The sequence below is a fragment of the Micromonospora sp. NPDC049903 genome, from assembly GCF_044460945.1.
Classification (GTDB): Bacteria; Actinomycetota; Actinomycetes; order Mycobacteriales; family Micromonosporaceae; genus Micromonospora.
The window spans coordinates 124,241-180,965 of the sequence record NZ_JBITKL010000010.1; the positions used below are offsets into that span (position 1 = coordinate 124,241).

Sequence of the window (56,725 nt, forward strand, 5' to 3'; positions counted from 1 at the left end):
CTTATGTTGAACTGTGATCGTGCGTCGTATGAGTGGACGGACGCACGACCTCCGGCAGACCGGGCACCGCATCTCATCCCTCGTCGACCACGCCACGATCGTCGGTCTGGGCACCTCCACCCGCGAGGCGCACGAACTCTTCGGCCTCGTCGAGCAGACCACCCACGCGTTGGTCGAATCCGGATTCCGCGTCCTCGCGATGCTCGACAACCCGCGGATCGGTGAGCGGTACGACGAGTTCGTCCAGGGGCAGCAGATCGATCTCGACGCGACGCTCGGCCAGGCGTGGGGGCCGTGGCGGACGACCGAGATGCGCGAGGCGCTCGGTCGGCTGCGCCGGCACAACGAGCGGCACCCGGCGGATCCGGTGCGGATCATCGCGATCGGCGGTTCGCGCGTGTTGCCCGCCGACTACGACCGTGTCGTGGGGCTGCTCGCGCGGCTCGACGCGACGACGGCCACCCGCGTCACGGAGCTGTTCGACGTCATCCGCACCGCCCACGACGACGGCGAGCACGTCCGACGTGCGCGCGGCACCCACCCCGGCACGCCCTTCGTCGACCTCGCCCGCAGCGCCCAGGACCTGGTCGCCGGGCTCGACCGGGGCCCGGAACGTGACGAAGCCCTGTCGATGCTCGATGCGATCGTGGCGCACCATGCCAACGCCATCGGCGCGGGACACGACCTGGCGCGGGAGGAACGGGCCGCTGCCGATCGGCTCCTCGCACACCAACGGCGCACCGGTGACCGCATCGTCTTCTGGGAGGGCAGCGCGCGCGTCGCGGCGCACGAGGTCATGACCGGCGGCCATCTCCGGGCGGCGCTCGGCGACGGGTACGCCGCCGTCCATCTCACCTTCGGCCACGGCCGGATTCCCGAGCGGGACCTTCCCCCGGCGAGCCCGGACTCGCTGGAGGCGATGCTGCTGACCGGCGGGGACGACGACGTACGGGTCGTGGACCTGCGTGCGCCGGATCCGACCGAGATCGCCCCGCTTCTCGGCCGGTCCGCGCGGACCCGAGTGATCTCCGGAATGTACGACCCCGAGCGCGACGAGGAGCACTACCACGAGCTGCCGTCACCCCGTCACAGCTTCGACGTCGTCGCGGTCCTCCCCACCATCACCGCCATCCACCCGACGTAGACCGCCCCGCCCCGCCGCCCCGCGCCGTCTCGCCCCGCCCGCCCCGCCGCCCCGCCCCGCCGCCCCGCCCCGCCGTCCCGCCCCGTTGATCAAGAGGTTTCGGTGCTTTCAGGGCTCATCGAGCACCAAAACTCCTTGATCAACAGGGCGGAGGTGGGGCGGCGGGGGCGGCGGGGGTGGGTGGGGGTAAGGGTGGGGTGGGGGAGGGGGAGGTTAGATCAGGCCTTGGGCGAGCATGGCTTCGGCTACTCGGCGGAAGCCGTTGATGTTGGCGCCGGCCACGTAGTCGCCGGGTAGGCCGTACTCCTCGGCGGTGGCCCAGCAGCGCGCGTGGATGTCGCGCATGGTCTCGCGCAGGCGCTGCTCCGACTCCGCGAACGTCCACGACTCCCGGGCGGCGTTCTGCTGCATCTCCAGGGCGCTGACCGCCACCCCACCGGCGTTGGCCGCCTTGCCGGGCGCGAACCGGACCCCGGCCCGGCCCAGGATGCGGACCGCCTCCGGGGTGGTCGGCATGTTCGCGCCCTCCACCACCGCGACACAGCCGCCGGCGACGAGCTGCGCGGCCTCGGCGCCGCCGATCTCGTTCTGCGTCGCGCACGGCAGGGCCAGGTCGCAGGGGACCTCCCAGGGGGTACGCCCGGCGACGGCGACCGCGTGCGGCACCTCGCGTACGTAGTCGGCGAGCCGGCCCCGGCGGCGTTCCTTCAGGTCCCGCAGCACGTCGAGGTCGATGCCCTTCTCGTCCAGGACGTACCCGGACGAGTCGGAGCAGGCGACCACCCTGCCGCCGAGCTGGTGCACCTTCTGGATCGCGTAGATCGCCACGTTGCCGGCACCGGAGACCACCACCCGCTTGCCGTCCATGCTGTCCCCGCTCTGGGTGAGCATCTCCTCGGCGAAGAACGCCGCGCCGTACCCGGTGGCCTCGGTACGCGCCTGCGCACCGCCGTACGACAGGCCCTTGCCGGTGAGTACGCCCGACTCGTACCGGTTGGTGATCCGCTTGTACTGGCCGAACAGGTAGCCGATCTCCCGGCCGCCCACCCCGATGTCACCGGCGGGCACGTCGGTCTGCGCGCCGATGTGGCGGTACAGCTCGGTCATGTAGCTCTGGCAGAACCGCATCACCTCGCGGTCCGAGCAGCCCTTGGGGTCGAAGTCGGCACCGCCCTTGCCGGCTCCGATCGGCAGCCCGGTGAGCGCGTTCTTGAAGATCTGCTCGAAGCCGAGGAACTTGACGATGCCCAGGTAGACCGAGGGGTGGAAGCGCAGGCCGCCCTTGAACGGGCCGAGGGCGCTGTTGAACTCCACCCGGAATCCCCGGTTCACCCGGACCTGACCCCGGTCGTCCTCCCACGGCACCCGGAAGATGACCTGCCGCTCCGGCTCGCAGATCCGTTCGATGATCCGGGCGTCGGCGTACTCGGGGTGGCGCGCGAGCGCTGGGCCGATGCTCTCCAACACCTCCCGTACGGCCTGGTGGAACTCGGGCTCACCCGGGTTGCGGTTGACCACACTGGCGAACACCGACTCGACCGTCTCCGGCATCACCGACACGTCCTTCCGGTCCGGGCACGGCGTGGTGCCGTGCCTTGTCGCCCCGTCACGCGGTGCCCCCGGATACGGATGGTGACCACTGTCCGGTTCACTGGCAGCGTGGACGAGACGATCTGGACGACTGTACGCACTGCGCGTGACTGGCTGGACGTGACAAACGGCACCGGTGAGGCGGAGCTGACCTGCCGGATGCTCAAGCTCACCGAGGAGGCCGGTGAGGTGGCGGGCGCCTGGATCGGGTTCCTCGGCCAGAACCCCCGCAAGGGGGTCACGCACACCCGGGCGGACGTGGCGGCGGAGCTGGCCGATGTGGCGTTCACCGCGCTGGTCGCCATCGAGAGCCTGGGCCTGGACGCCCGGGAGGTCCTCGGCGACTGCGCCGGCAAGGTCGCCGGGCGGCTGGAGTCGCCGGCCGAGGGCGAGGTTCGTCGCCGAGTTGACTGATCCGACCCGTCCCCTGGCGCGTACCTGCTGGTAGGGGACCGTGGAAGGGGACGTGGAATGGCCGACTCGGAGCACGAGGCGTACCGTCCGACACCCTCGGGACGGGGGTCGGGGGACGAGGTGCCGGCACCGCCGGCCACCGTCGGTGACGACATGCGAGTCACCGACGGCGTGACTGTGGGTGACGACGTGACCGTGGGTGAGGACGAGCCCGGGGACGGGCGGCCGACCTGGTCGGCCGGGGCGCGGCTGCTCGCCGCCGCGGCGGTGCTGATGCTCGGGCTGGGCGCGACGGCCGTGGTGGTGATCCTCTCCGACCCGCACCGACTCGGTCGGGTCTTCTCCGGCGACCTGCCGGAGGTCACCGCCGCGCCCGACGGCACCAGCGGACTGGGCGGTGCGGCCCGGGCGGCGGCGCAGCGCCCCGAGCAGGTCGAGACCGCGCCGCTTGCGGGTCGCCAGCGGGCCAGCTTCGAGCTGGTCGACGGGGTGTCCCGGTTCGACCTGCGGGTGACGGACCTGGGGGAGGAGCTGTACCGGATCATCACACCGGCCGAGTCGGTGACCCGGCTCCGCCCGGAACTGGCCGGCGACCGGGTGCGACTGCGGCTGACCCAGGACGGTACCGGGCCGGGCGAGGTCGAGGTGCTGCTCAACGCCCGGGTGCGCTGGCAGGTGTCGCTCAACGGTGGCAGCACCGAACGGCGGCTGGACCTCGCCGCCGCCCGGTTGAGCGGCCTGGAACTGGCCGGTGGGGCGACCCGGACCACGCTGCGGCTGCCCGCCGTGGAGGGACTGGTCGTGGTGCGGGTGACCGGCGGGGTCAACCGGTTCGATGTCACCGTGGTCGGCAGCGTCCCGGTCCGCGTCCGGTCGGTCGCCGGTGCCGGCGCGGTCGCCGTCTACGACGAGCGCCTCGACGGCGTCGCCCCGCAGACGGTGCTCGGGTCGCCGGGGTGGGACCGGGCCGGCGACCGGATCTTCCTGGACCTGGTGGCGGGCGCGAACCGGGTGACCGTACGCGGAGGCTGAGCGGGCCCGGCGCACGGGCGTACAGTCGGATGGTGGAACGTGCCGAGTCGATGCCCGCGCAGACCCGACCACCCGGTGTGGCCACCGTCGACCCCGGCAGCGTCCTGTTGCCCGGCCACGACGTGCCGTTGGGGCGCTACACCACGGTGCGTCGGCTGCTGCCGCAACGCACCCGCCGGATGGTCGGCGCCTGGTGCTTCGTGGACCATTTCGGTCCGGACGACGTGGCGCAGCGGCCGGGCATGGAGGTGCCCCCGCACCCGCACACCGGCCTACAGACCGTGACCTGGCTGCTCGACGGCGAGATCCTGCACCGGGACAGCCTCGGCAACGTGCAACCGATCCGGCCCGGCCAGCTCAACGTGATGACCTCCGGTCACGGGATAGCCCACTCCGAGCGGTCACCGGCCGCCCATCCGCCACTGATGCACGGCGTGCAGCTCTGGGTGGCGCTGCCGGACCCGGCCCGGGCCGGCGCGGCCGACTTCGCCCACCACGCCGAGCTGCCCCGGTGGCGCGACGGCGACCTGGACGTCACCCTGCTGGTCGGTGACCTCGGCGGCGAGGTCTCGCCGGCCCGGGTGCACACCCCGCTGCTCGGCGCGCAGCTCGACCTGCGCGGTGCGGGTCCGGTCGGGGTGCCGTTGCGCCGCGACTTCGAGTACGCGCTGCTGGTGCTCGACGGTGCCGCCGAGGTGGACGACGTGGCGGTGGAGCCCGGGGCGCTGCTCTGGCTCGGCGTCGGCCGGGACACCCTGACCGTGCGCGGTGGGCCGGGTGCTCGGCTGATGTTGCTCGGCGGGACGCCGTTCGAGGAGCCGCTGGTGATGTGGTGGAACTTCGTCGGCCGCAGCCACGAGGAGATCGCCACCGCCCGGGAGGACTGGATGGCCGGTCGGCGGTTCGGGGTGGTCGCCGACGATCCCGACCCGCCGCTGCCCGCCCCGGCCCTGCCCACGGTCCGGCTCAAGGCCCGGGACCGTTCGGGCGGCTTCCACTGACCGCGTCGTAGGCGTGTCCGCCGTCGGCGCGGGTAACAGCCGGCATGACCAGCACCGTCTCCACCGTCGAGGACCGCAGACGCCTGGCCCGGCGGCTCGCCGGCAGCGGCCGGGGTTTCGCCGAGCAGTACGGCTTCCGGGTCACCAACAACCCCGCCAGCCTGTTCCAGGTGCTCTGCCTGGCGGTCCTGCTGGCCCGCCGGGGCGACTTCCGGCGTGCGCTGGACAGCGCGCACGCGCTGCCCGACGCCGGGTGGGACAGCGCGGCCCGGCTGGCGCGCGCGCCCCACGCCGACCTGGTCCGGGTGCTGCGCGAGCGCGGCCGGCGCGGTGACGTGGACGCGGTGGCCACGCTGCTCGGCGATCTGGCCCGGGCGGTGCGCGACGAGTACGCCGGTGACCTGCGCCGGCTGCGCTCCGCCGCCGGTTACGACCCGGCTCGGCAGCGTGCCCTGCTGGCCGCACTGCCCGGCGTGGACGGCGAGGCGGTGGACCTGTTTCTCCGCGAGGCGCAGGCGCTGTGGCGGGAGGTCGGGCCGGTGGCCGATCGGCGTGCCCTGACCGCGGCCCGTCGCCTCGGACTGGGCCGGTCCACCGAGGACCTCGCCGCGCTGTCCGGCGGTCGCGAATCGGAGCGCTTCGCCTGGCTCGTGGGGGCGCTGGCGCGGGTCGATCTGGAGCGACGGTATGCCGAACCGACCGGATGAATACCTTTGTCGGCACCCCCTGTCCGTTCGGCTGATGGCGTGCGGTAAGGTGGTCGCAGTAGCAACCACCTGGTTCGGGTGGTTGTCGCCGTCTGGTCATGGCAACCCGGTTCGGGTTCGCCGTGCCACCAGGGCAGGCGATTACGTAGCGGCGCTCCCGGTCGCGGTTCGCGGCCGGGGCGCCCGCCTGTCGGAGTCCTGTCGGGTGCACCGACCTCGACACGCCGAGGGCCGGTCCGGGCGGTTCGCCCGTCGACCGGCCGCCGGATCAGATGCTGCGCAGGTGCTGCGACACCCGTTGGTGACGCTTGTCGCGTCCGGCCGCGCCGCGCTGCGCGTCGTCGGCGGTCTCGCTCGCGTCGATGTGCGCGGAACGGGCCACCTCGGTGCTGTTCGCGTAGTCCACCGGCGGCAGCGCGCGCAGGGCCTGCACCACGTCCGGCGGCGCACCCTCGCGTTCGGCCTCGCGGACCACGTCGTCCTTGCCGGCGGGGTAGTCCAGGCTGGACAGGTACTGCAGGACGTCGGCGTAACTCGCCATGGGTTCGGCTCCTCCCGGCTGCGATCGGGCCACGACCGGCGGCGGTTACCCGCCGAGGCCGCCGTCACGCCCGGCTCGGGGGAAAATCGGCCGCCGTTTCCGGCCCGCCGCGCCGGGTAACCGCCGCCCGAGGGGGTACGCGATGGACTACGACACGTTCGTCGACCAGGTCGCCCGGCGGGCCGGCACCACGCCGGAGCGGGCGGTGGACCTGACCCGGGCGACGTTGGCGACGTTGGCCGAGCGGCTGACCGGCGGGGAGGCACTGGACCTGGCCCTGCAACTGCCGGTGCCGCTGCGGCAGTCGATGCGGGCGACACCGGACGGCGAGGCGGCGCAGCGGTTCGACGCCGACGAGTTCACCGCCCGGGTGGCGTTCCGCCTCGGGGTGCAGACGTCGGCGGCCCGAGGCGGGGTCCGCGCGGTCTTCGCCGCGCTGCGCGAGGCGCTGGCCGGCGAGTTCGACACGCTGATGGTCCAACTGCCCCGCGACTACCGCGACATGGTCGAACCCGCGCTGGCCCCCGGCGCGACACTGCGACGCCGGTGACTCAGCCCACCGCGCCGTCGGCCCGCAGCGCGGCCACCCGCTCCGGGGCGTAGCCGACCTCGGCGAGGACCTCGTCGGTGTGCTCGCCCGGCCAGGGCGGCGGGCGGCGTACCGAGGTGGGGGTGCCGGAGAAGCGGGGCGCCGGGGCCGGTTGCACCACCCCGTCCCGGACCACGAACGTGTCCCGCGCGACCAGGTGCGGGTGCTCCGCCGCCTCGGCCCAGTCCAGCACCGGGGCCACGCAGGCGTCGGAGGCGGTGAGCAAGGCCGCCCACTCGTCCCGGGTACGCGTCCGGAACAGCCGCGCCCAGGCGGCACGCAACGCCGGCCAGTTCGCCGGGTCGGTCCGGTCCGGTGCCTCGTCGCCCGGCAGCGGGAACCCGGTGCGGCGGACCAGTTCCTCGTAGAAGCGCGGCTCCAACGCGCCGACCGCGACGTGCCGCCCGTCCGCGCACTCGTAGGTGTCGTAGAACGGCGCGCCGCCGTCGAGCAGGTTCACGCCACGCGGGTCCTGCCAAAGGCCGAGCCCGCGCAACGCGTGGATCTGCGTGCCGAGCACCGCCACCCCGTCCACGATGGCCGCGTCGATCACCTGGCCGGTGGCGCCGCCGCGTACCGCGTAGAGCGCGGAGACCAGGCCCAGGGCCAGCATCATCCCGCCGCCGCCGAAGTCGCCGAGCAGGTTGAGCGGGGGCACCGGCCGATCGTCGGCCCGCCCGATGCCGTGCAGCGCGCCGGTCAACGCGAGGTAGTCGATGTCGTGCCCGGCGTACGGGGCGCTCGGTCCGTCCTGCCCCCAGCCGGTCATCCGGCCGTACACCAGCTTCGGGTTGACCGCGTGGCAGTCGGCCGGACCGAGACCGAGACGCTCGGTCACCCCGGGCCGGAATCCCTCGATCAGCGCGTCCGCGCCGTCGACCAGGGCCAGCACCACCTCGCGTCCACCGGCGGACTTCAGGTCCACGCCGACGGAGCGTCGTCCCCGGTTGAGCAGGTCGGGATGGGCGGTGCCGAAGGCCGAGGGGTCCACGTCGGTGGCCCGGTCCACCCGGACCACGTCCGCGCCGAGGTCGGCAAGCATCATCGCGGCGAAGGGGCCGGGACCGATCCCGGCCAGCTCGACCACGCGTACTCCGGCCAGCGGGCCGGCCGCCTGCTCTGCGGTCACCGTCATCACGATAGGCGCTCGTGTCCGAGTCCGGTACCGGCATCGTCACTGCGCGTTCCGACCTGGTCGGATGCGGTCGACGCCGATAGGTGCCCCCGTCTGGCGGGTCGGATCGGGCTGTCCTAATCTTGGCGGTACGAGGGGAGTACTTCCCACGAACCATACCGGTCAGTACGGCGCGCCCCGGGTGTGCCTCGGGTGGTTGCCCACCGAAACGTGGGTGAAGGAGACCTCGAACATGACACGGTGTTCGAGGAGGCCCCATGTCCGAATTGTCCTACGCTGCTGCCGGTTTGCAGTCGGTGGGTACACCCACCCTCTGGGCGGTGACGATCGCGGGCGTGCTGGCCCTGCTGGTGCTCGACTTCGTGGTGACCCGCAAACCCCACGAGGTGTCCCTGCGGGAGGCACTGGGTTGGTCGACCTTCTACATCGCGCTGCCGCTGGCCTTCGGTGCCTGGGTGTGGTCCGAGTTCGGCTCGGAACGGGGCTTCGAGTACCTGACCGGCTATCTGGTCGAGAAGTCGCTGTCGGTGGACAACCTGTTCGTGTTCATGCTGCTGTTGGCGGCGTTCGCGGTGCCCACCGAGTTGGCCCAGCGGGTGCTGCTGTTCGGTATCACCGGGGCGTTGGTGCTGCGGGGCATCTTCATCGCGTTGGGTGCGGCGGCGTTGCAGACGCTGGACTTCGCGTTCCTGATCTTCGCGTTGATCCTGTTGTTCACCGCCGCGAAGTTGCTGCGGGACGCGTTCACCGGGCACGAGCAGTCGGTGGACATCGGCAACATGCGCTCGGTGCGGCTGCTGCGCCGGTTCATGCCGGTGGTGCAGGAGTACCACGGCACCAAGATGACCGTGCGGGTCGACGGCCGCCGCGCTCTCACTCCGCTGGCGCTGGTGGTGGTGGCCGTCTTCGCCACCGACGTGGTCTTCGCGGTGGACTCGGTGCCGGCGGTGTACGGCATCACCGAGGACCCCTATCTGGTCTTCGCCACGAACGCCTTCGCGCTGCTGGGCCTGCGGGCGCTCTACTTCGTGCTGCACGCCGCGCTCAGCCGCCTGGTCCACCTCACCTACGGCCTGGCGATCATCCTGGCGTTCATCGGCGTCAAGCTCGGCCTGCACTGGGCGCACGGCATCTGGGAGGGCGTGCCGGAGATCCCGACCGTGGCGTCCCTGCTGGTCATCATCGGGGTGCTGACGGTCGTGACGATCACCAGCCTGCGCGCCACCCGCAACGTGGTGCCGGGCTCCAAGGAGGTCGTCACCGAACGGAAGTGACCGACCCCGCGGCGGGGCCGGGCGTGGTACGACTGTGCGGTGGGTATCGTCACGCCCGGCTTCCAGGGTCGGCCACGCGCCGACGCACCGGACCTGCCACCCGGTCAGTACTTGACACCCGACTTCCCCGTGCTCTCCGCCGGCCCCACACCGAAGGTGCCGCGCGAGAGCTGGGAGTTCGTCATCACCACCGAGACCGGCACGGAGTACCGCTGGTCCTGGGCCGAGATGATGGCGCTGCCGCAGGAGACCCCGACGGTCGACATCCACTGCGTCACCCGCTGGTCGAAGCTCGGCACCACCTGGCAGGGCGTCTCGCTGGACACCCTGCTGGACGGGGTGGACACCGCGGCGGACTACGCCCTCGCCCACTCCTACGGCGGCTACAGCACCAACCTGCCGCTGGAGGACCTGACGGACGGTCGGGCCTGGCTGGTGCACACCTACGACGACGCGGAGTTGCCCGCCGAGCACGGCGGGCCGGCCCGGCTGCTGGTGCCGCACCTGTACTTCTGGAAGTCCGCCAAGTGGGTGCGCGGCATCCGGCTGGGCCTGGAGGACACCCCCGGTTTCTGGGAGACCGCCGGCTATCACGACTACGGGGATCCGTGGCGTGAGCAGCGGTACCAGGGCGATTGAGCGGGCGGATGCGGTGGCAGCAGGCCCGGCTGGTGCACCGCCGGGTCGAGACGCCCACCGCGCACACGCTGGTGCTCCAGGTGCCGGGCTGGCCCGCCCACGTACCCGGGCAGCACGTGGACCTGCGGCTCACCGCATCCGACGGATACCAGGCCGCCCGGTCGTACTCGCTGGCCGCGCCGGCCGACGGCGACCGCATCGAGGTGACCGTCCAGCGGGTGCCCGACGGCGAGGTGTCGCCGTTCCTGGTCGACGGCTACCGAGAGGGTGACCCGATCGAGGTGCGCGGCCCGATCGGCGGCTGGTTCGTCTGGCGGCCGACGCAGACCGACCCGGTGCTGCTGGTCGCCGGTGGCTCGGGGCTGGTGCCCCTGATGGCGATGATCCGCGCCCGTCGGGCCGCCGGCAGCCGCACCCCGTTCCGGCTGATCTACTCCGTCCGCACCCCGACCGACGTGTTCTACGCCGACGAGCTGCGGCGGCGGGTACGCGACGACGCCGGCCTGGACGTCGCGTACGTCTACACCCGCGAGGCGCCGGACGGCTGGACGGGCGAACCGCACAGGCTCGGCCTTGCCGACGTCAACACGCACGGCTGGCCGCCGGAGCTGACGCCGCTGGTCTATGTCTGCGGCCCCACCGGTTTCGTGGAGACCGTCTCCGACCTGCTCGTCGGCCTGGGCCACCCGGCACGGCGGGTACGCACCGAACGCTTCGGCCCGACCGGCTGAGAGGAGCCACGGATGACCGCGCTGCCGTACGTGGACGGGAACATGCTCGACGGCCCGCTGGGGGAGGTGTTCGCGGTGGACCTGAGCACGGCCACCGGCCGCTGCGCCCACTGCGGCACGGCCGGCCCGATGGCCGGACTGCGGGTCTACTCGCACGCGCCGGGACTGGTGGCCCGCTGTCCGGCCTGTTCAGACGTGATGCTGCGGCTGGTCCGCGCACCGGACCGGGCCTGGCTGGACCTGCGGGGCGCCACCTTCCTCCGGTTCCCGATGCCACCGGACCGACCCGTGGGTCGGTAGGTCGCCGGGGCGACGTTTGTCGGCTCGCGGGGTGGGAACGGGCCCGGAATGACGAAGCCTCGTGTGGTGATCGTGGGGGCCGGTTTCGCCGGGTACCACGCGGCGAAGACGCTGAGCCGGCTGGCCCGCGACCGGGCCGAGATCGTCCTGCTGAACTCGACCGACTACTTCCTCTATCTGCCGCTGCTGCCCGAGGTGGCCGCCGGAGTGGTGGAGCCGGGTCGGATCGCGGTGCCGCTGACCGGCACGTTGAACGGGGTCCGGGTGGTCATCGGCGAGGCCGACCACGTCGACCTGCAGAACCGGTGGGTCGGGTTCACCCAGCCCGAGGGGGAGCGCAACCGGCTGGCGTACGACCGACTGATCCTCGCCGTCGGCAGCGTCAACAAGCTGCTGCCCATCCCCGGGGTGACCGAGTACGCGCACGGTTTCCGGGGTCTGCCGGAGGCGCTCTACCTGCACGACCACGTGGTCCGCCAGATCGAGTTGGCCGAGCAGGCCGAGGATCCGGCCGAGCAGCAGGCGCGGGCCACGTTCGTGGTGGTGGGCGCCGGCTACACCGGGACCGAGGTGGCCGCGCACGGGCAACTCTTCACCGACGAGTTGACCGCCCAGCGTCCCCGGTTGCCGATCCGCCCGAAGTGGATGCTGCTGGACGTCGCGCCCCGGGTGCTGCCCGAGCTGGACCGGCGGATGTCGCGTACCGCCGACCGGGTGCTGCGCCGACGCGGGGTCGACGTGCGGATGGGCACCTCGGTGGCGGTCGCCACCGCCGACGGGGTCACCCTCACCGACGGGGAGTACGTGCCGACCTGCTCCCTGATCTGGTGCGTCGGCGTACGCCCGGACCCGTTCGTGGCGCAACTGGGCCTGCGGACGGAGAAGGGGCGGCTGGTCGTCGACGAGTACCTCAACGTGCCCGGTTTTCCCGAGGTGTACGCCTGCGGCGACGCCGCCGCCGTGCCCGACCTGACCCGGCCCGGCGAGATCTGCACGATGACCGCCCAGCACGCCCAGCGGCAGGGCAAGCTCGCCGCGCACAACATCGCCGCCTCCTACGGGCAGGGGCGGCGTCGGCCGTACAAGCACCACGACCTCGGCTGGGTGGTCGACCTCGGTGGCAAGCAGGCGGCGGCGAACCCGCTCAAGGTGCCGTTGTCGGGTCTGCCGGCGAAGGCGGTGACCCGGGGATACCACCTGTTGGCCATGCCGGGCAACCGGGCCCGGGTCAGCGCCGACTGGCTGCTCGACGCCGCGTTGCCCCGCTCGGCGGCGCAGTTGGGCCTGATCCCCGCCGACGCGGTGCCGTTGGAGAGCGAGTCGCCGGAGCTGCCGAGCCACGCCCGCTGACCGGCCGCCGGGCGGGGGACGCCCGCCCGGCGGCGGGGATCAGCCGGCTGCCGGCGGGTCCAGCAGGTCGCGCAACCCGTCCGGTACGTCCAGCGACTCGACCAGGTCGCGGTCCTGCTCGGCGAGCGCCGCCAGCGTGGCCTCGGCCTGGTAGCGGGCCTGTTCCGGGGTACGGCCGCTGATCCGGCCCACCTCGGACAGGAACCCGGACAGGTCCTGGTGGCGTCGGATGCCGTCGACCGGCACGACGTCGTGCAGCGAGGCCGGTACCGCCCGCAGCAGGCGCTGGCGTTCGCCGGCCTCCAGGGCCGCGGCCAGCACGAGCACGGTCGACTCGACTCCGACCTTGGCGGTACGGAAGTCGACGCCGGATCGCCGGACGACGTCGTCGACGAGTTCCCGGTATCCCATGCTGGTGATCCCTGGGGCGTTCGTGCCCGGCTCGGGTCGGGGCCGAGGGTTCGCGGCGACGCCGGCCGGCGGAGGTGTGGGTCCACCTCGCGTCGTGTCCGGTTTGCGGCTCTTTCCGGCCGGCGGCGGGCCGGCGCGCTTGGCCTGCTTCAGGTGCGTGGGCTGCTTGGAGGCGCTCAGGCTCGCGCCGGTGTCGGCGGCCTGCATGCCGCGCTCGCGGGCCTGCCGGGCCAGAGCACGGCGGCGCTGGTTGTCGCCCTCCATCTGCTTGCGCACGGTGACACCTCGCTTCCGTCGGTTCTCGTCGGGCCTCACCACGTCGCGTTCCCGTTGCCACCGAGCAGGAAACGACCGCCCGGGACGGCGAGACGATCGCCCGGGATGCGCCGGAGGCTTCATCCGGCCCGGGTGAGGGGCGCTCACCCGCGTCGGCCGGACGATCGGTATGGCCGGAGAACCCGGTGTGAGGCACGAACTTCCGAGGCACGCGGAAGGGAAGGTCCGATGAAGCAGATTGTCGAGATCGTCCCCGCCCGACCGGGCTGGTACGCGCGATGGCGTCTGACCGCCGAGAGCACCCGGTGTTACCCGGTGACGCTGTGGGCGTTGCTGGAGGAGTCCGACGGCACCGGCCGGGAGGTGATCGGTGTCGACTGTGCCGGCCAGTGGCCCGGCGCGGAGGACGACGGCACGGACGGGGAGTTCGTCCGATATCTGTTCCAACCGCCGGAGGCGGGACCTCCCGACGACGCGGAGAGCATCGCCGAGCCGCAGCGCATGGGCACCCGTCCGGTTCCGACGCCCTGAGCCATCCTCCGGTCCCCGGCCCCTGGTCCCAGGGTCGGGGACCACCCCTGCCGGGCCGCGTCTCGCGCGTTCAGCCGACCGCGGTGATGCCGTCGCCGTCCACGGCCGGCGGCAGTTGCAGCAGCTCGGCCAGGCCGGTGCGGTCCAGCAGTTGACGCAGGGACGGGTTGACGTTGACCAGCCGGATCGGGTCGGACCCTCGGCGATGGGCCACCACGAAGGCACTCAGCCCGGAGGAGTCGCAGAGGGCGACCCCGGCGAGGTCGATGACGAGTTGCTGATAGCCGGAACGGTGCAGCTCCGTGACGGCGGCGATCAGGTCGGGTGCGCTGTCGAAGTCCAGGTCACCGGTCAGCCGCAGCTCGGCGCGCCCGGCGTCGAGACGGCTGACCTCGATGGCCAACAGCGATGAGGACATGACTCCATGCTCCCAGCCCGTGCGTCTGACGCAAGTCGCGGGGTCGGCGTTTTCCCCGGAGACTGTTTTTTCACGCGGTGACGGTCGGCTGGTCCTCCGGCCCGGTCGCCGGTCCGCCGCCGCCGACCGCACGGGCGAGCAGTCCGGTGACACCGGTCATGTCGAGGATGGTCTCCAGGAAGCGCGGCACCGCGCGCAACTCCACCGTGCTGCCGTGCTGCTGCCCCTCACGCCAGGCATGCACGATGACGCTGAGCCCGGTGCTGTCGATGAACTGCAGGTCGGCGAAGTCGAGCACGAGCGTGGCGGGACCGGTGCCGAGCAGCCGGTCGATCTCCACCCGCAGCGGGGTCGCCGTGGTGTAGGCCAGGTCGCCACCCACCCGGATCACGGGTGCCCGGGGATCGGCCCGGTCGACCGACATGCTCAGTGGCGTCGACTCGGGTCTCCGACCGTGTGACAGCAACGATCAGCCTTCCGCAGGGTGGGTGGCAGGGGCGTTCCGGATCGTAACAATCCCTGAGCTGCCCCGCCTCCCGGGCGCGACCGGCCCGGACGCCTCCGCCGACCTGCCTCCCGCAGGCCCGGCCACCCGGCTGCGCTGCCGGGTGGCGGTGCGGCGGGAGCAGCGTAGGGTGGGTGGAGGAACGCGACCGCGCACCCCGCGCAACGCGGGTGCGGAATCGACAAGGAGTAGGGCCGAGCTGGTGACGGGTGCCGACGTCAGGGATCTCGAGCCCGGCGACGGACGGTTTACCCCGCCGCGTGTCGCCCGGGTCTCGGCATGGCGCTCAGATGCGCCCCGGACCGCCGGTCTCTCCGCCCTGGAGCGCTCCCACGCCGCGGCCGACTGGCCCGAGGTGGTCGAGCACCTCCGTGAGGGACTCGTGGTGTGCGGTCCCGACGACACCGTGTGGCACGTGAGCCCGGTCGCCGAGCGCCTGCTGCCGGAGATCACCGTCGGCGGCACGCTCGGCACGGTCGACGGATTACGTACCGAACAGACCGAATTCGTTCACCACGGCCGCCGACTCCGGGCCCGACGGGTGCCGCTGACGGCCGGTCGGAGCTGCTGGTACGTGGAGGACGTCAGCGAGAGCGCCGCGCGCGCCGACGCGCTCTCGGCCGAGCGGGCCAGATCCGCCTTCCTGGCCGTGGTCGGCGAGAAGCTCGGCAACCCGCTGCATCCGGACCGGGCCGCCGCGGCCGTGGTCCGACTCGCCGTACCCACCCTCGCGGAGGTGGCGGTGCTGGTCATGGCGCCGCGCTCCGGCCGGGTCCGCTGGTGGCGGGCCAGCCGCGCCGACGACGAGGCGCCGGTGGTGGACCGGGGCGTGCTCTCCGCCACCGAGCTGCCCCCGGCCGTCTCCGACAGCCTCCAGGTCGTCCAGCCGCACACCGTCGACTGGCTCGTCGAGCAGGCCGTCGAGGCGGGCTGGCTGCCCGGGATGTCCGCCGCCGACGTGTGTGCCCGGCTGGTGCAACTACCCGGCCGGGACGCGCCCGCGGGTGTGCTGCTGGTGGCCCGGGCGGCCACCGACTGGTACGCCGAGGAGGACGTCGACCTGATCCGCGCGTTCGCCGCCCGCGCCGGTGCCGCGCTGACCACCGCACTGCTCTATCGCGAGCAGGCGGAGGTGGCCGACACCCTGCAGTCCAGCCTGCTCCCGGTGGCGCCGGCGGAGGCGCCGGGCGTGCAGTGGGGTACGGCGTACCGTCCGGCCCAGGCGGGGCTGCGCATCGGCGGCGACTTCTACGGCTCGCACCGGCTGCCCGACGGCGGCTCGGTGTTCTTCCTCGGCGACGTCTCCGGCAAGGGTGTGGAGGCGGCCGTCTTCACCGGCCAGCTCCGGCAGTGCCTGCACGCGCTGCACCGGGTCGAGCAGCAGCCCGCCCGGCTGTTGCAACTGCTCAACGACGCGCTGCTGGAGACCACCCTGGCCCACGGGCAGGGCCGGTTCGCCACGCTGGTGCTGGGTGTGGTCCGGCCGCACCGCGACGGCGGCCTGTCGCTGACCCTGGCCGGCGGTGGGCACCTGCCCCCGCTGGTGCTGCGGGCCTCCGGCGAGGTCGAGCAGTTGCCGCTGCGCGGAATGCTCATCGGCGTCGTGCCGGACCCGCGCGTCGGCCAGGTCACCGTCCGACTGGCCCCCGGTGAGACCTGCCTGCTCTACAGCGACGGGGTGACCGAGGCGCGCGGCGGGCGGCGGGGCGACGAGCAGCTCGGCACCGACCGGCTGGTGCAGGCGGTCACCGGCTGCCAGCGGATGCCCGCACCCGCCCTCGCCGAGCGGATCGAGCAGGTCACCGGCGACTGGCTGGCCCACCGCGACCACGACGACATCGCGGTGCTCGCGCTGCGCGCCACCGGCGCCGGTCCGCGCTCGCACCGGCACCTGCACGCGGTGCCCGCCCCGCCCGGGGACGGGACGACCGGGTCGTGACCACCGCGACCAGGGGTGTCCTCGACGCCACCGCGTACGAGGAGTATCTGCGCTGTCTCGCCGAGGCCGACGAGCCGGCCGCCATCGAGGTGGCCCGGGGCCTGCTCGACGGTGGGGTGGCGGCCGAACGGGTGCTGCTCAACCTGGTCGCCCCGGCCCAGGCCGAGGTGGGGGAGCGGTGGGCCCGCAACGAGTGGAGCGTGGCCCAGGAACACGCCGCCACCCACATCAGCGAGCGGGTGGTGGCGGCGGTCGCCGCGTACTGCCAGGTGCAGCCCACCCGGGGCCGGATCGTGGTGGCCTGCATGGACGGCGAGTGGCACGCGCTGCCGGCCCGGCTGGTCGCCGAGATGCTGCGGCTGCGCGGCTGGCAGGTCACCTTCCTGGGGGCCAGCGTGCCCGCCGCGCACCTGGTGTCGTACCTGCACCGGCACGACGCGGACGCGGTCGCGCTGGCGTGCGCGCTGCCGATGCGGTTGCCGCACGCGCACCGCATGGTGGAGGCCTGCCAGCGGGCGGACGTGCCGGTGGTGGTCGGCGGGCGGGGCTTCGGGGTGGACGGCCGCTGGGCGCGGCGTCTGGGCGTGCTGTGGGCGCCCGACGGTCCGACCGCGGCCCGTCTGCTCGCCGACGAGCGCACGCTGCGGGCCGGGCCGCCGGCCGCCAGCCTGGCGCACCTCGCCGACGACGAGTACGCCGCCCTGGTCGCCCGGCGCGGCGAACTGATCGACAGCGCGTTGGTCGACCTGGCGCAGCGGCATCCGGCCGCCCGGGACTACAGCCCGGCACAGCTCGACTCGACGGTCAGCGACCTCGGCCACATCCTGGACTTCCTGGCCGCCGCGCTCTATGTCGACGACGACACGCTGTTCACCGAGTTCGTCGACTGGCTGGCGGCCGTCCTGGACAGTCGCGGCGTGCCGGAGGTCGCGGTGGACGTCGTCCTGAGCCACTACGCCCGCGTCCTGCAGGACTTCCCCCGTGCCGCCGGATACCTCCGGTCGGGACGCTCGGTGGTCGCGGCGCGCTGTGCCCGCTCGGCACCCGCCGGGGCGTAAGATCCGGCCGGCCGTCAGGCTGGCACTATACTTGCGCCACTGCAAGCATCCGGCTCTGTACGGCGGGAGGGATCACCGTGACGTTCACCGTCACGTACGCCGAGCGCCTCGGTGGCGGGCCGACCCGCCTCCGGCTCACCGGCGAACTCGACATGAGCACCGCCGGGGAACTCAACGCCGTCATCGACCGGCTGGCCGACTCGGGGGAACGCCGGTTGCTGGTCGACCTGACGGACCTCACGTTCTGCGACTCCACCGGCATCTCGGTCTTCGTCCGGGGGGACAACCGGGCGGCGGCCGAGGGCGGCTGGTTGCGCGTCACCGGCGCGACCGGCCGGGTGGAGCGGGTGCTCAAGGTGACGGGTCTCGCCGAGGTGCTGGGGTACGGTGCTGACGCCGTCGACCCGGCGGCCACGGACCGCCCGGGGATCGGCTAGATTTCCCGCCAGCGCGGGGCCGAGAGGCTCCGCCCTCGACGACCTGAGGGCAGGCAACGATGGGCGCACGCACCCTTGACCCGGTACACATCCTCGTCGTCGACGACGACCCGGGTGACGTGCTCATGATCGAGGAGGCGTTGGCCACCTCGACCGTCGAAAAGGTCATCGACGTGGTCAGCGACGGCCAGGAGGCGATGGAGTTCCTGCGCCGCGAGGGGCGGCACACCGGGGCGCACCGGCCGGACGTGATCCTGCTCGACCTGAACATGCCCCGCATGGACGGGCGTCAGGTGCTGGGCGAGGTCAAGAACGACGAGGACCTGCGGACCATCCCGATCGTCGTGCTGACCACGTCGAACGCGGACACCGACATCATCAGCAGCTACACGTTGCAGGCCAACGCGTACGTCACCAAGCCGATCGACCTGGACGACTTCAACGACGTCGTGCACCGCATCGACGAGTTCTTCGGCCGGGTCGTCGTGCTGCCCAAGCGCGCCTGAGACCCGCCGTCGCGGCCGGTCCGGCCCCGCCGGCCCGGCTGTCGCCCACGCAGACGCGAGAACGGGCCGGACCGGCGACGACGGGTCAGGTCAGCGCCGCCACGATCGTGGCGGCCCGCTCCTCGTGCTGCGCGTACGCGTACGGGTAGGCGGAGATCTGCACGGCCTGGGCGGCCAGGGTCAGGCTCATCTGCTGCCAGCCCGGCACCTTCAGCAGCGCCTCGTAGAAGGCGCGCGAGGCGTACGCGGGCCGCATCAGGTCGCGGACGCTGCCCCAGCCGCTGCTGGGGCGCTGCTGGAAGAGCCCGACCGAGTCGTGGTCCCAGCCGATGGCCTGGTGCGGGTAGTTCTGCGACTCGGGCAGCACACCGCTGGCGTAGTTGAGCAGCGTGCTCTCCTGCATGGCGGTGGCGACGGCGACGACCAGCCCCTGGCGCGGGATCTTGAGGTCCACGCCGACGTCCACGATCACCTTGGCGTTGTCCATCTGCGCCTGGGTCAGCCCGGCGACCGGCTTGGGGCGGGCCGGCGGGGCCGGGGTCGCCTTCTTCGGCTTCGGGGAGGTCGTCTTCTTCGGCGTCGGCGAGGCGGTCGGCGACGCGCTGGGGCTCGGGCTGGCCGGCGTGGGAGAGGGACTGCGGTCGAAGGAGCGGGAGGCGGGGTCGTCCTCGGCGGCCAGGGCGCGGTCGGCCACCGACTCGGCGACCTGGGCCCGGGGGGTCTCGTCGTCGTCCCGGTTCGCCGTCGCCACCGCCGCCGCGCCGAGGCAGCAGGTCACGCCGGTGGCGAGGGCCACCCGGACCGGGGTGGAGGCCAGCAGGGCACGGACGCCACGACGTGGGGTCACCACGCGTCGGTGTCGCCCTGTCGTCCGTTCGGACGATGCTCCGTCGGCCGTACGGCTCGCCGGTGGCTCGGGGTTCAGCTTCTGGTCGATGGGGTCGTCGGGATGCACCCGCCGAGGCTAGAAAGCCCTCGGCCCGATGCCACCGGCCCGCTTGGTGGCATGCGTCACAATTTGTGGTTGTCGACCGGTCGATACTGCACGGTTCACCGGATAGCGGATGCACCTCGGCTATCCGTCGTTCCCGCCATGCCGGATTTGCCGGTGCGAACAGGACGAAATAGTGATCTCATCGCTGTCTATCGACGACCGGCGGTGCCTCCCCCTAACGGTGGAGGGCCGCCTGGGCTCACCGTGTCGTCGCCGTTCAGGCGGTCGGCCCCCCTGTTTCCACCCGCCCCACCACCCCCACACGCCCCAGCGCCCTGGGCACCCCGTCGATCATGGACTTGTGGCGACGGCATAACATCCTAAATCCGACTAGCCGGGTGCCACGACGTCATGATCGGCGAGGGTCGGCGGTGTGGGCCGCTGCGCCCCGGGCGGGTCAGTGCCGGCCGTTTTCCGCCGGAGTGACCGTCAGCCGGTGCCGGCCGCCGTCGGCGCTGGAGAACGGCCACAGCAGGTCGGCCTGCTCCACCAGCTCGGTGAGCTGCTGGCGGGTCAGGCCCACCGACGAGATCGAGGCGTGCACGTCGGCCCGGTACCGGCCGTCGTCGTCGCGTCCGAGGCTGGCCTCCGCGCGTACCTGCACGGTGTGCGCCTCGTCGGTGATCCCCCCGGCCGCCTCGACCGCCGCGTGGTGCAGGCAGGAGGCGAAGGCGGCGGCGAGCAGCTGCGACGGGGTGAGCCCGCTGCAGTGTGCCGCCAACGGAGAGGCGAGGCCAGTGGAGAGCGCCTCGTCGTCGGTGTGGATGTGGCCGCCCTCGGCGGTGGCCGTGGCAACCTCGTTCAGCCAGGAACTCATCGCGTTCCTCCCGTCGCTCCCCGCCCGGCTACCCGACCCCGATCGGGTGAAACTCACCGTGGATGCCGGCTCCACTGCACGCGCGGTGCGGCCTCGGTGACCTCGGCCGCCGCCCGTTCCGTCCACGGGCTCACCGGAGGACGCTGGCGGGGCAGCAGGGGCTGGTGCATCGGCACGTACACCCGGGCGTCCACCGCCTCGGCCAGCAGCAGGGCGGTGACCAGGCTGGTCGGCCGCCGGTCGGGATCGTCGGCGAGGCAGCGCCGGCAGAGGTCGGCCACCTCGGCGGGCAGGCCCGGCACCTCGGGCAGCGGGCGCGGGGGCTGCCGCCCGTGCGGCCCGAGCAACTGCGTGACGCTGTCCGCCGAGTACGGCAGCCGCCCGGCCAGGCAGCAGTAGAGCAGCACGCCGAGGGCGTACATGTCGGCGGCCGGGGTGGCGGGCGCCCGGCGCAGTTGCTCGGGGGCGAGGTACGCGGGCGTACCCACCACCACGCCGTCGGGAGTGGGGTCGGCGGTGCCGGTCGGAGTGGCGATGCCGAAGTCGAGCACCTTCACCCCGGACGGGGTGAGCATCACGTTCGCCGGTTTGACGTCACGGTGCACGATGCCGTGCGCGTGGGCGGCGGCCAGCGCCGCGCTGACCTCGGCGCAGACCCGGACCGCGATCTGCCAGTCCAGCGGCCCGGCGCGCAGGTGCGCGGCGAGCGTCAGCCCCTCGGCCAGCTCCATCACGATGTACGGCTGCTCGCGCCCGGGCAGGCCGGCGCAGGTGCCGAAGTCGTGCACACTGGCGACGTTGGGATGCACCAGGCGGGCCGCCGAGCGGGCCTCGGCGCGGATCCGCTCGACCGAGGCGTCCCCGTCCGGCTGACCCGGCGACACCAGCTTCACCGCGACCGGCCGGTCGAGCACCGTGTCGTGGGCCCGCCACACCTCGGACATCCCACCGACGCCGATGCGCTGTTCGAGCCGGTAACGCCCGTCCAGCGTCCGCATGGACCGCTCCTCGCCCTCGTGTTGCCGTGCCGTGCTCCACCTGACTGCGCGGCGTCGGGCACGGTACCCCGTCGTTGATCAGGGCAAACCGGCCTCCGACGGCGGCCGGTGCGTTAGCGTGCGAGCCGGGACGGCGACGAACCGGACGAACGGAGAGCGGAGCACACGATGAGTGAGGTGACCGTACGTTTCGTTGGCGGCCCGGCCGACGACCTGGTCCGGGCGTTGCCGGCCGGCCCCGACGGGGCGCCGCCCCGGCTGTGGGTGCTGCGCCGGCCGGAGTCCGCACCGGACCCCGCCGCCGACCATCTCTACGCGCGGCAGCGGCCCGACGGCACGGGGGACTGGACGATGCGCTTCGTCCGGACCGACCCGGTCGGCGTGAGCGAGTGAGCGAACCCGTACGCGGGGGATCCACACAGCCGGCACACAGCAACCGCACAAGCGGAGCCCAGTCCGTCCGCTCACGATGGGGACCATGATGAGCGAGGGAGCGGTCGGGCCGGGCCGCGTCGAGCTGCGCCGGCCCGACGGCGAACCGGTCCGCGTGCTGGTCGTCGACGACGAACCGACGCTGACCGACCTGCTGTCGATGGCGCTGCGATACGAGGGCTGGCAGGTCCGCACCGCCGGGGACGGGACGGCGGCGGTCCGCGCCGCCCGGCAGTTCCAGCCGGACGCGGTGGTGCTCGACGTGATGCTCCCCGACCTCGACGGCTTCCAGGTGCTGCGTCGGCTGCGCGCGGAGAGCGCCACCCTGCCGGTGCTGTTCCTGACCGCCCGCGACGCGGTCGAGGAGCGCATCGCCGGGCTGACCGTGGGCGGCGACGACTACGTGACCAAGCCGTTCAGCCTGGAGGAGGTGATCGCCCGGCTGCGGGCGCTGCTGCGCCGCTCCGGGTTCGCGGTCGCCGCCCGCCCCGACTCGGTCCTCACGGTCGGCGGTCTCACGCTGGACGAGGACAGCCACGAGGTACGCCGGGACGGTCAGTTGGTCACGCTCACCGCCACCGAGTTCGAGCTGCTGCGCTACCTGATGCGCAACCCGCGTCGGGTGCTCAGCAAGGCGCAGATCCTCGACCGGGTGTGGAACTACGACTTCGGCGGCCAGGCCAACGTGGTCGAGCTGTACATCTCGTACCTGCGCAAGAAGATCGACGCCGGCCGTCCGCCGATGATCCACACGCTGCGTGGCGCCGGGTACCTGCTCAAGCCGGCGGAGTGAGGGTGCTGCGGCGCTGGCTGGCCGGCTGGTCGCTGCGTACCCGCCTGGTGGTCACGCTGGTCGCGCTGCTCGCCGTGGTCAGCCTGGCCATCGGCGGCCTGACCACGGTGGCGCTGCGGCAGTTCCTGATCTCCCGAGTGGACCAGCAGTTGCAGTCGATGCCCGGCGGTCGTCCCGGCGTGCCGTGGGAGCCCGGACCGGGCGGCGGGCCGTGGAACGGCGACGTGCGGGTCCCGCGCGGCTTCCCGTCCGGCACGATCAGCGCGCGGGTCGTCGACGGCCGGGTCACCGAGGCGTGGACGCTCGTCGACCGCCAAGAGCGGGAGGTGCCGGTCGAGGAGGTCTCGGCGCTGGCCCTGGTGCCCACCGACGGTCGTCCCCGCAGCGTCGACCTGGGCGACCGGGGTGGCTACCGGCTGGTGGCCCGCCCGTCGGCCACCGGGACCGTCCGGGTGCTCGCGGTGCCGCTGTCCGGGGTGCGGGAGACCGTCTGGTGGATGGTCGCCGCGCAGACCGGTGTCACCGCGGCCGGGCTGCTGGTCGCCGGCACCGCCGGGGCGCTGATCGTGCGGGCCACGCTGCGTCCGCTGCGTCGGGTCGCCGCCACCGCCGCCCACGTCAGCGAACTGCCGCTGGACCGGGGCGAGGTGGCCCTCTCCGAACGGGTGCCGGTCGCCGACACCGACCCGCGCACCGAGGTCGGTCAGGTCGGGTCCGCGCTCAACCGGATGCTCGGGCACGTCGCCGCCGCGCTCGCCGCCCGGCAGGCCAGCGAGACCCGGGTACGCCAGTTCGTCGCCGACGCCAGCCACGAGCTGCGCACCCCGCTGGCCGCGATCCGCGGGTACGCGGAGGTGGCCCGCCGGGGTCGCGACCAGGTCCCGCCCGACGTGGCCCACGCGCTGCGCCGCGTCGAGTCGGAGAGCACCCGGATGACCCGGCTCGTGGACGACCTGCTGCTGCTGGCCCGGCTCGACTCCGGCCGACCGCTGGCCGTCGAACCGGTCGACCTCACCGCGCTGGTCGTGGACGCGGTCAGCGACGCGCACGTGGCCGGCCCGGAGCACCGTTGGCAGCTCGACCTGCCCGACACCGTCGTCCGGGTGTCCGGCGACCCGGCCCGGCTGCACCAGGTGCTGGCGAACCTGCTGGCCAACGCGCGGGTGCACACGCCGCCCGGCAGCACCGTCACCACCGGACTGCGGCTGGCCGACGGCGTCGCCGAACTCCGCGTCGCCGACGACGGGCCGGGCGTACCGCCCGAGCTGCGTCCCGAGGTGTTCGAGCGGTTCGCCCGGGGGGACAGCTCCCGTTCCCGGGCCCACGGCAGCACCGGCCTCGGCCTGGCCATCGTCGCCGCCGTGGTGGAGGCCCACCACGGGACGGTCACCCTGGACACCCGGCCCGGTCGGACCGTCTTCACCGTCCGTCTCCCGCACCTCGCCGCCGACGGCAGGTAAGGAGGGGTCCCCTGCTAACGCCTCGTGCATAGCAGGGGACCCCTGCTTACCTTCACGCCGGCTGGCGGGGGAGCGCGCGGTGCGGCGCGGGTGCGGGCGGGCGGAATCGAACGCGGGGAAGTGCTCGGTTGTGCCCGACAGGCAGCGGCAATCCGCGTACGGTGGCAGGAGTCCGGCAAAACGTGCGAAACGTGAATTGTGTGCCGGATCAACGACGAGGACGGCGAGGGGAAGGAGCGGTCGGTGGAGCACCTGGCCTACCTGGACGCGGGATCCGGCAGCCTGATCGTGCAGGCGGTGGTCGGCGGCGTCGCCGGCGTCGCGGTGGCGGCCAAACTCTACTGGCGCAGACTCGTCGACCGGTTCCGCCGCCAGCCCACCGACCAGAACTGACCCGCCGGTATGGCGATCCCCGACCTCGGCCGGTCCACCCGGCCGGCCTCGTCCGGCGTCGAGCTGCGGGCCGAGCCCGGCTCCTTCCGCGACCCGGCCAACCGGGTCTTCCACGCCGGTGACGACGTGCTGCGGGCGCTGGACGAGACCGCGGCCCAGCACTGGCGGGCGCTCGCGGGCAGCACCTTCTTCCCGCCCCTGCTCGCCGCCGGCAAGGTCTGCGGCACCGAGGAGCTGCCGGCGGGCGCGCAGGTGCCGCCCTCCGCCGCGCCGGTCGGCACGGCGGACCCGACCGGCACGGAACACCCGGCGTGGGCGGCGGTGCTGCGGCACGAGCGCATCCCGTTCGTCTCCCACCCGTACGAGTGGTCCTTCGCCATGCTGCGCGACGCGGCCCTGCTGCACCTGGAGATCCTCCGGGCGGCCCTGCCAGCCGGCTTCACCACCAAGGACGGCTCGGCGTACAACCTCCAGTGGCGCGGCGTGGAGCCGGTCTTCATCGACGTCGGGTCCTTCGCCCCGCTGCGCGACGGCGAACCGTGGGCCGGCTACCGGCAGTTCTGCCAGACGCTGCTCTATCCGCTGATGCTCGGCGCCCACCTGGGGATGGACTTCCGGCCCTGGCTGCGGGCCCGGATCGACGGCATCGAGCCGGAGCAGATGGTCCCGCTGTTCCGGGGCGTACGGCGGCTGCTGCCGGGCGTGCCGACCCATGTGCACCTGCACGGCAGCGTGCAGCGGCGCAGCGCCGACACCAGCACCGCCGACGTCCGCGCCCAGTTGCGCGCCGCCGGCTACACCCGGGAACTGGCCCTGGCCACCGTGCGGGGCATCGAGAAGCTGGTCCGCCGCCTCGACCACCGGCCCACCGCCACCCACTGGGTGGACTACCAGCGCACCTGCGGCTACTCCGGCGACGACCGGGCCGGCAAGGAACGGTTCGTCGCCGCCGCGCTGACCTGCGCCGCCCGGCCGCGCCTGGTGCTCGACCTGGGCGCCAACGACGGCCGGTACGCCCGCCTCGCCGCCCGGCACGCCGACTACGTCGTCGCCGTCGAGCAGGACCCGGCGGTGCTCGACCGGCTCTACCGGACGCTGCGCGACGAGGGGGAACGGCGCATCCTGCCGCTGGTGATGGACCTCGCCGACCCGTCGCCCGGCGGCGGGTGGCGCGGCGTGGAGCGCGCCTCGTTCGCCGCCCGCGCCGAGGCGAACACCGTGCTCGCCCTGGCCCTGGTGCACCACCTGGCCATCGGACGCAACGTGCCGCTGCCCGAGGTGGTCGCCTGCCTGGCCGGGTACGCCGCCCGGGGCGGCCGGCTGGTGGTGGAGTTCGTCCACCCCGACGACCCGATGGCCGCCCGGCTGCTGGCGAACAAGCCCGACGGTCTTTTCCCCGACTACCGGCGGGACGTCTTCGAGGCGCTGCTCGCCGCGCACGGCACCGTCGAGGACCGGCTGGAGCTGCCCTCGGGCACCCGCACCCTCTACCGGGTGGCCCTGGGTGGCTGACCGACCCACCGACGCGACCGACCCCACGGACGCCGGCCCCACCGACGCCGACGGGGTCGGGGCCGCGCAGGCGAAGCGCCGGTGGGGACGGGGCACGTGGTCGTGGGGCTGGGGCGGCTGGCGGACCGAGGGCGGCCGGGTGCTGGAGGTGACCGCGCTGGTCGGGCTGGCGGTCACCCAGCCGCTGCTGGACGTCCTCGGCCGCAGTCCGGACTTCTTCCTGTTCCACCGCGCCGACCGGGGCGAGATCCTGCTGCTGGTCGCCCTCGTCGCGGTGGTGCCCACCGTCGCGCTCGGGTTGCTCGGCCTGCTGTCCGGGCTGGCCGGCCGGCTCACCCGGGCCGCGACGCACACGCTGCTGCTCGGCCTGCTGGTCGGCGCGCTGGCGGTGCAGGTGGGTCGGCACGTCACGCCGCTACGGGGCGTACCGCTGCTGCTGGTGGCGGCGGTGGCCGGGGCCGGGGCGGCGCTCGTCCACCGGCGGTGGCGGACGCCGGGGCGGGTGCTGCGGGTGGCCGCCGTGGGGCCGCTGATCTTCGTCGGGCTGTTCGTGTTCGCCTCGCCGACCGGGCCGGTGGTGCTGCCCCGGGGAGACGGCGGCGCGGCCGGCACGGCCGTCGGCGACCTGCACCCGCCGGTGGTCATGCTGGTGCTGGACGAGCTGCCCCTGGTCTCGCTGCTCGGCGCGGACGGCGGCATCGACGCGGCCCGCTTCCCGCACTTCGCCGAGCTGGCCGCCGGCTCCACCTGGTACCGCAACTCGACCGGGGTCAGCGGCTGGACGCCGTACGCGCTGCCGGCCATGCTGACCGGCCGCTACCCGGCCCAGCCGTACGCTCCGCACTACTCGCACTACCCGGACAACCTCTTCACCGCCTTCGGCGGGTTGTACGACATCCGGGCCGAGGAGAGCATCACCCGGCTCTGCCCGCCCAGCCGCTGCGAGCAGCCGGTCACCCCGGAACAGGGGATCGGGGTACTGGTCCGGGAGACCGGCACGCTGGCCCGGCAGATCACCGCCCCGCACGACAGCCGGATCGACCCGGAGGACTCGTACCGGGAGCGCACCGCCGAGGAGGCGGGCATCGACGCCGCCGAGCCGGTGCCGAGTGACCCGAAGTTCCGCTGGGACAGCCTCAACGTCAACCAGCCGGCCCGGTTCACCGGCTTCCTCAACGGCCTCACCCCGTCGACCCGGCCCACGCTGCACTTCCTGCACCTGCTGATGCCGCACAGCCCGTGGGCGTACCTGCCGTCCGGCGCCCGCTACGAGGCGCCCGAGGACTTCCCGAACGAGGGGCGGGGGTGGGTGGACCTGGCCCGGCAGCGGCACCTGGCGCAGCTCGGGTACACCGACCGGCTGATCGGCGAGACGATCCGTACGCTGCGCGCCAGCGGGCTGTGGGACCGGGCGCTGGTGGTGGTCACCGCCGACCACGGCGTCAGCTTCACCGAGGGGGCGCAGGGCCGGGGCGAGGGCGCCATCCGTGCCGCACCCGATGAGGTCGCCTGGGTGCCGACGTTCGTCCGGACGCCGGGGCAGCGCGCCGGGCGGGTGGACGACCGCAACTGGGAACACGTCGACCTGCTGCCGACCATCGCCGACGAGGCGGCCATCCGGCTGCCGTGGCGGGTCGACGGCCGCTCGGCCCGGCAGACGCCGCGTACCGATCCGGGCAAGGTCTTCTACGACCGGCCGTCACAGCCCATGCCGATCAGCGGCGGCGTGCCCGCCGCGCTGCCGTCGCCGGCACCGCACCCGCTGGTCGGCACCACCGTGGGCGACGCGCCGCCCGGCGGCACCGCGACCGTCGGCGGGCAGGACGCCTTCCGGGCCGTCGACCCGGACGCCGGCCGGCTGCCGGCGATGGTCTGGGGAACGGTGCCCGACCAGGTCGCCGACGGCACCTCGCTGGCGGTGGCGGTGAACGGCGTGGTCGCGGCCGTGGTGCCGGTGGTGGCCCCGGACCAGGGCGGTCGCCGTTTCGCCGCACTGCTCGCCGACGACAAGCTGTTCCGTCCCGGCGCCAACCGGCTCGACCTGTACCTGGTCGACGCCGCCGGCGACCTGCGTCGGCTGACCGTCACCTGACGTCGCGAGGGCTGTCCGGTCGGTCGTCAGCCGACGCTGCCGACGCGCCCGCACGCGACCTGGCCGTGGCCTCGCGCCGAGTGCGTGACTGAGCGCTCGGACAGTTCCGCACCCGTCGCGTACCGACACTCTTCGTGCTTTCTTCGTGCCTGTATGTCCTCGTCGTCGGGGTTTCCCAGCGCTGTGGTCGGGAATCGGGTGACGCATACCTCACCGCCGAACCACGGCAGGCGGTGTCGCCGCAACCGCAATTACGGTAGAAGCGAAGGCAATTCAACGTAGATCTGCCGGCGAAGCGAGGAACCACATGACGGAAGTCAAGCTCGATCACCCCGGCGGGCAGCTGTCGATGCCGGTACATTCCGCGGTCGAGGGCCCCGCCGGGGTCGGCGTGGGCAAGCTGCTGAAGGAAACCGGGATGACGACCTACGATCCCGGTTTCGTCAATACCGCCGCCTGTTCGTCCGCGATCACCTATATCGACGGCGATGCGGGCATCCTGCGCTACCGTGGCTACCCCATCGAGCAGTTGGCCGAGAAGAGCTCCTTCCTGGAGGTCTCGTACCTCCTGATCTACGGTGAGCTGCCTTCCACCGAGCAGCTCACCGAGTTCACCGAACGCATCCGGCGGCACTCGCTGCTGCACGAGGAGATGCGTCGGTTCTTCGACGGGTTCCCCCGGGACGCGCACCCGATGGCCGTGCTCTCCTCGGCCGTCAGCGCCATCTCCACCTTCTACCAGGACAGTCTGGACCCGTTCGACGCCGAGCACGTGGAGATGTCCACGGTCCGGCTGATGGCGAAGGTGCCCACCATCGCCTCGTACGCCTACAAGAAGTCGATCGGGCAGCCGCTGCTGTACCCGGACAACTCGCTGGGCTACGTGGAGAACTTCCTGCGGATGACGTTCGGCGTGCCGGCGGAGCCGTACGAGGTCGACCCGGTGATGGCCCGCGTGCTGGACATGCTGTTCATCCTGCACGCCGACCACGAGCAGAACTGCTCCACGTCGACCGTGCGGCTGGTCGGCTCCAGCAACGCCAACCTCTTCGCCTCGGTCTCGGCCGGCGTGAACGCGCTGTTCGGCCCGCTGCACGGCGGCGCCAACCAGGCGGTGCTGGAGATGCTGGAGCGCATCCAGGCCGAGGGCGGTGACGTGCAGTCCTTCGTCCGCAAGGTCAAGGACAAGCAGGACGGCGTCAAGCTGATGGGCTTCGGCCACCGGGTCTACAAGAACTACGACCCGCGTGCCGCGATCGTGAAGAAGGCGGCGCAGGACGTGCTCGGCCGGATGGCCAAGCCGGACCCGCTGCTGGACATCGCCATGCAGTTGGAGGAGATCGCGCTCGCCGACGACTTCTTCGTCGACCGCCGGCTCTACCCGAACGTGGACTTCTACACCGGGCTCATCTACAAGGCGATGGGCTTCCCGACCAAGATGTTCACGGTGCTGTTCGCGCTGGGCCGGCTGCCGGGCTGGATCGCGCAGTGGCGTGAGATGATCAACGACCCGGAGACCAAGATCGGCCGTCCGCGGCAGGTCTACACCGGTGCCGTCGAGCGGGACTACCTCCCCTTCGAGAAGCGCTGAGGTTAGGAAGGGTCCCTTCCTATGCCGTAGGCGTTAGGAAGGGACCCTTGCTTACATCCAAGACGCGCGCGAACGGTCAGTGCGCCGGGTGGCCGTCGTCGTCCTCGCCCGCCGTGGTGGGCAGCGAGCCGAGGACCCGGTTGATGACATGGATCCGGGTGCCGGCGGCCTGGTAGTCCGCACAGACGGTCTGCGCCTCGTCGCCGAACCGGGCGGCCTCGCCCTGTCCGGTGACGGTGAGTTCGGTGTCGGCGAGGGTGCGCACGGTGCCGGCGGCGACCAGTTCGGAGGCCGACATCGGCCCGGTCACCACGTGCTCGCGCAGCAGGTCCCGCAGGTCGTCGACGTCGTGCAGCAGCAGCTCGTCGAGGTTGGTCCGGGAGAACTTCGCCGAGAAGGCGTCGTCGGTGGGGGCCAGCACGGTCACGCCGGCCAGTTCGCCGCCCAGACCGGTGGCCCGGACCGCCGCCTCGAAGGTGGTCAGCACGGGAATCCACTGGAGGGCCTGGTCGGCGGGCTGGCCGGCCAGCGAGCCCGGGTTGCCGGGTTCGGTGCCCGCCGGCAGTTGCTCGCAGAGCGGGCCGGTCACGGCGACGGCGACGGGCGTCCCGGCGTCCGCCGCGTCGGCGTCGCGATCCGCGCCGCCGGTGCAGCCGGCGACCGCGAGCAGCGCGGCCAGGGCCGCACCGGCGACCGGGACCGCGCGCCGTCGGGCCCGTCGCAGGTCCGTCGTCGAGGGCCTGAGGGTGTCGGTCACGGTTGCCTCCACGTGCGTAGGTGAGAGGGGGGTACCGGCAGGCCGGGCGCGGATCCGGCCTGCCGGTACGTCGGTCGGTCGAGGTTCAGCAGGTCACAGGCGCGCGCACTGGCCGGACTTCGGACCGCTCACCGAGTTGACGACCTCCAGGCTGACCGGCGTGGCGGTGTTGCCGGAGCAGGACAGCGGGCCGTTCACGGTGTTGCCGGCGACCAGCGGAGCGTCACCGGTGTTGTTGACCACGTTGACCGGGCCGTTGGTGCGGTTGCCGACCAGGACCACCGGGCCACGGACGCCGGTGGCGTTGACCGGTCCGTGCACCGTGCTGGCGGTCAGGACGAACCCGGCCGCACCGCTGGCGTCCACCGGCCCGTTGATCGAGCTGCCGTTGACGATCAGCGCGGCACCCGGCTGGACCTTGATCGGACCACGGAGGGTGGCGTCGGCCACGCAGGTCACCCCGGAGACGGTCAGCGGACCGTTACGGGTGCCGGTCACGGTGGCGGCGATCCGCTCGCCGACGACCAGGCCCTCCACGGCCTGCTCGTCGAGCAGCAGCGGCACCAGACCCCGCTCGGGCTGGGACAGCGGCACGACGTACCCGTCGGCGACCTTGATCACCTTCCAGCCGTGCGCGGCGAGCCGCTGGGCCACGGTGGTCTGCCGGCCGGCGGGACCGTCGGTGCGGGCACCGTTGTACTGCGCCTCCGTGAGCTTGTATGCGCACGGCGCCTGCTCCAGGATCCGAGCCGGCGTGGGGGCGTCGACCGGCGGCGGGGTGTCACCCGGGTGCGGGGCGGGGTGCGCCTCGATCGGGCGGGAGCCGCGGAAGACGATCCGGCCGGTGTTCGCCGACTGGAACTTGATCGCCTCGGCCCGGGCACTGGTGAGGTTGGTGGCGCTCGCCTGGTGGTAGGCCAGGAACTGGTTGAACGTCCACAGCGCCGAGTAGGTCTTGCGGCGACGGTTGTTGGCCGTGTTGGTCTCGTCCGGCCGGGTCGGGCCGCCCGAGCTGCGCAGCTCCAGCAGGGAGTTGACCACGTTCTTCAGACCCAGCGTGTTACGGAGGATGGTCTCCTCACCCAGGCCGACGCTGGCCCCGGTGCACCCGTACGGGCAGGCCCACCAGCCGTCCTTGGCGCCCTGGGTGTACATGTGACCCTCGATCATGTTCTGCGATTCGTCGAAGATCCCCTGCGCCACGTTGGCGTGCCGCGGCGGCAGCATCGGCAGGTCACCGGTGTTGGCGTTGCCGTACTCGTGACCGTCGTAGCTGGCGATCGGGCGGTAGTCGCGGATCATCTCCACGAAGGTCTGCGTCTCCGGCTGGCGGATCAGCGAGTAGTCCCGGTTCAGGTCCTGGCCGGTGGAGTTGCCCCGGCTGTTGGCGGCCCGACCGTCGCCGTTGATCGTCGGCAGGATCAGCATGGTGGTCTTCGACAGCCGGTCGAGGGTGGCCGGGTCGTCGGTGAAGGCAAGCTGGCGGGCCATGATGAAGCAGGCCTCGCGGTCACCCGGCTCGTTGCCGTGCACGTTGCAGTTGAGCAGCAGCGGGTTCGTCGCGGCCACGGCCTCCGGGGTCGCCGGCGGGGTGGGGTAGCCGATGACGAACATGTTGATCGGCCGGTTGTTGATGGTGCGGCCGAGCTCCACGACGCGGACCCGCTCGCTCAGCTCGTCGATGGCCGCCGTGTAGGCGTACTCGTTGACGTCGCTGGTGTACTGCGCGCCGAGGGTGTTCTCCCACTGCGTACGCAGGTTCTGGCCGGCGACGTTCGGGTCGCCCCAGTGCGCCTTGGTGGCGCCGCTGACAGCCGCCGAGTACGGCTGCGCCTCGGTGCCGAAGCGGGCGCGTACCCGCCACTGGAACCGGTTGCCCGGCACGAAGCCGGCGTCGGCGAAGGTGGGCTCGGAGTTGTTGATCTGACGGTTCGGCCGCCAGACACCGACGATCACACCGTTAGCGGAGGGGGTCCCGTCCTCCGCGAGAGCGGTGCGCTCGATCTGGTAGTCGGTGGCGCCGTCGACGTGGGTCCAGGCCAGCGTGGCGTACCCGTCGCTCTGGACGACCGTCAGGCCCTGGACCTGGTTCGGTTCCGCCTGCGTCAGGGCCGTGGCGGGCAGCTGCCCGTACGCCGGGACGGGCTGGGCGGTCGCCGCGAGTACCGCGACGAGAAGTGTGGAGAAGACACCGGCCGTTGTCCGTCTGTATCTCAAGGGGGGTTCTCCAAACAGGAGGGAGGGCTTGGATACCGACAGCACACCCGCAGACGGCCGACGACGGGGCTGCGAGCAGGGATTCTTGAGGATGCCTTGAGGTTCGTGCGCTCCCGGACCTGAGCCGACGCTCAGCCGGCCCGGAGGCGATAACCGACACCGCGTACGGTTTCGACCAGTCCGGCGTCGTCGAGTTTGGCGCGCAGCGCGGCCACGTGGACGTCGAGGTTGTGCCGGGTCGCCCAGGTGGTCTGCCAGACCTCCAACTGCAACCGGTCCCGGGGCACCACGGTGCCCGCCTGCCGGGCCAGCGCCAGCAGCAGGTCGAACTCCTTGCGGGACAGCCCGACCTCCCGGTCGGCCACCCAGACCCGCCGGGCGTCCACGTCGATGCGCAGCGTGCCCACCTGCACCAACGTCGCCGGCCGGGCGGTCCGCGTGGTCCGCCGCATCACCGCCTCGATCCGGGCCTGCAACTCGACCATCGAGAAGGGCTTCACCACGTAGTCGTCCGCCCCGGCCCGTAACCCGGCCACCCGATCGTGCTCCTCGGCGCGCGCCGTCACGGCGATGATGGCGACCCCCTCGTTGTGCTGGCGGATCCGCCGGCACACCTCCAGGCCGTCGCGGTCCGGCAGGTTCATGTCGAGCAGGATGAGGTCCACCGGCTCCGCCTCGACCGCCTCGGCGGCCGTCAACGCCTGCACGACCTCGTGCCCCCGCCGCCGCAGCGCGGCGGAGAGACCCGCCGACACGCGTAGGTCGTCTTCCACCAGGAGCACCCGCACGCACACCCTCCTCGACCTCGCGTAGGCGGGGGCCTTCCCCGAATCCTTGCGAGTCTGTCGGATGTTAAGGAGCGGTGACCAGTGCAGATACAAGATCGTAACGACAGAATCATCTGGCCGAACGGTTCTGGCCGTCACCCGGCGCAGGCCGCCACGCACCCGTTTGGTCCGGCTTGGACGGAGTTGTCATCCGCGCGTCGCCGCCAGGTCGGTGCGCTGAGGGCTGCTCGCCGTCGCGGTGGTCGACCACCCTCGACGCCTGTCGAGCTGACCCGTCCGTGCGTTCGCGGCCTGGGTCGAGCATCTGGGCGGCCTCCGTTCGCGGGCCAGGGTCGAGTATCCGTCGGCCTCGTCCACCAGCCGGTCGAGCGGACCTGCTCGGCGTCGGCGATCCGTTCTCGCCATCAGCTCGACAGGCGCGGCGAAGGAGTACCTCTTCCGCCGCCACCGACCGCCAGGCTGGCCAGGTCCCGGTCGGCGGCGGCCGGATACGGTGACGGCCCTGGCGCCCGCGTGCGGCGGGAGCCAGGGCCGTGTCGTGCGACGGCGCGGGTGTGGGTCAGCGTAGGCCGGCGGCGGCCAGCAGGTTGCCCTCCGGCACCACCGGGCGCGACCGACCGTGCGCCATGAGCTGCGCGGCGCGTTCGGCGGCGACGTTCGGGGCCTGGGCGATGGCCGCCGCGTACGCCGAGCCGGTGCGGCTGGCGATGGCCGCCCAGCCGTACTGCTCGTGCACCATGGCACGGGCGCGACGGGCCAGCGCCCGGGCGCGCTCCCGGTCGGAGAGCACCGCGTGCACCGCGTCGGTCAGCGCGTCCGGGTCGTGCGGCCGGAACGTCATGCCGGTGACGCCGGGCTCGACGATCTCGGCGAGCCCGCCGGTCTCGGCGACCGCGAGCGGGGCGCCGGCGGCGGCACCCTCCAGCGCCACCATGCCGAACGGCTCGTAGATGCTGGGCACCGCGAAGCAGTCCGAGGCGGCCATCACGGCCGGCAGGTCGGTGCCGCCGAGGAAGCCGGGCAGGCTGACCATGCCGCCCAGGCCGAGCCGGTGCACGTCGGCCTCCAGCTCGCCACGGTACGGCCCGTCACCGACGATCACCGCGCGCAGCCCGGGGTGCCGTTCGCGCAGCTTGGGCAGGCCGGCGAGCAGGTGCTGCACGCCCTTCTCGTAGACCAGCCGTCCCGCGAAGGTGACCAGCGGGCCGTCCCCGGCGAACCGGGCCCGAGCCTGCGCCACCGCGCTCGCCGACACCCGCCAGCGGTGCGGCTCCACCCCGTTGGGCACCACGTCGACGCGGTCGGTCGGCACCCCGAACAGGGCGCTGACCTCCTCGCGCATGTACCCGGAGCAGACCACCACCCGGGTCGACTCGGTGCTGAGCCAGTGCTCGACGCCGTGGATGGTGCGGTTCATCTCCTCGGGCAGCCAGCCCTGGTGCCGGCCCGCCTCGGTGGCGTGGATGGTGCTGACCAGCGGCAGGTCGAGGTGGTCGCGCAGGGTCATCGCGGCGTGCGCGACCAGCCAGTCGTGCGCGTGGATGACGTCGTAGCCACCGGAGGACGCGGCGCGGAGCGCGGCCCGGGTCAGAGTGTGGTTGAACGCCATCGTCCAGGCGAGCAGGCTCTCGGTGGCCAGCGGGAAGGTCACCGGGTCCTCGGCGGCGCGGACGACGCGGACGCCGTCGACGTACTCCTCCAGCGGAGCGCCCTCGCAGTGACGTGTGACGACGGTGACCTCGTGGCCGGCGGCGGCCAGGGCCACCGAGAGCGCGTGCACGTGCCGGCCCAGGCCGCCCACGAGCACCGGCGGGAACTCCCACGACAGCATCAGGATGCGGTGGGTGCGCGGCGGGGTGGCCGGACCGGGCTGGGCCGGGATCTGGGGTCGCGAGGTGAGGGTGGGCCGGTGGATTCGGTCCGTGGCGGTGGCGGTACGCCCGCCGATCCGCAGGGTCGTCACAAGAGTCTCCGTCCGTGCAGCAGAGAATGCGCCGGCATCGGTGGCGGCGGGGGAACAGCGTCGGATTTCGGGCACGCGAGAACTTGCCCGGTAACAAGGAAACGGCATGATGGCCGATAACGCACCTTGAGAACGGTCACAGTGACGGAGGGCACCGCAAGGGTTCATCTCGCATCAGTCGGCTGGATACCGGGCATTCACCCGATCGGATGGATTGGTGGCGGACCGTGCGGGGCATTACCGCCGCGCGCCTCGGCCGGGCTCCCCCGGACGGGTGCGCTACGGGCGCGGGCGCGCGCTCGTGACACGTGGCCGAAGGAGCGACATGCAGGTCTGGCCGGGCGAGCGGTACCCCCTCGGGGCCACGTACGACGGGATGGGCACCAACTTCGCGATCTTCTCCGAGGTGGCGGACAAGATCGAGCTGTGCCTCTTCGACGAGTGGGACGTCGGACACGAACGTCGGGTGGAACTGCGCGAGGTGGACGCGTACGTCTGGCACGCGTACATCCCGGGGATCGGGCCCGGCCAGCGGTACGGCTACCGCGTGCACGGCCCGTACGAGCCGGCGAACGGGCTGCGCTGCAACCCGCACAAGCTGCTCATCGACCCGTACGCCAAGGCGATCGACGGGGACGTGCAGTGGGACCCGGCGGTCTACGACTACGAGCACGGCGACCCGGACCGGATGAACGTCACCGACTCGGCGCCGTTCATGCCCAAGTCCGTGGTGGTGAACCCCTACTTCGACTGGGGCAACGACGCCCCGCCGCGCATCCCGTACCACCACTCGGTGATCTACGAGGCGCACGTGCGCGGGCTGACCATGCGGCTGCCCGGCATCCCCGAGGAGCTGCGCGGCACGTACGCGGGCATCGCCTCGCCGCCGATGATCGAGCACCTGACCCGGCTCGGCATCACCGCCATCGAGCTGATGCCGGTGCACCAGTTCGTCAACGACCACCGCCTGGCCGACATGGGGCTGCGCAACTACTGGGGCTACAACACCATCGGCTTCTTCGCCCCGCACCACGCCTACTCCGCGCTGGGTCATCTGGGCCAGCAGGTGCAGGAGTTCCGGGGCATGGTCAAGGCGCTGCACGCGGCCGGCATCGAGGTCATCCTCGACGTGGTCTACAACCACACCGCCGAGGGCAACCACCTCGGCCCGGCGCTCAGCTTCAAGGGCGTCGACAACCCCAGCTACTACCGCCTGTCCGAGGAGAACCGGCAGCACTACGTGGACTACACCGGCACCGGCAACAGCCTCAACGTCCGCAGCCCGCACTCGCTGCAACTGATCATGGATTCGCTGCGGTACTGGGTCACCGAGATGCACGTGGACGGCTTCCGGTTCGACCTGGCCGCCACCCTGGCCCGGGAGTTCTACGAGGTCGACCGGCTCTCCACCTTCTTCGAGGTGGTGCAACAGGACCCGGTGGTCAGCCGGGTCAAACTGATCGCCGAGCCGTGGGACGTCGGCCCCGGCGGCTACCAGGTCGGCAACTTCCCGCCGCAGTGGACCGAGTGGAACGGCAAGTACCGCGACACGGTCCGCGACTTCTGGCGCGGCGAGCCGGCCACCCTCGCCGAGTTCGCCTCCCGGATCTCCGGCTCCGCCGACCTCTACCAGGACGACGGGCGTCGCCCCTTCCACAGCATCAACTTCGTCACCTGCCACGACGGCTTCACCCTGGCCGACCTGGTCTCCTACAACGACAAGCACAACGAGGCCAACGGCGAGGACAACCGCGACGGCGAGAGCCACAACCGCTCCTGGAACTGCGGCGTCGAGGGCGACACCGACGACCCGGGCGTACGCGCGCTGCGCGCCAAGCAGCAACGCAACTTCATCGCCACCCTGTTGCTGTCCCAGGGCGTACCGATGATCGGCCACGGCGACGAACTGGGCCGGACCCAACGGGGCAACAACAACGCGTACTGCCAGGACAGCGAACTGGCCTGGGTCGACTGGGACGCGATCGACAGCGACCTGCTCGACTTCACCCGCCGGCTGGTCCAGTTCCGACGCCAGCACCAGGTCTTCCAGCGCCGCCGCTTCTTCACCGGCCTGCCGGTGCACGGTCGCGGGGTCGACGAGCCCCTGCCCGACCTGGCCTGGTACACCCCGGACGGGCGGGAGATGACCGGCGAGGACTGGGGCAACGACTTCGGCCGCTCGGTCGCGCTGTTCGTCAACGGCGAGGGCATCCGGGAACGCGGCCAGTACGGCCAGCGGCACCACGACGCCTCGTTCTGGCTCTGCTTCAACGCCCACGACGCGCCACTGGACTTCACCCCGCCGCCGGCCGAGTTCGGTCAGCGCTGGGAGCTCGTGATCAGCACCGCCGAACCCGACCAGGACAAGAGCACCACCGTGGAGACCGGCGCTTCGGTCTGCGTACCGGACCGCTCGCTGGTGGTGCTGGAGAGGGTGGCCTGACCATGACCGTTATCCCCGTCGGGGCGACCTACCGGGTGCAGGTGAGCCCGGGATTCGACCTCGACGCCACCGCCGGCCTCGCCGACTACCTCGCCGACCTCGGCGTCACCCACCTCTACAGCGCGCCGCTGCTGGCCGCCGCGCCGGGCAGCGCGCACGGCTACGACGTCGTCGACCACCGCAAGGTCAACCCGGAGATCGGCGGCGAACCCGCCCGGCAGCGCCTGCTGCGGGCACTGCGCGAGGCCGGGCTCGGCCTGGTCGTGGACATCGTGCCCAACCACGCCGGAGTCGCCGTACCGGCCGCCAACCCAGCCTGGTGGGACGTGCTGCGCCGGGGACGCGACTCGGCGTACGCCCGCTGGTTCGACATCGACTGGACGCGGGACCGACTGCTGCTGCCGGTGCTCGCCGACGACCCCGACGCGCTGGCCGACCTCAAGATCGCCGACGGTGAGCTGCGCTACCACGAGCACCGCTTCCCGATCGCCGACGGCACCGGCGACGGCAGTCCCCGCGAGGTGCACGACCGGCAGCACTACGAGCTGGTCTCCTGGCGACGCGGGGACGCCGAGCTGACGTACCGCCGGTTCTTCTCGATCGCCGCCCTGGCCGGGCTGCGGGTGGAGGACCCGGAGGTGTTCGCCGCCACCCACGAGCTGATCCTGGCCTGGGTGGCGGCCGGCGAGGTCGACGGCATCCGGGTCGACCACCCCGACGGGCTGCGCGACCCCGGCGGCTACCTGGCGCGGCTGCGCGAGGCCGCCCCCGACGCGTGGCTGGTGGTGGAGAAGATCCTGGAGTACGGCGAGGAGCTGCCCTCCTGGCCGGTGGAGGGCACCACCGGCTACGACGCCCTCCACGCCGTCGGTGGACTCTTCGTCGACAGCGACGCCGAGGCCGACTTCACCGCCCTGGACACCCGGCTGGTCGGCCGGGCCACCTCCTGGGCCGACCTGACCCACGACACGAAACTCGGCGCCGCCACCCGGCTGCTCGCCACCGAGCTGGCCCGGCTGGCCGCACTCGCCCCCGACGTGGAGCCGGACGCGGCGCGCGCCGCCCTGGCCGAGTTGGCCGCCGCGTTCCCGGTCTACCGGGGCTACCCGCCCGACGGGGCCCGACACCTGGCCAACGCCCGTGCCGAGGCCGGCCGCCGCCGCACCGACCTGACCGGCGCGCTGGACGCGGTGACCCGGCGGCTGCGCGACCCCGACGACGAGCTGGCCCGCCGCTTCCCGCAGTTCACCGGCGCCGTGATGGCCAAGGGCGTCGAGGACACCGCCTACTACCGGTGGACCCGGTTCGTCGCGCTCAACGAGGTCGGCGGCAGCCCCGCCCACTTCGGCACCCTGCCCGGCCGCTTCCACCGCTTCGCCGCCGCCCGGCACGAACGCTGGCCGGCCAGCATGACCACGCTGTCGACCCACGACACCAAACGCGGCGAGGACGTCCGCGCCCGCCTGGCCGTCCTCGCCGAGTTGCCGCGCCGCTGGGCCGAGCAGGTCACCGCCTGGACGTCCGCCGTGCCGCTGCCGGATGCCGCGCTGGCTCACCTGCTCTGGCAGACCGTCGTCGGCGCCTGGCCGATCGCGCGCGAGCGGATGCACGCGTACGCCGAGAAGGCCGCCCGGGAGGCCGCCGCCTCGACCGGTTGGACCGACCCCGACCCGGCCTTCGAGCAGGCGATGCACGCCCTGGTCGACGCCATGTACGACGACCTCGCGGTGCACGCCTCGATCGCCGCGTTCGCCGCCGAGATCACCCCGCCCGGCTGGTCCAACTCGCTCGGGCAGAAGCTGGTGCAGCTCGCCATGCCCGGGGTGCCGGACACCTACCAGGGCACCGAGCTGTGGGACGACTCCCTGGTCGACCCGGACAACCGCCGCCCGGTCGACTTCGACGTACGCCGGGAGCTGCTGGCCCGGCTCGATGCCGGCTGGCAGCCGGCGGTGGACGAGACCGGCGCGGCCAAGCTGCTCGTGGTGTCCCGCACCCTGCGGCTGCGTCGCGCCCGCCCGGAGCTGTTCGGCGACTACCAGCCGGTCGTCGTGCACGGCCCGGCCGCCCGGCACGCCGTCGCCTTCGACCGGGGCGGCGCGCTCGCCGTCGCCACCCGGCTGCCGCTGGGCCTGGCGGCGGGCGGCGGCTGGCGCGACACCACCCTGTCACTGCCTGTTAACCAGATGTCGTGCCAGTTCACCGGGCGGGTCTACAGTGACGGTCAGGTCCGTCTGGCCGACCTGCTCACCACCTATCCCGTCGCGCTACTCGCTCCCCTCGAAGGCTCCGGGAAGGCGTCATGACCGAGTTCACCGTCTGGGCACCGGAGGCGTCCCGGGTCCGACTGCGCCTGCCGGGCGCCGCCGACCACGAGATGCGCGCCTCCCGGGGCGGCTGGTGGCGGGTCGAGGTGCCCGACGCCGGCGACGACTACGCGTTCCTGCTCGACGACGACGACCGGGCGCTGCCGGATCCCCGCTCGCGGTGGCAGCCCGCCGGGGTGCACGGCCCGAGCCGCCGCTACGACCACGCCGCGTTCGACTGGACCGACACCGCCTGGACCGGGCGGCAACTGCCCGGCAGCGTCCTCTACGAACTGCACGTCGGCACGTTCACCCCGGAAGGCACCTTCGACGCCGCGATCGGCAAGCTCGACCACCTGGTCGACCTCGGCGTCGACATGATCGAGCTGCTGCCGGTCAACGCCTTCAACGGCGAGCACAACTGGGGGTACGACGGCGTCTGCTGGTTCGCCCCGCACGAACCGTACGGTGGCCCGGACGGCCTCAAACGGCTTATCGACGCCGCCCACGCCAAGGGGCTGGGGGTGATCCTCGACGTCGTCTACAACCATTTCGGGCCCTCCGGGGCCTACGCGCCGATGTTCGCGCCGTACCTCAGCGAGCGGGACACCCCCTGGGGCCAGGCGGTCAACCTGGACGGCCCGCACTCCGACGGCGTACGCCGCTTCATCACCGACAGTGTCCTGATGTGGCTGCGCGACTACCACGTCGACGGCCTGCGGCTGGACGCCGTCCACGCGATGCCCGACTCCCGCGCGGTGCACCTGCTGGAGGAGATCGCCGTCGAGGTCGAGTCGCTCTCGGTGCACCTGGGCCGCCCGCTCTCCCTGATCGCCGAGTCCGACCTCAACGACCCCCGACTGATCAGCCCCCGCGAGGCCGGCGGCTACGGCCTGCACGCCCAGTGGAACGACGACGCCCACCACGCCCTGCACACCCTGCTCACCGGCGAACGGCAGGGCTACTACGGCGACTTCGGCACCATGGAGTGCCTCGCCGAGGTGCTCACCGGCGCGTTCTTCCACACCGGCACCTGGTCCAGCTTCCGCCACCGCCAGCACGGCCGCCCGGTCGACCCGCGTACCCCCGGCCACCGCTTCGTCGCGTACCTGCAGAACCACGACCAGATCGGCAACCGCGCGGTTGGTGATCGCCTCTCGGCGACGCTGTCCCCGGCGCTGCTGCGCGTCGGCGCGACGCTGCTGATGACCGCCCCGTTCACGCCGATGCTGTTCATGGGGGAGGAGTGGGCGGCCTCCACCCCCTGGCAGTTCTTCACGTCGCACCCGGAGCCCGAGTTGGCGGCTGCCGTGGTGGCCGGCCGGCGCAGCGAGTTCGCCGCCCACGGCTGGCCGCCCGGCGACGTGCCCGACCCGCAGGACCGGCAGACCTTCGTCCGCTCCCGGTTGGACTGGGCCGAGCTGGACAAACCCGAACACCGACAGATGTACGAGTTCCACCGCCGCCTGATCGCGTTGCGCAAGTCCCGCCCCGAGCTGTCCGACCCGCACCTGTTCGCCATCGACGTCCGCCACGGCGACCGGTTCCTGGTGATGCGGCGTGGTGGCTGCCTGGTGGCGGCGAACCTCGCGGACAAGCCGCAGCGGGTCACCCTGCCCGGGGTGGCCCGCCGGGTGCTGCTGGCCACCGGGGAGGGCGTCACGGTGCAACGCGACCGCATCGAACTACCGGCGGAGACGGCAGCGATCGTGGCGCTCTGACCGGCCTGTCGTCCTCGGCCACCGGTGGCGGGCCGCCGGTGGCCGCTGGCTAGTCGGTGGCCTCCGGCTACCAGAAGCGCCACCCGGCGGGATCCTCGCGGCCCTCCATCAACCGGATCGAGGCCGCCAGCTTCAACCCGTCCGCTCGGTCCCCCATCACGGCAGTAGCGGTCGGCTCGATCCGCACCTCCGCGACGCACCCGGTGCACTCACCGGGCAGTCGGGCCACCCGGTAGAAGCTGTTGGTGCCCCTGCCCCGCGACTCGAACGCGGTGGCGGGCCGGCCTGCCACGGTGACTCGGTCGAGGTGCCTGGCGCGGGCCAGCTTCTCGGTGCTGACCCCGACCCGAACGACAGGCCGCGGATCCGGCTGGTTCTCCTCGACCCGCCCCACCAGATAGTCGGCGGAGAACGAGATGTGTTCGTCCGCCTTCCAGTACAGCCACGTACTTTCGAGCACGGCGCCGTCGGGCAGGCCCTTCACCCGGATCGGCAGGGCCCGTGGGGTGGCTTCCAGGTGAACCCCCTCGGCCACCTGACGCGCGGTCTCATCCCGGCGGTCGTCCGAGCTCTCCGCACTCAGCATCATATGCATCCACGCGTCCGGCGCGTATTCCCAGGTCAGCACCCGGCTGTAGTCGAAGGTGGCCTGGAAGGCGGGACGATCGCCCACCCGGATTCGTTCTCCGCGAACGGGCACCTCGCCCGAGTCCTCGTCATACGGAACGACACTGCGGATATCGACACCCCGCGCTGCCATCCGGATCTCGATCGACCAGTCAGGGTTGAATGAGGAAGCGTGTTCCTCTTCGGTGGTCGGCGCGTCGTCGAATGATCCATGAATGTCGAGGTGGTGTACCTCAGGGCCGGTGGTGTAACTGGCGCTGACGACGGGGCCAGGTAGATAGCCGAAGCGGAGCAGTTGCTGGCTCGGATCGAATCGGACGGGTACCGACGTGGCGATGCCGCCCGTGTGCGAGCCCCGTCGGGCGACCCACACGCTCAGACCCGCCACCATCGCCACCACGACCGCCACTGTCACCAGGATCAGGGGTCGGCGGTTGCTGCTGCTTCCGTCGGCAGCGGAGAGTCTTCCCGCTTCGTGCGCGTCACTCGCCACGGACGTCCTCCCGAGTCGGTGCGCCGTGCTGCGGCGCAGCCCGGGGAGTCTACGACCGGTCCCGCCCCCGCTGCTGCCCCCCGACTCGACCAGACCCCTCCCGTCGGTGCACGGTTGTCCGCGCCTGTCGGCGTACAGGTCCGAGTGCAGAGGCACGGCGGCACGTGCACACCGGCGCCGAGCTCGGTCTACGTCCGGCGGGTCCCCGCCTGGTCGAGCGGCGATCCGAGTCGGTGACGATGCGATGAGCGTGCACGACTCTTCGGAGTAGCTGATCACGCTCGATCACGGATCGAGTGGCACCCAAGCGCGACGATGACCACTCGATCCCGGATCGAGGGTGATCTTGCGGCGGAGGCGAGCGCGTGGGCCTGGGGAGTTGGTTCCCATGACCGCTTCTGGTGCGATCGCGCGGAGGCCACCGGCCCCGGCCGGTGTGGCGCGCCCGGCCACCCTGGTCGGCGATCGTTCGGCCCAGGGGTTCGGCGATCCGTCAGGCTCTTTCGATCGTGGTTGCCGGGTTGGGCGCTGCGGGGGTGGGGTCGGCGGGGAGGTAGATCGGCCTGCGTCGGGATCGGGCGTGGAGGGCGGCGCTGATCCGGTGGGCCACTGCGGCGGGGAGGCGCTTCTCGGCTTCGGTGGGCGGGAAGAAGCCGGCCTCGGTCAGTTCGTCCTCGGGCAGGTCGAAGCGCTCCGTGCCGGTGAGCGTGCCGCAGACGAAGGTGAAGTGGATCAGGGAGCGTAGGCGCGGACCGTCGGGTGGTGCCCAGTCCACCACGAGCAGGTCACCGACGGGCAGCGTGAGGCCCAGTTCCTCGTGGACCTCGCGGGCGCACGCATGGTGCGGGTACTCGTTGGACTCGATGCCGCCGCCGGGGAACGCCCAGTAGTCGCGGTAGCGGGGCTTGACCAGCAGGACGTCACCGGCCGGGTCGGTGATCAGGGCACCGGCCGAGGCGTGGAAGGTCGGCAGGTTGGCGTACCAGACGGAAGGCTCGGTCCAGGTCACGAACCGACGGTAACGGCCCGGGTGCCGACGGTGGGAGGTCTCACGGCGAGGTCGGTCGGTGCTGCTGATCCGTCTACGCCGTCAGCTCGAAAGGAGCCGAGGGGGCACACTTCGGGGCGCGAGCGGGGCCACGCGCCCTGCGTGAGGCGCGGCGGGTGGGAGCCAAGGGTTCGGGGTCAGCGGCGCGTCGCGAAGACCACGCCGGTCAGGCAGAGCGCGCCGCCCAGCAGGGCGAGCGGCGCCGGTACCTCACCCAGCAGCGTCCAGGAGAGCAGGACCGTGACCGGCGGGACCAGGTAGGTCGCGGCGGTGGTGCGGCCCGCGGTCCAGCGGGACAGGACGTAACCCCAGGTGAGGAAGCCGATCGCGGTCGGGAACACGCCGAGGAACAGCACGCCCAGGGTCGCCGGGAGCGGGGCGGCGGCGAACTCCGCGAGCAGCGTGGGCGCGAACGGCAGCAGGGCCGCCGTCCCGGCCGACGCGCCGAGCCAGGTCATCGTCACCGCGTCGACCCGCGCCAGGAGACGCTTCTGGAGCAGTACGCCGAAGGCGTAGAGCAGGGCGGCGAGTATCGCCAGCGCGACGCCCACCGGGTCGGCGTGCCCGGTGAAGCCGCCGACGGCGATCAGGGCCACGCCCGCGAAGGCGATCGTCACGCCGACGCCGAGGCGGCCGGTGAGCCGCTCGCCGAGGACCAGCGTCGCGGCGATCGCCACGAGGATGGGTGCGACCGCCACCAGTAGCGCGGCCGTCCCGGCGTCGACCAGCCGCTCGGCGGCGTTCAGCGCCACGTTGTACCCGCCGAACCAGGCCACGCCCCAGAGCACGATCAGCCCCAGCGTGCCGCCCCGGGGAACGGCGACCCGGCGGGGCGCCGCCACGTCGGTGTGCAGGACCCGGAACCGTCGGGTGACGACGACGAACAGGGTCAGCGCGGCGGATGCTGCCACCATGCGGCCCAGCGCCATCGCGCCCGGCGAGTAGTCGTGTCCGGCGAAGCGGATGCCGACGAACGCCGAGGCCCACAGCACCACCGTGGTCCCGGCGGCGGCCAGGATCGGCCAGGACCGACGGCGCGGTGCCACAGGTCGGGGGTACGCCGTGCCACGGGGCCTGTCGGCGGCGGCCCTGGTGGGGGCGTCGGTGAGCGTCATGGAACGATTCTCGAACGCCCGACGATTCAGCACCAGCGACTGTTTCTTCACGACTGTTAAGTTCTGCTTTACGGTTGTGGGGTGCTCGACGTCCACCGCCTCCGGGTCTTCCGTTCCGTCGTCGCGTCCGGCTCCGTCGCCGCCGCTGCTGTCAACCTCGGCTACACCCCCTCCGCCGTCAGCCAACACCTCACCGCGCTGCAACGCGAGACCGGCCTCACCCTGCTCGCCCGCGCCGGTCGGGGCCTGCGGCCCACCGCCGCCGGCCACGCCCTCGCCGCCGAGGCGGACCGGGTGCTCGCCCGGGTCGGCGCGGCCGAGTCGCTGATCGCGGACCTGCGGACCGGCCGCACCGGCTCGCTCTCCATCGCGTACTTCGCGTCGGTGGGCGAGGCGTGGATGCCGCTGGTGGTGCGGCGCATCCTCACCGAACTCCCCGGCGTCCGGATCGACCTGCAACTGCGGGAACACATCCCGGACAGCCGGGAGGAACGCGCCGACGTCCAGGTGGTCGTGGCGGACCCCGGCTTCGAGCCCGGTACGGGCTTCACCGCCCAGCACATCGTCGACGACCCCTACGTGGCCGTCCTGCCCGCCGGGCACCCCCTCGCCGGCCACGACGAGGTGGACCTGGCCGAACTCGCCGAGGAACGCTGGGTCGACAACGACTTCGCCCGAGGCTGGTGCCGCGCCAAACTCCTCGAAGCGTGCACCGCCGCCGGATTCAGCCCGGCGTTCCGGGTCGAGGCGCACGACTACCGGACGGCGCTCGCCTTCGTCGCCGCCGGTATCGGCCTCACGGTGCTGCCCGCGCTCGGCGCCGCACACCTGCCCGACGGGGTGACCCCGATCCGGGTGGTCCGCCCGACGCCGATGCGCTCGATCCACGTGGTGGTGCACGACGCCGTCGCGGACACGCCCGCCGTACGCACCACGATCACCGCCCTCCGCGAGGCAGCCGGCACCCGGATGTAAGGAGGGGACCCCTGCTATGCACGAGGCGTTAGTAGGGGGCCCTTCCTTGCGCCGCCAACTTGCATGGGTATGCGGGGTGGTGCATACTCTTCCTTGTGTCCAAGGTTCTTACCTCCCTGCCCACGGGTGAACGTGTCGGCATCGCCTTCTCCGGCGGCCTCGACACCTCGGTCGCGGTCGCGTGGATGCGCGACAAGGGCGCGGTGCCCTGCGCCTACACCGCCGACATCGGCCAGTACGACGAGCCCGACATCGCCTCGGTGCCCGGTCGCGCGCTCAGCTACGGCGCCGAGCTGGCCCGCCTGGTCGACTGCCGGGCAGCCTTGGTCGAGGAGGGGCTGGCGGCGCTGACCTGCGGCGCCTTCCACATCCGCTCGGGCGGGCGGGCGTACTTCAACACCACGCCCTTGGGGCGCGCGGTCACCGGCACGCTGCTGGTGCGCGCGATGGTCGCCGACGACGTCCAGATCTGGGGCGACGGGTCGACCTTCAAGGGCAACGACATCGAGCGCTTCTACCGGTACGGCCTGCTGGCCAACCCGCAACTGCGGATCTACAAGCCGTGGCTGGACAGCAGCTTCGTCACCGAGCTGGGTGGCCGCACGGAGATGTCCGAGTGGTTACAGGAGCGCGGCCTGCCCTACCGGGACAGCACCGAGAAGGCGTACTCCACGGACGCCAACATCTGGGGCGCCACGCACGAGGCGAAGACCCTCGAACACCTGGACACCGGTATCGAGACGGTCAACCCGATCATGGGCGTCCGGTTCTGGGACCCGGCGGTGGAGATCCCCACCGAGGACGTGACGATCGGCTTCGACCAGGGCCGCCCGGTCACGATCAACGGCAAGGAGTTCGGCAGCGCGGTGGACCTGGTGCTGGAGGCCAACGCCATCGGCGGCCGGCACGGCCTGGGCATGTCCGACCAGATCGAGAACCGGATCATCGAGGCCAAGAGCCGGGGCATCTACGAGGCGCCCGGCATGGCGCTGCTGCACGCCGCCTACGAGCGGCTGGTCAACGCCATCCACAACGAGGACACCCTGGCGAACTACCACAACGAGGGTCGCCGTCTCGGCCGCCTGATGTACGAGGGGCGCTGGCTGGACCCGCAGGCGCTGATGCTGCGCGAGTCGCTGCAACGCTGGGTCGGCACGGCGGTCAGCGGCGAGGTGACGCTGCGGCTGCGTCGGGGCGAGGACTACTCGATCCTGGACACCACCGGCCCGGCCTTCAGCTACCACCCGGACAAGCTGTCGATGGAGCGTACCGAGGACTCGGCGTTCGGCCCGGCGGACCGGATCGGCCAGCTCACCATGCGCAACCTGGACATCGCCGACTCGCGGGCCAAGCTGGAGCAGTACGCCAACCTGGGCATGGTCGGCGGCGCGCCGCAGCGGGTGCTCGGTGCCGCGCAGGCCGCCTCGACCGGGCTCATCGGGGCGATGCCGGAGGGCGGCGCGGAGGCGATCGCCTCCCGGGGCGTCTCCTCGACCGAGGACGCGGCCCTCGACCGTGCCGCCATGGAGTTCGGCGTCGACTGACCGCCGGGGCTCCGACCAGGCTCATCCGCCCGCCGTCGACGGTCACCCACCGTCGACGGCGGGCGGTGCCGTCTCCGGCACGAAGATCCGCGACCGGTACGCTGGCCGCCCCCGGGTGTCCCGCACGTCCGACGCCCCGGGTGTCCCGAAGGAGGTGGCCGTGCCCGCAGCCGTCCGACCCTGGCTGGCGGTCGCCGTGGCGAGCGTCGTCGCGGTCCTCGCCTGGGCCGGCTTCTGGTATCTGGCCGTGCCGCGCGTCGACGTGTGCCCGGCGATCCATCCCGCGCCCGCCGGTTGCCGGGTCGACGAACGGATCTCCACCGCGTGGGCCTGGACGATCATCGTGGCGGTGCTCTACGTGGCCACCGTCGTCGCCCAGGTACGTCCGAGTGCGCAGCGCCGTCAGGCGGTCCTGCTGGGCACCGTGGCGCTCGGCGTCTCGGCCCTCTACGGCCTCTGGAAGGTGTGGCAGGCGGGCGGCTGATCCCCTGCCGCGCGTCGACCGCGCCGAGTCCGGCGGTACGTCCGGCGACCGGGACGGTGTGACTGGGCGGCGCGCGGCCATCGATCGATGGCCGATCGACCGAGGTGACCTTCTCGCGGCGCGCGCTCTACTGTGCGTAGTCGTCCGGTCGTGTTTCGTCCACGCTCGGTGAGAGGCGGCGCCGACCGGTCACCCGCTTCCCGAGGAGGACCCGTTGAGGTTGTCGACCCGCCTGTCCGCCGCCGTCACCGCGACCGTGCTGGTCGCGTCCGCGCTGACCGTCCTGCCCGCCTCCGCCGCCTCCGCCACCCCGCTCACCTACCGCGCCGTCGACCTGGGCACCCTGGGCGGTACCGCCAGCGCCGCCACTGCGACCAACGACCGGGGCACGGTCGTCGGCTGGAGCCTGACGGCCGGCGGCGCCCGGCACGCGTTCGTGTGGCGCAACGGGGTGATGACCGACCTCGGCGTGTTACCGGGGTACCTGGAGTCCACCGCCGTCGACGTCAACGAACGCGGCGACGTGGTCGGCACCTCGACCGGGCCGGAGGGGATCACCCGGGCGGTGTTCTGGCGCAACGGTCAGATGATCGACCTGGGCACCCTCGGCGGCGACTACAGCGAGGCGGTGGCCGTCAACGACCGGGGGCAGGTGCTCGGGCTGAGCAACCCGCCCACCGACATCCCGCACCGCTTCCTGTGGCAGGACGGCGTCTTCACTGACCTGGGCCGACAGGACTTCTACGAGACGACCGACGGGCTCAACAACCGGGGCGACGTGGTGGGCACGTTCAACGTCCCGCCGTACGACTACCCGTGCACCTGCGTGGGCGGCCGGCTGCGCGACGGCGTCGTCACCCAGATCGGTCTCCACGCGATGGCGATCAACAACCTGGGCCACGTGGTCGGCTGGGGCGGCAGCCGGGCCTTCCGCTGGCGCGCCGGGGTGCTGACCGACCTGGGCACGCTGGGCGGCCCGAGGAGTTGGGCGACCGACGTGAACGACCTGGGCCTGGTTCTCGGATACAGCGAAACCCCCTCCTACGAGCAGCGACCGGTGCTGTGGTGGGCCGGTCGCACCGTCGACCTGTTCACCCGGGGGCTCGGTACCGCCGACCAGGTGAACGACCTGGACATCCGGGGTCGGCTGGTGGGCAGCCGCGACGGGCGCGCCACGCTGTTCCGGTAGCGGTCCGGATAGGGCCGTGGACGCGAGGTGCTAAGCCGGGGCCGGGGTCGTGTCAGGCTGGGGACGGCCGACCGGGGTGACCCGGTCGGCCGGCCGCCGTCGGAAGGACCACCGTGCCCCGCACCTCCCGCCGTACCGCCGCTGCCGTCGCCGTCCTGCTCGCCGTCCTGCTCGCCGTCCTGCTCGCCGTCCTGCTGGTCGGATGCTCGTCGGGCACCTCGACCGCGCCAACACCCCCACCGGCACCGCAGTCCCCGACCGCTGCGTCACCCACGTCGGCCGCGCCGGTGACGGTGGACTTCGCCCCGCTGGAGCGGGAGTTCGACGCCCGGCTCGGCGTGTACGCGGTCGACACCGGCACCGGACGCACCGTCGCGCACCGGGCCGACGAGCGCTTCGCGTACGCCTCGACGTTCAAGGCGCTCGCGGCGGCGGCGGTGCTGGACGCGACCGAGCCCGAGGAACTGGACTCGGTGGTCCGGTACTCCCGCGACGACCTGGTGACCTACTCGCCGATCACGCAGCGGCACGTGGCGACCGGCATGACGCTGCGGGAGGTCGCCGACGCGGCGGTGCGCTACAGCGACAACACCGCCGGGAACCTGCTGCTCGACCGGCTCGGCGGTCCGGCCGGATTCCAGCGTGCCCTGCGCGCGGTCGGCGACGACGTGACCCGACCGGTCCGCCGGGAGACCGCGCTCAACGAGGCCCGGCCGGGTGACACCCGGGACACCAGTACGCCGCACGCGTTGGCCACCTCGCTGCGGGCGTACGCGGTCGACGACGTGCTGCCCGACGCCGACCGCGCGCTGCTGGTCGACTGGCTGCGCCGCAACACCACCGGCGACTCCACGATCCGGGCGGGTGCGCCGGACGGCTGGGTGGTGGGGGACAAGACCGGCTCCGGCGGCTACGGCACCCGCAACGACATCGCGGTGCTCTGGCCGCCGGACCGGCCGCCGATCGTGCTGGCCGTGCTCTCCAGCCGTGGCGAGAAGGACGCCGAGTCGGACGACGCCCTTCTCGCTCGGGCGACCACGCTCACCCTGGCCGCCCTGCGCTGAACCGGGCTCACGGCACGGCGGCACCGGTGAAGTCGAAGTGCGCGGTCAACGGGGTGCCGCGTACCCGTAGGGACTGGGCGCCGCCGATCTGCGCGGCGTTCGGATACCACCGGCTCGGCGTGTACGCGCAGTCGCAGCGCAGCACCACCGACTGCCCCGGCAGCAGCCGCAGCGTGTACTCGGAGCCCGCGTCCGACACGCCCACGACGTCACCGGTGCGGGAGTGGAACGCGATCACCTGCGCGTAGTAGGAGATGTCCGGGGCGGTGACGGTGCCGCTGAGCACCGTGCCGGGGCTGAGCGTCTGGTCGAGGGTGGCGGTCCGACCGGCGCGGACCCGGACCGTGCGGGCCTCGCGCCAGTCGGCGGTGCCGCCGGACCACTGGCTGGCCATGTGGTTCGCGGTGAAGTACAACGGCCAGTGGTACGGCCCGAGGCCGGTCAGCGTGTATCGACCGTTCTCGTCGTTGATGGCGCCGGGGCTGCCGTACTTGGGATGCGCGACGAACGGCATCGTCGAGACGCTCGCGTAGTAGAGCAGCGGCGTTCCGTCCGGCTGGGACAGTTGGCCGGTCACCGCGCCCGCCGGGTCGAAGCGGACCGTCGGCGCGGTGACGGTCCGGCCGGCCCGCACCGTGACGACCGTCGCCTTCTCCCGTTGTCCGGTGCCGCCGTGCGCGCCGACCCACTGGAGTCCGTGGTGGGGTTCGTAAGGGCGGGCCAGCAGGCGGTAGCGGCCGGGTGGCACGGCGGTGACGACCACCGCGCCGCCTTCGGTCCCGGTGCAGCCGGCGAGCCGCCCGACCTGTTCCTCGCCGATGGCGACGACGGTGAGCGGGTCCCGGTCGACCGGGACCAGGTGCAGGCAGCCGCGGGCGTCGGCGCCGGTGGCGGCGTCCCGCATCGTGGTCCGTAGCTCGCCGGTGGTGGCGGTTCCGGTGCGCGGGCCGGCGGCGGCGGGCAGGGGCTGGAGGGCACCGCCGACGAGGGCGAGCGCGAGCAGCGGTACGACGAGACGGGTGACGGAGTGTCGGTGTGACGGAGGCATCGGCGGATCCTCTCGACCCGGCGGAAGGAAGTCGCTCCTACGCTAGTGCCCGCGCCTGTCCGGTCACTCTCTGTGTCGGGAGGTCGTCAGGGGATCGGCCACTCGTGGACCGGGCGGTTGCTGTGCATCAGCTCCACGTAGTGCCGCAGCACCTCGCGCAGCGCCTCCGGCCGGTCGAGTTGATCGGTCGACTCCAGCCGGTGCAGGGTGGCGACCTGCCAGCTCGCGCCGTTGCGTCCGGTGAGGCAGCGCTGCTCGATGACGCCGAGCAGGCGGTCCCGCTCGTCCGGGTCGACGCCCCAGTGGTCCAGGCCCTGTTGGGCCAGCGGGAGCAGGCGACGCAGCACCAACTCGGTGACGGGCAGGTAGCCCAGGCCGGGCCAGAAGACGCGCGCGTCGATGCCGTGCCGGGCGCAGGTGTTGAAGTTCTCCTCGGCGGCGCTGAACGACATCTGCGACCACAGTGGCCGGTCCGCCTCAGCGAGTGCCCGCACGAGTCCGAAGTAGAAGGCGCCGTTGGCGACGGTGTCCAGCACGGTCGGCCCGGCCGGCAGCACCCGGTTCTCCACCCGCAGGTGCGGGCGGCCCCGGTGCACGTCGTAGACGGGTCGGTTCCAGCGGTAGATCGTGCCGTTGTGCAACCGCAGCTCGGCCAGGTTCGGTACGCCACCGGCGGCCAGCGTCTCCGAGGGGTCCTCGTCGTCGCAGACCGGCAGCAGGGCCGGGAAGTAGCGCACGTTCTCCTCGAACAGGTCGAAGACCGAGGTGATCCAGCGTTCCCCGAACCACACCCGGGGCCGCACGCCCTGCGTCTTGATCTCCTCGGGGCGGGTGTCGGTGGCCTGCTGGAACAGCGGGATGCGGGTCTCGCGCCACAGTTCCCGGCCGAAGAACAGCGGCGAGTTCGCACCGAGCGCCACCTGGATCCCGGCGATGGCCTGGGCGGCGTTCCAGTAGTCGGCGAACTGCGCCGGGGAGACCTGGAGGTGGAACTGGGTGCTGGTGCAGGCGGCCTCCGGGGTGATGGTGTCGGCGGTCACCGACAGCCGTTCCACGCCGTTGACCGAGATCCGCAGGTCCTCGCCCCGGGCGGCGAAGATCTGCTCGTTGAGCAACGCGTAGCGGGGATTGGGCGACAGCGTCGCGGCGGTCAGGTGTTCGGGGCGTACGGTCGGCAGGATGCCGATCATCACCAGGCGGGCGTCGACCGTCCGGGCCTGCTGGTCGGCGGCGTTCAGGCTGGCCCGTACGCTCTGCTCGAACTCGGCCAGGCCGGTGCCGGTCAGCCGCCGGGGCGCCACGTTGATCTCGACGTTGAACTGCCCGAGCTCCGTCTGGAAACTCGGGTCGGCCACCGCACGCAACACGTCGGTGTTGCGCATGGTGGGCATGGAGTCCTCGTCCACCAGGTTCAGCTCGATCTCCAGGCCGGTCATCGGCCGGTCGACGTCGAACCGGGACTCCCGCAGCATCTCGGCGAAGACGTCGAGACAGCGCCGCACCTTGTCCCGGTAGCGAGCCCGATCCTGGCGACTGAAGGTCTGCGCGCCGACTTCCTCGCCCATGGTCACCACCTTGTCACCCCTGGTACCCCCGACGTGACGCGTCCATGCATCCGGGCGGAAGCCCCGACCGCGTGCGTTTCGCGGATCCGGCGGCACATACCATGGCTGACGTGCGCGAAAAGGTGACCCGGCTGTTCGTGGTGGCGGCGATCGCGGAGGCGATCTCCTGGGCCGGCCTGTTGGCCGGGATGGCGGCGAAGTACGGCCCGCCCGACAACGAGCTGGGAGTCAAGGTGTTCGGCCCGATCCACGGTGCGCTCTTCGTGGTGTACGGGCTGCTGGTGCTGGCCGTGGCCCGGGTGAACCGGTGGAGCCTGACGGCCACCGTGGTGGCGCTGGCCTGCGCGGTGCCGCCGTTCGCCACCATCGTCTTCGAGCGCTGGGCCCGCCGACGCGGCATGCTCGACACCACGTCCGCGCCGCAGCGGGAGCCCGCCCCGGTCGGCTGAGGCTCAGGTCAGCGCGGTGCAGGCGGCCAGCCCGGCCAGGAGCAGCAGGCCCAGCATGGCCTGGAGCAGCAGCGGCGGGCCGAGGTGCGACCACACGGTGGCGGTGCGCGGCCGCAGCAGTTGACCGGTGGTCAGGTTGACGATCCGTTCGATCTTCGGCGCCAGGTCCGGGTCGCCCTGGTCGCGCAGGGTGAGCTGGACGTGGTCGGCCGGGTGTAGCGCGCTCTGCGGCAGGTGCCCGTGCAGCTCCACCTCGTACAACTTGCCGTCCGAGTCGCGCAGGCGGACCGGGGTGACCAGGTACTCCGGCCCCTTCTTCAGTTCCTTGAAGCTGCGTCGGCCGGTGCCGGACCCGGCGCTGAGCGCGGCCCGGACCAGCTTGGCGAGCAGGCCGATCAACCCGGCGGCGGCGACCACCACCACCAGCACCGGCTGCCCCACGCGCACCTCTCGCGGGTAGCCGTCCATCAGCCGCACGATCTGCGCGGTGAGGATCCGACCCGTCGGATGCAGGCTGCGCCGGGAGTACGACGTCGTGTCCATGTCCACCACCCAGAGTCCGATTTCGCCTACAGATCGTATCGATCCTCGGGGTTGAACGACGTGAATGAAAACCGGTCACGCGGTTGCCGGCAGGTGACAAGCCGGGTGGTGCGGGTAAGCGGTGGGCCGAGCCGGAAAGGGGTCGAGCATGCAGCTGTCCTTCCTGCGCCCGCTCTACCAGCGCCCGGGTCCGTGGTGCTCGGTCTACCTGGACGCCTCGTTGGACACCGAGGACGCCCACGCCGCACTCGACCTGCGCTGGCGCGGTCTGCAACAGCAGCTCGCCGAGCAGGGTGCCGACGAACCGACCATCGCCGCCATCGACCGGGTGGTGCGTGGCCACGATCCGATGCCCGGGGACTACGGGCTGGCCGTCTTCGGGGCCCAGGGGCGGGTGGTGCTCTCCGAGTACCTGTCCGCGCCACCCCGGCGGGACCTGGCCGCGTACGCGCCGCTGCCGCACGTGATGCCGTTGCTGGCCCAACGGGGTGAGCAGGTCGCGTGGGTGCGGGTGCTGGCCGACCGGACCGGCGCCGACGCGATGTCGGTCAGCGCCGGTGGGGTGCCCCGGCGGGCGCACGTGACCGGTCGGGAGAGCTTCCCGTTGCGCCGGGTCAAGCCCGGTGGCTGGTCACAGTCGCGCTACCAGCGCGCCGCCATGGAGGCGTGGCACCACAACGCGGGCGACGTCACCGCCGCCACCGTGGAGCTGGCCGAACGGGTCGGCGCCGAGGTGGTCGTGGTGGCCGGCGACATCCGGGCCACCGGCATGATCGCCGCCCAGATGCCGGCCCGCTGGCAGGACATGGTGGTCCGCACCGACGCCGGTTCCCGGGCCGAGGGGGCCGACCAGAGCCTGCTCGACGACCTGACCGTGCAGACCATCGCCGAGGTGGCCGACCAGCGGGTCACCGCCGCGCTGGACCGCTTCGGCACGCAGGAGGACGTCGGCGCCGGACTCGACGCCGTGGTCGCCGCGCTGCAACGAAACCAGGTCGACACGATGCTGTTGGTGGACGACCCGTCCGCCGACGGGGAACTCTGGATTGGTCCGGCGGCCACCGACATCGCCACCGACCCGAGCCAGCTCGCCACGGTGTCGGACCCGGCCCGGGTACGCGCCGACGCGGCGCTGGTGCGGGCACTGGTCGGCACCGACGCCGAGCTGACCGTGCTGGGTCCGGACGAGGCTCCGGAGCTGGTGGAGGGCGTCGGCGCGGTGCTGCGCTACGTCGACCCGGTCACCCCGGGACGGGGCGGTGCCTGACCCGGCCGTCGCGGACGCGGTCGTCGCACGGTTGCTGGCCTGGCGGGTCGCGCGGGTCTACGGCGCGCCGGGCACGGCGACCGCGCCACTGGTCGAGGCGGTGCGCGCGGCCGGCGGCGACCCGGAGTTCGTCCCCGTGCGGCACGCCGAGAGCGCCGCGCTGATGGCCGCCGGGCACGCCCGGTTCGCCGGTGGGGTCGGCGTCTGCCTCTCCGACGGCGGGCCGGACGCGCTGGGGCTGCTCGGCGGTCTCGACGCCGCCCGCCGGTCCGGCCTGCCGGTGCTGGCGGTGCTCGGCGAGCAGCAGCTCGACGGACACCGCGACGACGGGCCCCGTTTCGCCGGCACGTGCCGGCACGTCCGGTACGCCGCCGACCCGGCCCGGGTGCCGGAGCTGGTGGACGAGGCGCTGGGCAGTGCGCTGCGCGGCGGCGGCCCGGTCTGCCTGGTGCTGCCCGGTGACGCGTCCGGTCACCGTCCGCCCGGGGACGACCGCTGGGCGGTCGACCCGGGGCAGGCCCTCGACGACCTGGTCACCCGGCTGCCGGCGGGCGGCGCGGTGACCGTGGACGGCGGCGGCAGCGTCGCCGGGTACGCCCGCCACCTGCGCGTACCGGCCGGGGTCGAGGTGCTGCGCGCCGATGGTGCGCCCGGCGCCGCCCTGCCGTACGCGCTGGCCGCCAAGCTGGCCGCGCCGGACCGCCCGGTGCTCGCCGTCGTGGCCGACGAGGGGATGCGCGCCTCCGGGCTGGCCGAGTTGGTCGCCGTCGCCCGGCACCGGGCGGCGTGGACCGACCCACGCCTGGTGCTGCTGGTGCTGAACACCCGCTCCGGGCACCCCCGGTACGCGCAGCCGCCCCACCCGCCCGCCGACGACGTCCCGTACGCGGGCTGGGCCCGCCTGCTGGGTCTGCGCGGCATCCGGGTCGACCGACCGGAGTTGATCGGAGCGGCCGGGGCCGAGGCGTTCGGCGCGGATCGGCCGTGCCTGCTGGAACTGGTGGTCGGTCCGGGCGGCGTGGGCCTCCCCGGGGCGTTGCACACCGTCGGGGTGGACGGACGAAGATCACCTGATTGATCCCGCTCGGTGGAGGGATGCCCTGTTTAAGCCGCATCCGGGCGGGAAGCCGGGCCGCGTGAGCGAACGGGGCACGGTGGGGCCGGCGCGAGGATCGCGACCGGGACTCACGGCAGCGGGTGCGGGGCTGGCCGGCGACCGGGTGGTCGCGGTGGGCAGCACCTCCCGGATTCTCGTCGCGGCCATCGCCCGTGCGCTCCGCGGCGCCGACTGCGCCGATCTCGGTCACGTCGGGCCGGTGTCCCGCTTCGCCGGCACCCCGGACCCGATCCGTCGGGCCGCCGCCGCGCGTACCGCCGGTCGGGTGGCCCTGACCGCCGGGCAGGCCGCCGAGGTCGACGCCGCCCGGGTCGCCGGGTGGTTCGTCGACCAGTACCCGCGCGGACGGTACCCCGGGGTGCTGCTGGGCTCGCCGCACGGTGCCGCCGCCC

Annotated in this window: 53 protein-coding genes and 1 pseudogene (1 of these 54 only partly in view); 35 read left to right on the plus strand and 19 right to left on the minus strand. The window is 72.7% G+C overall.

What is annotated here, in order from left to right; genetic code table 11:
* Positions 1-28: 28 nt before the first annotated feature.
* Complete coding sequence (locus ACIBO1_RS17790; protein ID WP_396747580.1) at positions 29-1,144, plus strand: erythromycin esterase family protein; 1,116 nt, start codon at positions 29-31, stop codon at positions 1,142-1,144.
* Positions 1,145-1,357: 213 nt separating this feature from the next.
* Here the strand turns inward: ACIBO1_RS17790 and gdhA are convergent, their stop codons facing one another.
* Positions 1,358-2,695, minus strand: a complete 1,338-nt coding sequence (gene gdhA, locus ACIBO1_RS17795) for an NADP-specific glutamate dehydrogenase (protein ID WP_396747583.1) — start codon at positions 2,693-2,695, stop codon at positions 1,358-1,360.
* A 108-nt stretch (positions 2,696-2,803) separates the two neighbouring features.
* Here gdhA and ACIBO1_RS17800 point away from each other — a divergent pair, with 108 nt between their 5' ends.
* The 4 genes from ACIBO1_RS17800 to ACIBO1_RS17815 are packed head-to-tail and all read left to right on the plus strand — an operon-like array spanning position 2,804 to position 5,888.
* Positions 2,804-3,148, plus strand: a complete 345-nt coding sequence (locus tag ACIBO1_RS17800) for a MazG-like family protein (RefSeq protein ID WP_396747586.1) — start codon at positions 2,804-2,806, stop codon at positions 3,146-3,148.
* A gap of 57 nt (positions 3,149-3,205) precedes the next feature.
* Positions 3,206-4,180, plus strand: coding sequence for a hypothetical protein (locus tag ACIBO1_RS17805; protein ID WP_396747589.1), 975 nt, complete (start codon positions 3,206-3,208; stop codon positions 4,178-4,180).
* 32 nt (positions 4,181-4,212) lie between these two features.
* Entirely contained in the window at positions 4,213-5,181 is a 969-nt protein-coding gene (locus tag ACIBO1_RS17810) for a pirin family protein (protein ID WP_396747802.1), read from the plus strand.
* Between the two features lie 44 nt (positions 5,182-5,225).
* Positions 5,226-5,888 (plus strand): hypothetical protein, encoded by a 663-nt coding sequence (locus ACIBO1_RS17815; protein ID WP_396747591.1) that lies wholly within the window; start codon positions 5,226-5,228, stop codon positions 5,886-5,888.
* A gap of 268 nt (positions 5,889-6,156) precedes the next feature.
* Here ACIBO1_RS17815 and ACIBO1_RS17820 read toward each other — a convergent pair whose 3' ends face one another.
* A complete protein-coding gene (locus ACIBO1_RS17820) occupies positions 6,157-6,429 on the minus strand; it encodes a DUF2795 domain-containing protein (protein ID WP_396747593.1) in 273 nt (90 codons plus the stop codon).
* 142 nt (positions 6,430-6,571) lie between these two features.
* Between ACIBO1_RS17820 and ACIBO1_RS17825 the strand changes: the two genes are divergently transcribed.
* Entirely contained in the window at positions 6,572-6,979 is a 408-nt protein-coding gene (locus ACIBO1_RS17825) for a DUF2267 domain-containing protein (RefSeq protein ID WP_396747596.1), read from the plus strand.
* Between the two features lies 1 nt (position 6,980).
* Here ACIBO1_RS17825 and ACIBO1_RS17830 read toward each other — a convergent pair whose 3' ends face one another.
* Positions 6,981-8,153, minus strand: coding sequence for a CaiB/BaiF CoA transferase family protein (locus ACIBO1_RS17830; protein ID WP_396747599.1), 1,173 nt, complete (start codon positions 8,151-8,153; stop codon positions 6,981-6,983).
* Positions 8,154-8,410: 257 nt separating this feature from the next.
* Between ACIBO1_RS17830 and ACIBO1_RS17835 the strand changes: the two genes are divergently transcribed.
* The 5 genes from ACIBO1_RS17835 to ACIBO1_RS17855 are packed head-to-tail and all read left to right on the plus strand — an operon-like array spanning position 8,411 to position 12,447.
* A complete protein-coding gene (locus tag ACIBO1_RS17835; protein ID WP_131055065.1) occupies positions 8,411-9,427 on the plus strand; it encodes a TerC/Alx family metal homeostasis membrane protein in 1,017 nt (338 codons plus the stop codon).
* A gap of 39 nt (positions 9,428-9,466) precedes the next feature.
* Positions 9,467-10,066 (plus strand): sulfite oxidase-like oxidoreductase, encoded by a 600-nt coding sequence (locus ACIBO1_RS17840; protein WP_396747603.1) that lies wholly within the window; start codon positions 9,467-9,469, stop codon positions 10,064-10,066.
* Positions 10,067-10,074: 8 nt separating this feature from the next.
* A complete protein-coding gene (locus ACIBO1_RS17845) occupies positions 10,075-10,797 on the plus strand; it encodes a ferredoxin reductase (RefSeq protein WP_396747606.1) in 723 nt (240 codons plus the stop codon).
* A gap of 12 nt (positions 10,798-10,809) precedes the next feature.
* On the plus strand, positions 10,810-11,097 hold the full coding sequence (locus ACIBO1_RS17850; protein WP_396747608.1) for a DUF6510 family protein: 288 nt from the start codon (positions 10,810-10,812) through the stop codon (positions 11,095-11,097).
* 48 nt (positions 11,098-11,145) lie between these two features.
* Entirely contained in the window at positions 11,146-12,447 is a 1,302-nt protein-coding gene (locus ACIBO1_RS17855; RefSeq protein WP_396747611.1) for an NAD(P)/FAD-dependent oxidoreductase, read from the plus strand.
* 42 nt (positions 12,448-12,489) lie between these two features.
* Here the strand turns inward: ACIBO1_RS17855 and ACIBO1_RS17860 are convergent.
* Positions 12,490-13,134, minus strand: a pseudogene (locus ACIBO1_RS17860) (DUF2267 domain-containing protein); the annotation flags it as partial.
* A gap of 228 nt (positions 13,135-13,362) precedes the next feature.
* On the opposite strand from ACIBO1_RS17860, the gene ACIBO1_RS17865 reads away from it, so the two are divergent.
* Positions 13,363-13,665: a hypothetical protein gene (locus ACIBO1_RS17865; RefSeq protein ID WP_396747614.1), complete on the plus strand. Its 303-nt coding sequence runs from the start codon at positions 13,363-13,365 to the stop codon at positions 13,663-13,665.
* A gap of 70 nt (positions 13,666-13,735) precedes the next feature.
* Here the strand turns inward: ACIBO1_RS17865 and ACIBO1_RS17870 are convergent, their stop codons facing one another.
* Positions 13,736-14,083: an STAS domain-containing protein gene (locus tag ACIBO1_RS17870; protein WP_396747617.1), complete on the minus strand. Its 348-nt coding sequence runs from the start codon at positions 14,081-14,083 to the stop codon at positions 13,736-13,738.
* A 70-nt stretch (positions 14,084-14,153) separates the two neighbouring features.
* Entirely contained in the window at positions 14,154-14,507 is a 354-nt protein-coding gene (locus ACIBO1_RS17875; protein ID WP_396747620.1) for an STAS domain-containing protein, read from the minus strand.
* 283 nt (positions 14,508-14,790) lie between these two features.
* On the opposite strand from ACIBO1_RS17875, the gene ACIBO1_RS17880 reads away from it, so the two are divergent.
* The 4 genes from ACIBO1_RS17880 to ACIBO1_RS17895 all read left to right on the plus strand — a co-directional run bounded on the left by ACIBO1_RS17880 (position 14,791) and on the right by ACIBO1_RS17895 (position 18,528).
* Positions 14,791-16,527, plus strand: coding sequence for a PP2C family protein-serine/threonine phosphatase (locus ACIBO1_RS17880; protein WP_396747623.1), 1,737 nt, complete (start codon positions 14,791-14,793; stop codon positions 16,525-16,527).
* Entirely contained in the window at positions 16,524-17,585 is a 1,062-nt protein-coding gene (locus ACIBO1_RS17885) for a B12-binding domain-containing protein (RefSeq protein ID WP_396747626.1), read from the plus strand. The genes ACIBO1_RS17880 and ACIBO1_RS17885 overlap by 4 nt, the downstream gene beginning before the upstream one ends.
* Before the next feature lie 77 nt (positions 17,586-17,662).
* Positions 17,663-18,022 (plus strand): STAS domain-containing protein, encoded by a 360-nt coding sequence (locus ACIBO1_RS17890; RefSeq protein ID WP_396747629.1) that lies wholly within the window; start codon positions 17,663-17,665, stop codon positions 18,020-18,022.
* 59 nt (positions 18,023-18,081) lie between these two features.
* Positions 18,082-18,528, plus strand: a complete 447-nt coding sequence (locus ACIBO1_RS17895; RefSeq protein WP_396747632.1) for a response regulator — start codon at positions 18,082-18,084, stop codon at positions 18,526-18,528.
* 85 nt (positions 18,529-18,613) lie between these two features.
* On the opposite strand, the gene ACIBO1_RS17900 is transcribed toward ACIBO1_RS17895, so the two are convergent.
* From ACIBO1_RS17900 to ACIBO1_RS17910, 3 genes are all read right to left on the minus strand, one after another.
* Positions 18,614-19,483: a hypothetical protein gene (locus tag ACIBO1_RS17900; RefSeq protein ID WP_396747635.1), complete on the minus strand. Its 870-nt coding sequence runs from the start codon at positions 19,481-19,483 to the stop codon at positions 18,614-18,616.
* 436 nt (positions 19,484-19,919) lie between these two features.
* Entirely contained in the window at positions 19,920-20,339 is a 420-nt protein-coding gene (locus ACIBO1_RS17905; RefSeq protein WP_396747638.1) for an OsmC family protein, read from the minus strand.
* Between the two features lie 53 nt (positions 20,340-20,392).
* Entirely contained in the window at positions 20,393-21,337 is a 945-nt protein-coding gene (locus ACIBO1_RS17910) for a serine/threonine-protein kinase (RefSeq protein ID WP_396747641.1), read from the minus strand.
* A gap of 168 nt (positions 21,338-21,505) precedes the next feature.
* Between ACIBO1_RS17910 and ACIBO1_RS17915 the strand changes: the two genes are divergently transcribed.
* From ACIBO1_RS17915 to ACIBO1_RS17945, 7 genes are all read left to right on the plus strand, one after another.
* On the plus strand, positions 21,506-21,730 hold the full coding sequence (locus ACIBO1_RS17915; RefSeq protein WP_396747644.1) for a hypothetical protein: 225 nt from the start codon (positions 21,506-21,508) through the stop codon (positions 21,728-21,730).
* 85 nt (positions 21,731-21,815) lie between these two features.
* Positions 21,816-22,562, plus strand: a complete 747-nt coding sequence (locus tag ACIBO1_RS17920) for a response regulator transcription factor (RefSeq protein WP_396747647.1) — start codon at positions 21,816-21,818, stop codon at positions 22,560-22,562.
* A gap of 17 nt (positions 22,563-22,579) precedes the next feature.
* Positions 22,580-24,022 (plus strand): ATP-binding protein, encoded by a 1,443-nt coding sequence (locus tag ACIBO1_RS17925; protein ID WP_396747805.1) that lies wholly within the window; start codon positions 22,580-22,582, stop codon positions 24,020-24,022.
* Between the two features lie 243 nt (positions 24,023-24,265).
* On the plus strand, positions 24,266-24,415 hold the full coding sequence (locus ACIBO1_RS17930) for a hypothetical protein (RefSeq protein ID WP_191088694.1): 150 nt from the start codon (positions 24,266-24,268) through the stop codon (positions 24,413-24,415).
* Positions 24,416-24,424: 9 nt separating this feature from the next.
* Positions 24,425-25,927 (plus strand): methyltransferase, encoded by a 1,503-nt coding sequence (locus ACIBO1_RS17935; protein WP_396747650.1) that lies wholly within the window; start codon positions 24,425-24,427, stop codon positions 25,925-25,927.
* The gene (locus ACIBO1_RS17940) at positions 25,920-28,019 is read left to right on the plus strand and encodes a sulfatase-like hydrolase/transferase (RefSeq protein ID WP_396747652.1); all 2,100 of its coding nucleotides are present in this window, start codon (positions 25,920-25,922) and stop codon (positions 28,017-28,019) included. The genes ACIBO1_RS17935 and ACIBO1_RS17940 overlap by 8 nt, the downstream gene beginning before the upstream one ends.
* Positions 28,020-28,326: 307 nt before the next feature.
* Complete coding sequence (locus ACIBO1_RS17945; RefSeq protein ID WP_350697336.1) at positions 28,327-29,610, plus strand: citrate synthase; 1,284 nt, start codon at positions 28,327-28,329, stop codon at positions 29,608-29,610.
* Between the two features lie 76 nt (positions 29,611-29,686).
* Here the strand turns inward: ACIBO1_RS17945 and ACIBO1_RS17950 are convergent, their stop codons facing one another.
* From ACIBO1_RS17950 to ACIBO1_RS17965, 4 genes are all read right to left on the minus strand, one after another.
* Positions 29,687-30,367: a fasciclin domain-containing protein gene (locus ACIBO1_RS17950; RefSeq protein ID WP_396747656.1), complete on the minus strand. Its 681-nt coding sequence runs from the start codon at positions 30,365-30,367 to the stop codon at positions 29,687-29,689.
* A gap of 93 nt (positions 30,368-30,460) precedes the next feature.
* A complete protein-coding gene (locus tag ACIBO1_RS17955; RefSeq protein WP_396747659.1) occupies positions 30,461-32,584 on the minus strand; it encodes a M14 family zinc carboxypeptidase in 2,124 nt (707 codons plus the stop codon).
* A 131-nt stretch (positions 32,585-32,715) separates the two neighbouring features.
* A complete protein-coding gene (locus tag ACIBO1_RS17960) occupies positions 32,716-33,372 on the minus strand; it encodes a response regulator transcription factor (RefSeq protein ID WP_396747662.1) in 657 nt (218 codons plus the stop codon).
* Positions 33,373-33,931: 559 nt separating this feature from the next.
* On the minus strand, positions 33,932-35,335 hold the full coding sequence (locus tag ACIBO1_RS17965; RefSeq protein ID WP_396747664.1) for a glycosyltransferase family 4 protein: 1,404 nt from the start codon (positions 35,333-35,335) through the stop codon (positions 33,932-33,934).
* A gap of 325 nt (positions 35,336-35,660) precedes the next feature.
* On the opposite strand from ACIBO1_RS17965, the gene glgX reads away from it, so the two are divergent.
* Genes glgX through treZ form a run of 3 tightly spaced genes read left to right on the plus strand, consistent with a single transcriptional unit; the run spans position 35,661 to position 41,805 of the window.
* Positions 35,661-37,778 (plus strand): glycogen debranching protein GlgX, encoded by a 2,118-nt coding sequence (gene glgX / locus ACIBO1_RS17970; protein WP_396747667.1) that lies wholly within the window; start codon positions 35,661-35,663, stop codon positions 37,776-37,778.
* A 2-nt stretch (positions 37,779-37,780) separates the two neighbouring features.
* Positions 37,781-40,084 carry a malto-oligosyltrehalose synthase gene (gene treY / locus ACIBO1_RS17975; RefSeq protein ID WP_396747670.1) on the plus strand — a complete coding sequence of 768 codons (2,304 nt, stop codon included), beginning with the start codon at positions 37,781-37,783 and terminating at the stop codon, positions 40,082-40,084.
* Positions 40,081-41,805: a malto-oligosyltrehalose trehalohydrolase gene (treZ, locus tag ACIBO1_RS17980; protein WP_396747672.1), complete on the plus strand. Its 1,725-nt coding sequence runs from the start codon at positions 40,081-40,083 to the stop codon at positions 41,803-41,805. Before treY ends, treZ begins: the two co-directional genes overlap by 4 nt.
* A 67-nt stretch (positions 41,806-41,872) precedes the next feature.
* Here the strand turns inward: treZ and ACIBO1_RS17985 are convergent, their stop codons facing one another.
* From ACIBO1_RS17985 to ACIBO1_RS17995, 3 genes are all read right to left on the minus strand, one after another.
* Positions 41,873-42,925 carry a hypothetical protein gene (locus ACIBO1_RS17985; RefSeq protein WP_396747675.1) on the minus strand — a complete coding sequence of 351 codons (1,053 nt, stop codon included), beginning with the start codon at positions 42,923-42,925 and terminating at the stop codon, positions 41,873-41,875.
* 493 nt (positions 42,926-43,418) lie between these two features.
* On the minus strand, positions 43,419-43,934 hold the full coding sequence (locus ACIBO1_RS17990; RefSeq protein WP_396747678.1) for an NUDIX domain-containing protein: 516 nt from the start codon (positions 43,932-43,934) through the stop codon (positions 43,419-43,421).
* A gap of 176 nt (positions 43,935-44,110) precedes the next feature.
* On the minus strand, positions 44,111-45,088 hold the full coding sequence (locus ACIBO1_RS17995) for a DMT family transporter (protein ID WP_396747681.1): 978 nt from the start codon (positions 45,086-45,088) through the stop codon (positions 44,111-44,113).
* A gap of 81 nt (positions 45,089-45,169) precedes the next feature.
* On the opposite strand from ACIBO1_RS17995, the gene ACIBO1_RS18000 reads away from it, so the two are divergent.
* The 5 genes from ACIBO1_RS18000 (at position 45,170) to bla (ending at position 50,344) form a co-directional block, all read left to right on the plus strand.
* Positions 45,170-46,063, plus strand: coding sequence for a LysR family transcriptional regulator (locus ACIBO1_RS18000; protein WP_396747684.1), 894 nt, complete (start codon positions 45,170-45,172; stop codon positions 46,061-46,063).
* A gap of 95 nt (positions 46,064-46,158) precedes the next feature.
* Entirely contained in the window at positions 46,159-47,607 is a 1,449-nt protein-coding gene (gene argG, locus ACIBO1_RS18005; RefSeq protein WP_396747687.1) for an argininosuccinate synthase, read from the plus strand.
* A 160-nt stretch (positions 47,608-47,767) separates the two neighbouring features.
* Entirely contained in the window at positions 47,768-48,091 is a 324-nt protein-coding gene (locus ACIBO1_RS18010; RefSeq protein ID WP_396747690.1) for a hypothetical protein, read from the plus strand.
* Between the two features lie 214 nt (positions 48,092-48,305).
* On the plus strand, positions 48,306-49,280 hold the full coding sequence (locus ACIBO1_RS18015) for a hypothetical protein (RefSeq protein WP_396747693.1): 975 nt from the start codon (positions 48,306-48,308) through the stop codon (positions 49,278-49,280).
* 155 nt (positions 49,281-49,435) lie between these two features.
* On the plus strand, positions 49,436-50,344 hold the full coding sequence (gene bla, locus ACIBO1_RS18020; RefSeq protein WP_396747808.1) for a class A beta-lactamase: 909 nt from the start codon (positions 49,436-49,438) through the stop codon (positions 50,342-50,344).
* A gap of 7 nt (positions 50,345-50,351) precedes the next feature.
* Here bla and ACIBO1_RS18025 read toward each other — a convergent pair whose 3' ends face one another.
* Together ACIBO1_RS18025 and ACIBO1_RS18030 are read right to left on the minus strand one after the other, a co-directional pair.
* The gene (locus ACIBO1_RS18025; RefSeq protein ID WP_396747696.1) at positions 50,352-51,392 is read right to left on the minus strand and encodes a hypothetical protein; all 1,041 of its coding nucleotides are present in this window, start codon (positions 51,390-51,392) and stop codon (positions 50,352-50,354) included.
* Between the two features lie 86 nt (positions 51,393-51,478).
* Positions 51,479-52,957, minus strand: coding sequence for a glutamate--cysteine ligase (locus tag ACIBO1_RS18030; RefSeq protein ID WP_396747699.1), 1,479 nt, complete (start codon positions 52,955-52,957; stop codon positions 51,479-51,481).
* A gap of 101 nt (positions 52,958-53,058) precedes the next feature.
* Between ACIBO1_RS18030 and ACIBO1_RS18035 the strand changes: the two genes are divergently transcribed.
* Positions 53,059-53,406 (plus strand): DUF3817 domain-containing protein, encoded by a 348-nt coding sequence (locus ACIBO1_RS18035; protein WP_131054293.1) that lies wholly within the window; start codon positions 53,059-53,061, stop codon positions 53,404-53,406.
* A 3-nt stretch (positions 53,407-53,409) separates the two neighbouring features.
* Here ACIBO1_RS18035 and ACIBO1_RS18040 read toward each other — a convergent pair whose 3' ends face one another.
* The gene (locus ACIBO1_RS18040; RefSeq protein ID WP_396747703.1) at positions 53,410-53,949 is read right to left on the minus strand and encodes a hypothetical protein; all 540 of its coding nucleotides are present in this window, start codon (positions 53,947-53,949) and stop codon (positions 53,410-53,412) included.
* A gap of 148 nt (positions 53,950-54,097) precedes the next feature.
* Between ACIBO1_RS18040 and ACIBO1_RS18045 the strand changes: the two genes are divergently transcribed.
* The 3 genes from ACIBO1_RS18045 to ACIBO1_RS18055 form a co-directional block, all read left to right on the plus strand.
* On the plus strand, positions 54,098-55,216 hold the full coding sequence (locus ACIBO1_RS18045; protein WP_396747706.1) for a Vms1/Ankzf1 family peptidyl-tRNA hydrolase: 1,119 nt from the start codon (positions 54,098-54,100) through the stop codon (positions 55,214-55,216).
* Positions 55,209-56,294, plus strand: coding sequence for a thiamine pyrophosphate-binding protein (locus ACIBO1_RS18050; RefSeq protein ID WP_396747709.1), 1,086 nt, complete (start codon positions 55,209-55,211; stop codon positions 56,292-56,294). The genes ACIBO1_RS18045 and ACIBO1_RS18050 overlap by 8 nt, the downstream gene beginning before the upstream one ends.
* Positions 56,295-56,370: 76 nt before the next feature.
* Positions 56,371-56,725, plus strand: the 5' end (the start) of a protein-coding gene (locus ACIBO1_RS18055; RefSeq protein ID WP_396747810.1) for a hypothetical protein. It continues 1,067 nt past the right edge of the window; only the first 355 of its 1,422 coding nucleotides appear in the window; it begins with the start codon at positions 56,371-56,373; its stop codon lies off the right edge, out of view.

What these genes read in the sequence shown, in the direction of transcription:
- ACIBO1_RS17790 (WP_396747580.1), top strand. Translation starts at nt 29, where the DNA reads ATGAGTGGACGGACGCACGACCTCCGGCAGACCGGGCACCGCATCTCA.
- gdhA (WP_396747583.1), bottom strand. Translation starts at nt 2,695, where the DNA reads ATGCCGGAGACGGTCGAGTCGGTGTTCGCCAGTGTGGTCAACCGCAAC.
- ACIBO1_RS17805 (WP_396747589.1), top strand. Translation starts at nt 3,206, where the DNA reads ATGGCCGACTCGGAGCACGAGGCGTACCGTCCGACACCCTCGGGACGG.
- ACIBO1_RS17815 (WP_396747591.1), top strand. Translation starts at nt 5,226, where the DNA reads ATGACCAGCACCGTCTCCACCGTCGAGGACCGCAGACGCCTGGCCCGG.
- ACIBO1_RS17820 (WP_396747593.1), bottom strand. Translation starts at nt 6,429, where the DNA reads ATGGCGAGTTACGCCGACGTCCTGCAGTACCTGTCCAGCCTGGACTAC.
- ACIBO1_RS17825 (WP_396747596.1), top strand. Translation starts at nt 6,572, where the DNA reads ATGGACTACGACACGTTCGTCGACCAGGTCGCCCGGCGGGCCGGCACC.
- ACIBO1_RS17830 (WP_396747599.1), bottom strand. Translation starts at nt 8,153, where the DNA reads ATGACGGTGACCGCAGAGCAGGCGGCCGGCCCGCTGGCCGGAGTACGC.
- ACIBO1_RS17835 (WP_131055065.1), top strand. Translation starts at nt 8,411, where the DNA reads ATGTCCGAATTGTCCTACGCTGCTGCCGGTTTGCAGTCGGTGGGTACA.
- ACIBO1_RS17845 (WP_396747606.1), top strand. Translation starts at nt 10,075, where the DNA reads ATGCGGTGGCAGCAGGCCCGGCTGGTGCACCGCCGGGTCGAGACGCCC.
- ACIBO1_RS17850 (WP_396747608.1), top strand. Translation starts at nt 10,810, where the DNA reads ATGACCGCGCTGCCGTACGTGGACGGGAACATGCTCGACGGCCCGCTG.
- ACIBO1_RS17855 (WP_396747611.1), top strand. Translation starts at nt 11,146, where the DNA reads ATGACGAAGCCTCGTGTGGTGATCGTGGGGGCCGGTTTCGCCGGGTAC.
- ACIBO1_RS17865 (WP_396747614.1), top strand. Translation starts at nt 13,363, where the DNA reads ATGAAGCAGATTGTCGAGATCGTCCCCGCCCGACCGGGCTGGTACGCG.
- ACIBO1_RS17870 (WP_396747617.1), bottom strand. Translation starts at nt 14,083, where the DNA reads ATGTCCTCATCGCTGTTGGCCATCGAGGTCAGCCGTCTCGACGCCGGG.
- ACIBO1_RS17875 (WP_396747620.1), bottom strand. Translation starts at nt 14,507, where the DNA reads ATGTCGGTCGACCGGGCCGATCCCCGGGCACCCGTGATCCGGGTGGGT.
- ACIBO1_RS17895 (WP_396747632.1), top strand. Translation starts at nt 18,082, where the DNA reads ATGGGCGCACGCACCCTTGACCCGGTACACATCCTCGTCGTCGACGAC.
- ACIBO1_RS17905 (WP_396747638.1), bottom strand. Translation starts at nt 20,339, where the DNA reads ATGAGTTCCTGGCTGAACGAGGTTGCCACGGCCACCGCCGAGGGCGGC.
- ACIBO1_RS17910 (WP_396747641.1), bottom strand. Translation starts at nt 21,337, where the DNA reads ATGCGGACGCTGGACGGGCGTTACCGGCTCGAACAGCGCATCGGCGTC.
- ACIBO1_RS17915 (WP_396747644.1), top strand. Translation starts at nt 21,506, where the DNA reads ATGAGTGAGGTGACCGTACGTTTCGTTGGCGGCCCGGCCGACGACCTG.
- ACIBO1_RS17920 (WP_396747647.1), top strand. Translation starts at nt 21,816, where the DNA reads ATGATGAGCGAGGGAGCGGTCGGGCCGGGCCGCGTCGAGCTGCGCCGG.
- ACIBO1_RS17935 (WP_396747650.1), top strand. Translation starts at nt 24,425, where the DNA reads ATGGCGATCCCCGACCTCGGCCGGTCCACCCGGCCGGCCTCGTCCGGC.
- ACIBO1_RS17945 (WP_350697336.1), top strand. Translation starts at nt 28,327, where the DNA reads ATGACGGAAGTCAAGCTCGATCACCCCGGCGGGCAGCTGTCGATGCCG.
- glgX (WP_396747667.1), top strand. Translation starts at nt 35,661, where the DNA reads ATGCAGGTCTGGCCGGGCGAGCGGTACCCCCTCGGGGCCACGTACGAC.
- treY (WP_396747670.1), top strand. Translation starts at nt 37,781, where the DNA reads ATGACCGTTATCCCCGTCGGGGCGACCTACCGGGTGCAGGTGAGCCCG.
- treZ (WP_396747672.1), top strand. Translation starts at nt 40,081, where the DNA reads ATGACCGAGTTCACCGTCTGGGCACCGGAGGCGTCCCGGGTCCGACTG.
- ACIBO1_RS17995 (WP_396747681.1), bottom strand. Translation starts at nt 45,088, where the DNA reads ATGACGCTCACCGACGCCCCCACCAGGGCCGCCGCCGACAGGCCCCGT.
- ACIBO1_RS18025 (WP_396747696.1), bottom strand. Translation starts at nt 51,392, where the DNA reads ATGCCTCCGTCACACCGACACTCCGTCACCCGTCTCGTCGTACCGCTG.
- ACIBO1_RS18030 (WP_396747699.1), bottom strand. Translation starts at nt 52,957, where the DNA reads ATGGGCGAGGAAGTCGGCGCGCAGACCTTCAGTCGCCAGGATCGGGCT.
- ACIBO1_RS18035 (WP_131054293.1), top strand. Translation starts at nt 53,059, where the DNA reads ATGGCTGACGTGCGCGAAAAGGTGACCCGGCTGTTCGTGGTGGCGGCG.
- ACIBO1_RS18040 (WP_396747703.1), bottom strand. Translation starts at nt 53,949, where the DNA reads ATGGACACGACGTCGTACTCCCGGCGCAGCCTGCATCCGACGGGTCGG.
- ACIBO1_RS18045 (WP_396747706.1), top strand. Translation starts at nt 54,098, where the DNA reads ATGCAGCTGTCCTTCCTGCGCCCGCTCTACCAGCGCCCGGGTCCGTGG.